Origin of the sequence: Microbulbifer sp. THAF38, from assembly GCF_009363535.1 — a bacterium.
GTDB lineage: Bacteria > Pseudomonadota > Gammaproteobacteria > Pseudomonadales > Cellvibrionaceae > Microbulbifer.
On record NZ_CP045369.1, the window covers coordinates 460,634 to 512,500 of the forward strand.

At 55.4% G+C, this 51,867-nt stretch carries 47 protein-coding genes (2 of these 47 only partly in view); 20 read left to right on the top strand and 27 right to left on the bottom strand.

Annotated features, from left to right (window positions below; genetic code table 11):
- Positions 1 to 806: the 3' portion of a UDP-glucose 4-epimerase GalE gene (gene galE, locus FIU95_RS01950; RefSeq protein ID WP_152451013.1), read on the top strand. 223 nt of this gene lie to the left of the window's left edge; the window shows 806 of its 1,029 coding nt (coding positions 224-1,029); the start codon falls outside the window, past its left edge; it ends in the stop codon at positions 804 to 806.
- 571 nt (positions 807 to 1,377) lie between these two features.
- On the opposite strand, the gene FIU95_RS01955 is transcribed toward galE, so the two are convergent.
- From FIU95_RS01955 to FIU95_RS01975, 5 genes are all read right to left on the bottom strand, one after another.
- Positions 1,378 to 2,190 carry a symmetrical bis(5'-nucleosyl)-tetraphosphatase gene (locus tag FIU95_RS01955; RefSeq protein WP_152451015.1) on the bottom strand — a complete coding sequence of 271 codons (813 nt, stop codon included), beginning with the start codon at positions 2,188 to 2,190 and terminating at the stop codon, positions 1,378 to 1,380.
- A 27-nt stretch (positions 2,191 to 2,217) separates the two neighbouring features.
- Positions 2,218 to 3,018, bottom strand: coding sequence for a 16S rRNA (adenine(1518)-N(6)/adenine(1519)-N(6))-dimethyltransferase RsmA (gene rsmA / locus FIU95_RS01960; protein ID WP_152451017.1), 801 nt, complete (start codon positions 3,016 to 3,018; stop codon positions 2,218 to 2,220).
- Positions 3,019 to 3,071: 53 nt separating this feature from the next.
- Positions 3,072 to 4,058 (bottom strand): 4-hydroxythreonine-4-phosphate dehydrogenase PdxA, encoded by a 987-nt coding sequence (gene pdxA / locus FIU95_RS01965; protein ID WP_152451019.1) that lies wholly within the window; start codon positions 4,056 to 4,058, stop codon positions 3,072 to 3,074.
- A 72-nt stretch (positions 4,059 to 4,130) separates the two neighbouring features.
- A complete protein-coding gene (locus FIU95_RS01970) occupies positions 4,131 to 5,453 on the bottom strand; it encodes a peptidylprolyl isomerase (RefSeq protein ID WP_253868795.1) in 1,323 nt (440 codons plus the stop codon).
- Positions 5,454 to 5,473: 20 nt separating this feature from the next.
- Positions 5,474 to 8,074 (bottom strand): LPS-assembly protein LptD, encoded by a 2,601-nt coding sequence (locus FIU95_RS01975; protein WP_152451021.1) that lies wholly within the window; start codon positions 8,072 to 8,074, stop codon positions 5,474 to 5,476.
- Between the two features lie 261 nt (positions 8,075 to 8,335).
- On the opposite strand from FIU95_RS01975, the gene FIU95_RS01980 reads away from it, so the two are divergent.
- The 8 genes from FIU95_RS01980 to trpC all read left to right on the top strand — a co-directional run bounded on the left by FIU95_RS01980 (position 8,336) and on the right by trpC (position 15,875).
- Entirely contained in the window at positions 8,336 to 9,376 is a 1,041-nt protein-coding gene (locus tag FIU95_RS01980) for an aminoglycoside phosphotransferase family protein (protein WP_152451023.1), read from the top strand.
- A gap of 28 nt (positions 9,377 to 9,404) precedes the next feature.
- On the top strand, positions 9,405 to 10,112 hold the full coding sequence (locus FIU95_RS01985) for a nucleotidyltransferase family protein (protein ID WP_253868797.1): 708 nt from the start codon (positions 9,405 to 9,407) through the stop codon (positions 10,110 to 10,112).
- 19 nt (positions 10,113 to 10,131) lie between these two features.
- A complete protein-coding gene (gene rpe, locus FIU95_RS01990; RefSeq protein ID WP_152451025.1) occupies positions 10,132 to 10,794 on the top strand; it encodes a ribulose-phosphate 3-epimerase in 663 nt (220 codons plus the stop codon).
- Between the two features lie 230 nt (positions 10,795 to 11,024).
- A complete protein-coding gene (gene trpE, locus FIU95_RS01995) occupies positions 11,025 to 12,536 on the top strand; it encodes an anthranilate synthase component I (protein ID WP_152451027.1) in 1,512 nt (503 codons plus the stop codon).
- Positions 12,523 to 13,386, top strand: a complete 864-nt coding sequence (locus FIU95_RS02000; protein ID WP_152451029.1) for an ion transporter — start codon at positions 12,523 to 12,525, stop codon at positions 13,384 to 13,386. The genes trpE and FIU95_RS02000 overlap by 14 nt, the downstream gene beginning before the upstream one ends.
- Positions 13,383 to 13,961, top strand: a complete 579-nt coding sequence (locus FIU95_RS02005; protein WP_152451031.1) for an aminodeoxychorismate/anthranilate synthase component II — start codon at positions 13,383 to 13,385, stop codon at positions 13,959 to 13,961. Before FIU95_RS02000 ends, FIU95_RS02005 begins: the two co-directional genes overlap by 4 nt.
- A gap of 73 nt (positions 13,962 to 14,034) precedes the next feature.
- Complete coding sequence (gene trpD, locus FIU95_RS02010; RefSeq protein ID WP_152451033.1) at positions 14,035 to 15,084, top strand: anthranilate phosphoribosyltransferase; 1,050 nt, start codon at positions 14,035 to 14,037, stop codon at positions 15,082 to 15,084.
- The gene (gene trpC, locus FIU95_RS02015; RefSeq protein WP_172975475.1) at positions 15,078 to 15,875 is read left to right on the top strand and encodes an indole-3-glycerol phosphate synthase TrpC; all 798 of its coding nucleotides are present in this window, start codon (positions 15,078 to 15,080) and stop codon (positions 15,873 to 15,875) included. Before trpD ends, trpC begins: the two co-directional genes overlap by 7 nt.
- Positions 15,876 to 15,946: 71 nt before the next feature.
- On the opposite strand, the gene crp is transcribed toward trpC, so the two are convergent.
- Positions 15,947 to 16,597, bottom strand: coding sequence for a cAMP-activated global transcriptional regulator CRP (gene crp, locus FIU95_RS02020; RefSeq protein ID WP_051089460.1), 651 nt, complete (start codon positions 16,595 to 16,597; stop codon positions 15,947 to 15,949).
- Between the two features lie 299 nt (positions 16,598 to 16,896).
- On the opposite strand from crp, the gene FIU95_RS02025 reads away from it, so the two are divergent.
- Positions 16,897 to 17,304, top strand: a complete 408-nt coding sequence (locus FIU95_RS02025) for an OsmC family protein (RefSeq protein WP_152451038.1) — start codon at positions 16,897 to 16,899, stop codon at positions 17,302 to 17,304.
- A 98-nt stretch (positions 17,305 to 17,402) separates the two neighbouring features.
- Here the strand turns inward: FIU95_RS02025 and coq7 are convergent, their stop codons facing one another.
- The 11 genes from coq7 to FIU95_RS02080 all read right to left on the bottom strand — a co-directional run bounded on the left by coq7 (position 17,403) and on the right by FIU95_RS02080 (position 29,590).
- Positions 17,403 to 18,047 carry a 2-polyprenyl-3-methyl-6-methoxy-1,4-benzoquinone monooxygenase gene (gene coq7, locus FIU95_RS02030; RefSeq protein ID WP_152451040.1) on the bottom strand — a complete coding sequence of 215 codons (645 nt, stop codon included), beginning with the start codon at positions 18,045 to 18,047 and terminating at the stop codon, positions 17,403 to 17,405.
- Positions 18,048 to 18,103: 56 nt separating this feature from the next.
- Positions 18,104 to 19,402 (bottom strand): phosphoribosylamine--glycine ligase, encoded by a 1,299-nt coding sequence (purD, locus tag FIU95_RS02035; RefSeq protein ID WP_152451042.1) that lies wholly within the window; start codon positions 19,400 to 19,402, stop codon positions 18,104 to 18,106.
- Positions 19,403 to 19,617: 215 nt separating this feature from the next.
- Positions 19,618 to 21,189: a bifunctional phosphoribosylaminoimidazolecarboxamide formyltransferase/IMP cyclohydrolase gene (gene purH / locus FIU95_RS02040; protein ID WP_152451044.1), complete on the bottom strand. Its 1,572-nt coding sequence runs from the start codon at positions 21,187 to 21,189 to the stop codon at positions 19,618 to 19,620.
- A 144-nt stretch (positions 21,190 to 21,333) separates the two neighbouring features.
- Entirely contained in the window at positions 21,334 to 21,642 is a 309-nt protein-coding gene (gene fis / locus FIU95_RS02045) for a DNA-binding transcriptional regulator Fis (RefSeq protein WP_152451046.1), read from the bottom strand.
- Entirely contained in the window at positions 21,639 to 22,631 is a 993-nt protein-coding gene (gene dusB / locus FIU95_RS02050) for a tRNA dihydrouridine synthase DusB (protein WP_152451048.1), read from the bottom strand. Before dusB ends, fis begins: the two co-directional genes overlap by 4 nt.
- 194 nt (positions 22,632 to 22,825) lie before the next feature.
- Entirely contained in the window at positions 22,826 to 24,112 is a 1,287-nt protein-coding gene (locus FIU95_RS02055; RefSeq protein WP_152451050.1) for a DUF3426 domain-containing protein, read from the bottom strand.
- Between the two features lie 75 nt (positions 24,113 to 24,187).
- On the bottom strand, positions 24,188 to 25,069 hold the full coding sequence (gene prmA, locus FIU95_RS02060; protein ID WP_152451052.1) for a 50S ribosomal protein L11 methyltransferase: 882 nt from the start codon (positions 25,067 to 25,069) through the stop codon (positions 24,188 to 24,190).
- Positions 25,070 to 25,205: 136 nt separating this feature from the next.
- On the bottom strand, positions 25,206 to 26,546 hold the full coding sequence (gene accC, locus FIU95_RS02065) for an acetyl-CoA carboxylase biotin carboxylase subunit (RefSeq protein WP_152451054.1): 1,341 nt from the start codon (positions 26,544 to 26,546) through the stop codon (positions 25,206 to 25,208).
- Between the two features lie 15 nt (positions 26,547 to 26,561).
- Complete coding sequence (gene accB / locus FIU95_RS02070) at positions 26,562 to 27,047, bottom strand: acetyl-CoA carboxylase biotin carboxyl carrier protein (protein ID WP_152451056.1); 486 nt, start codon at positions 27,045 to 27,047, stop codon at positions 26,562 to 26,564.
- 24 nt (positions 27,048 to 27,071) lie between these two features.
- Positions 27,072 to 27,527, bottom strand: a complete 456-nt coding sequence (gene aroQ, locus FIU95_RS02075; protein ID WP_152451058.1) for a type II 3-dehydroquinate dehydratase — start codon at positions 27,525 to 27,527, stop codon at positions 27,072 to 27,074.
- Positions 27,528 to 27,787: 260 nt separating this feature from the next.
- A complete protein-coding gene (locus tag FIU95_RS02080) occupies positions 27,788 to 29,590 on the bottom strand; it encodes a protein-disulfide reductase DsbD (protein WP_253868799.1) in 1,803 nt (600 codons plus the stop codon).
- A gap of 129 nt (positions 29,591 to 29,719) precedes the next feature.
- On the opposite strand from FIU95_RS02080, the gene FIU95_RS02085 reads away from it, so the two are divergent.
- The 4 genes from FIU95_RS02085 to FIU95_RS02100 all read left to right on the top strand — a co-directional run bounded on the left by FIU95_RS02085 (position 29,720) and on the right by FIU95_RS02100 (position 33,468).
- Positions 29,720 to 30,445 (top strand): N-acetylglucosaminyltransferase, encoded by a 726-nt coding sequence (locus tag FIU95_RS02085; RefSeq protein ID WP_253868801.1) that lies wholly within the window; start codon positions 29,720 to 29,722, stop codon positions 30,443 to 30,445.
- Complete coding sequence (locus FIU95_RS02090; protein ID WP_152451064.1) at positions 30,442 to 30,924, top strand: copper chaperone PCu(A)C; 483 nt, start codon at positions 30,442 to 30,444, stop codon at positions 30,922 to 30,924. The genes FIU95_RS02085 and FIU95_RS02090 overlap by 4 nt, the downstream gene beginning before the upstream one ends.
- A 31-nt stretch (positions 30,925 to 30,955) precedes the next feature.
- Positions 30,956 to 31,525 carry a YajG family lipoprotein gene (locus FIU95_RS02095; RefSeq protein WP_152451066.1) on the top strand — a complete coding sequence of 190 codons (570 nt, stop codon included), beginning with the start codon at positions 30,956 to 30,958 and terminating at the stop codon, positions 31,523 to 31,525.
- 179 nt (positions 31,526 to 31,704) lie between these two features.
- Entirely contained in the window at positions 31,705 to 33,468 is a 1,764-nt protein-coding gene (locus FIU95_RS02100; RefSeq protein ID WP_152451068.1) for an EAL domain-containing protein, read from the top strand.
- Positions 33,469 to 33,513: 45 nt separating this feature from the next.
- Here FIU95_RS02100 and FIU95_RS02105 read toward each other — a convergent pair whose 3' ends face one another.
- Positions 33,514 to 34,512 carry an adenosine kinase gene (locus tag FIU95_RS02105; RefSeq protein WP_152451070.1) on the bottom strand — a complete coding sequence of 333 codons (999 nt, stop codon included), beginning with the start codon at positions 34,510 to 34,512 and terminating at the stop codon, positions 33,514 to 33,516.
- Positions 34,513 to 34,886: 374 nt separating this feature from the next.
- On the opposite strand from FIU95_RS02105, the gene mrcB reads away from it, so the two are divergent.
- On the top strand, positions 34,887 to 37,451 hold the full coding sequence (gene mrcB / locus FIU95_RS02110) for a penicillin-binding protein 1B (protein ID WP_152451072.1): 2,565 nt from the start codon (positions 34,887 to 34,889) through the stop codon (positions 37,449 to 37,451).
- 40 nt (positions 37,452 to 37,491) lie between these two features.
- Here mrcB and hemB read toward each other — a convergent pair whose 3' ends face one another.
- From hemB to FIU95_RS02145, 7 genes are all read right to left on the bottom strand, one after another.
- Positions 37,492 to 38,502, bottom strand: coding sequence for a porphobilinogen synthase (gene hemB / locus FIU95_RS02115; RefSeq protein ID WP_152451074.1), 1,011 nt, complete (start codon positions 38,500 to 38,502; stop codon positions 37,492 to 37,494).
- Positions 38,503 to 38,604: 102 nt separating this feature from the next.
- Positions 38,605 to 39,237 (bottom strand): GntR family transcriptional regulator, encoded by a 633-nt coding sequence (locus FIU95_RS02120; RefSeq protein WP_152451076.1) that lies wholly within the window; start codon positions 39,235 to 39,237, stop codon positions 38,605 to 38,607.
- A gap of 7 nt (positions 39,238 to 39,244) precedes the next feature.
- A complete protein-coding gene (locus FIU95_RS02125) occupies positions 39,245 to 40,417 on the bottom strand; it encodes a benzoate/H(+) symporter BenE family transporter (RefSeq protein ID WP_253868803.1) in 1,173 nt (390 codons plus the stop codon).
- A 155-nt stretch (positions 40,418 to 40,572) separates the two neighbouring features.
- Positions 40,573 to 41,856 (bottom strand): glutamate-1-semialdehyde 2,1-aminomutase, encoded by a 1,284-nt coding sequence (gene hemL / locus FIU95_RS02130; protein ID WP_152451080.1) that lies wholly within the window; start codon positions 41,854 to 41,856, stop codon positions 40,573 to 40,575.
- Positions 41,857 to 42,028: 172 nt separating this feature from the next.
- A complete protein-coding gene (locus tag FIU95_RS02135) occupies positions 42,029 to 42,814 on the bottom strand; it encodes a hydroxymethylpyrimidine/phosphomethylpyrimidine kinase (protein WP_152451082.1) in 786 nt (261 codons plus the stop codon).
- A gap of 82 nt (positions 42,815 to 42,896) precedes the next feature.
- On the bottom strand, positions 42,897 to 43,319 hold the full coding sequence (hemJ, locus tag FIU95_RS02140) for a protoporphyrinogen oxidase HemJ (RefSeq protein ID WP_152451084.1): 423 nt from the start codon (positions 43,317 to 43,319) through the stop codon (positions 42,897 to 42,899).
- 36 nt (positions 43,320 to 43,355) lie between these two features.
- Positions 43,356 to 45,176: a chloride channel protein gene (locus FIU95_RS02145; protein ID WP_253868805.1), complete on the bottom strand. Its 1,821-nt coding sequence runs from the start codon at positions 45,174 to 45,176 to the stop codon at positions 43,356 to 43,358.
- A gap of 96 nt (positions 45,177 to 45,272) precedes the next feature.
- On the opposite strand from FIU95_RS02145, the gene argC reads away from it, so the two are divergent.
- From argC to erpA, 4 genes are all read left to right on the top strand, one after another.
- A complete protein-coding gene (gene argC, locus FIU95_RS02150; RefSeq protein ID WP_172975299.1) occupies positions 45,273 to 46,325 on the top strand; it encodes an N-acetyl-gamma-glutamyl-phosphate reductase in 1,053 nt (350 codons plus the stop codon).
- Between the two features lie 63 nt (positions 46,326 to 46,388).
- Entirely contained in the window at positions 46,389 to 47,120 is a 732-nt protein-coding gene (locus tag FIU95_RS02155) for a DUF6776 family protein (protein WP_152451088.1), read from the top strand.
- A 33-nt stretch (positions 47,121 to 47,153) separates the two neighbouring features.
- Complete coding sequence (locus FIU95_RS02160) at positions 47,154 to 47,597, top strand: polymer-forming cytoskeletal protein (protein ID WP_253868807.1); 444 nt, start codon at positions 47,154 to 47,156, stop codon at positions 47,595 to 47,597.
- A 161-nt stretch (positions 47,598 to 47,758) separates the two neighbouring features.
- Positions 47,759 to 48,112, top strand: a complete 354-nt coding sequence (gene erpA, locus FIU95_RS02165; RefSeq protein WP_152451090.1) for an iron-sulfur cluster insertion protein ErpA — start codon at positions 47,759 to 47,761, stop codon at positions 48,110 to 48,112.
- Between the two features lie 20 nt (positions 48,113 to 48,132).
- On the opposite strand, the gene FIU95_RS02170 is transcribed toward erpA, so the two are convergent.
- Both FIU95_RS02170 and FIU95_RS02175 read right to left on the bottom strand, forming a co-directional pair.
- Entirely contained in the window at positions 48,133 to 49,242 is a 1,110-nt protein-coding gene (locus tag FIU95_RS02170; protein ID WP_152451092.1) for an anhydro-N-acetylmuramic acid kinase, read from the bottom strand.
- Positions 49,243 to 49,257: 15 nt separating this feature from the next.
- Complete coding sequence (locus FIU95_RS02175; protein WP_152451094.1) at positions 49,258 to 50,643, bottom strand: peptidoglycan DD-metalloendopeptidase family protein; 1,386 nt, start codon at positions 50,641 to 50,643, stop codon at positions 49,258 to 49,260.
- Between the two features lie 275 nt (positions 50,644 to 50,918).
- Between FIU95_RS02175 and tyrS the strand changes: the two genes are divergently transcribed.
- Positions 50,919 to 51,867, top strand: partial view of a tyrosine--tRNA ligase gene (gene tyrS / locus FIU95_RS02180; RefSeq protein ID WP_152451096.1) — the 5' portion only. The gene runs 350 nt beyond the window's last position; only the first 949 of its 1,299 coding nucleotides appear in the window; it begins with the start codon at positions 50,919 to 50,921; its stop codon lies beyond the right edge, outside the window.

Below are 51,867 nucleotides of genomic sequence, written 5' to 3' on the forward strand. Positions count from 1 at the left end.
AGGCAGTAATCCATTTCGCTGGGCTTAAAGCAGTGGGAGAGTCTGTAAGCCAACCTCTGCGTTATTACCAAAATAATGTTGCTGGTACCCTGGCTCTAATGGAGGTGATGGAGGAGTTTGATGTTAACAAAATCATTTTCAGTTCATCAGCCACGGTTTATGGTGACCCGGAAACGGTACCAATTCTTGAGGGGTTTCCTACTGGCGCTACGAACCCTTATGGCTCAAGTAAGCTGATGGTTGAGAATATAATGAAGGATATATGCGCTGCGCCAGCTAGCCAGTGGAAAATTAGCCTTCTACGCTACTTTAATCCAATCGGTGCTCATGAGAGTGGTCGAATTGGTGAGGATCCTAGTGGGATACCTAATAACCTGCTGCCCTATGTTTCTCAGGTGGCTGTGGGTCGGCGGCCATTCCTACAGGTCTTCGGAGATGACTATCCTACGGTAGATGGTACCGGTGTCAGAGATTATATCCATGTGGTTGATCTTGCTCGAGGCCACTTGGCTGCATTGAACATGCTGAGTAAAGCCTCAACTCAAGTGGGGTGCTATACCTACAACCTTGGTACGGGTAAAGGAAGTTCTGTATTGGAAGTAGTGCGAGCATTTGAGGCTGCTAGCAGCAAATCTATAGCCTATAAAGTTGCACCACGTCGCCCAGGAGATGTTGCTGAATGTTATGCAGATTCTGCGTTGGCGGAGAGTGAACTTGGCTGGAAGGCTGAGTATAGCTTAGAGCGAATGGTCGAAGACACCTGGCGCTGGCAGTCCCAAAATCCTAATGGTTACGAGTCTAAGTAACCCTCATTTCTGAGTGAAAGCTGAGTAGAGGGAGGGGGTCACTACTTTTAATTTCTCCCCATTTTTTGTGGAACTATTAATCTTCCAATAAGTATCTACCTCTTGCTGCTTATGTTGATTTCTTCTTTAGGGAGTGAAGACACATTGAAACGACTGTTGTTTGATAACTTAAGTATCCATAGGGAAGCAAAAAGAGTTATTGCAGATTTATGCTGCTATATAAATGCTCAGATAGTAGGAATATAGAGAAAAAATTATTCTGGAAAATAATCAGTTTTTAGAAGTGTCTTTTATTTCTGATTCCACTCTAGGGGAGAATCCCTGGTGAGTTTTTAGGTGATGGTTTCATTCCCATAGAGAGGTGATTGTTGCCGTTCAGGGATACTTATAGAAGCTTCTGATGTCATTTTAAGTGGCGCTACTAATCCTTTTGATAAAGAATTTTACCTGTAGTCTTTTTTTGGTTTCTATACACTTTGCACAGGTATTTGGTTTTACTTTCGCTTAATAAAAGAGGGTTTGTTATTTTGCCCTCATTATTTAAAACTCATAAGAAAAGTTTTGTGAAAGCTTAAATGCTGCAGTCGGTACAAAAGAACTCTTCATCGCCTAGTCGCATGGCCGTGAGATATCCACCCCAAACACAGCCTGTATCCAAAGCGTAAATATTTTCGGTATCAGCTCTGCCTTCAAGGGCGGCCCAATGGCCAAAAATTATTTTGTCATTTTTGGTTTTTCTATCAGGGAAATTAAACCAAGGCTTGTAATCCCCATGAGATGCTTGTGGTCCGCGCTTGGTAACAAGGTCGAGGGTGCCATCCTCTTTGCAAAAGCGCATTCGTGTGAAGTAATTAGTAATAGAGCGCAACCTCTCAATACCGATTAGATGATCACTCCAGCAGTGGGGCTCGTTACCGTACATGCCATAAAAAAAAGCTTTTGCCATTGCTTCGTCTGAGAGAGCAAGTTCGACTTCGCGTGATAGTTTCTGTGCTTTAATGATACTCCAGATGGGGGGGATGCCAGCGTGGACCATGGTATACCCCTTTTTATGCACCAGTAAGGGGAGAGTCTGTAGCCAGCTTAATAGACGGTCTGAATCCTTTGCCCTAAGAATTTTTGCGAGGTCTTGCTCTTTGTCTGCCAGATGCTTGGCGCCATGCGCCAGAGCCAATAAATGCAGATCGTGATTACCGAGAACTGCAGTGACTTGCTGGCGATGCTCATAGAGAAAGCGCAAGGTGCCCAAGCTGTCTTCGCCACGGTGAACCAAATCTCCGGCAATCCATAACTTGTCACGGTCAAAGCGAAAATGGATTTTTTTCAGTAGGCGTTTTAAAGATTCGAAACAGCCCTGAATATCGCCAATAGCATAAGTGGCCAAACTCTTATCCCCCGAGGTCTAGCTTGCTTATTGTTGCCCAAGCTTTGCGCAGTAATTCGACAATTGTACAAATTCTTGCACACTTAATGTTTCTGGGCGGCGGCTCGCGTCTACTGGCAGTTGCTCATGGTCAAGTGCAGGGAATAGGGGTTTTAGTGCGTTGCGCAGAGTTTTTCGGCGCTGTTGAAAAGCGATATTAACGATTCGTTCCAGTAGCTTTTCATCTTCCGCTATATAGGGAATTTCACTATGGGGGATCAGGCGGACAATAGCCGATTCAACTTTAGGCGCTGGTCTGAAGGATTGCGGAGGCACAGGGAATAGCCCTTGTACACGGCAGTAATACTGAACCATGACGGTGAGGCGTCCATAGGATTTTGTTCCGGGGCTGGCTCCAAGGCGATCGACGACTTCTTTTTGCAGCATAAAGTGCATGTCCTGCACTTTGCCTTTGAAGCTGAGCAGATGAAATAAAAGAGGTGTCGAAATATTGTAGGGTAGATTACCAACGATACGCAGAGGGCGCTCCGCGGCAAACTCACCAAAATCAAATTTCAATGCGTCCCGCTCAATAATCTTGAAGTCGGGATAATCCCTGAACTTAAATTCCAACAGGGGAATTAGATCCCTATCCAGTTCCACGGCAGTGAGTGAGGGGCAGCGTTGTAGGAGTAGTTCGGTAATAGCGCCTTGGCCTGGACCAATCTCAACTAATTTATCAGTTTCTTTAGGAGCTATAGAGCGAACAATACGCTCGATAATATTCCCATCGACCAAAAAATTCTGGCCGAAACGCTTGCGTGCCTTGTGTTGGAAAAAATTGTCCATTAATTAATCTGCAATTCTAAAAGTGGTATGAGGCATATATAGGCTGCTATTGCCTAGCGGGACTGTAGTTGCGCCAGTTCAATTGCCTGGGATAGGGCAGCTTCAAGGCTACCGCAACTGGCTTTGCCGCTACCAGCCAGGTCGAGAGCTGTGCCGTGATCGACCGAGGTGCGAATATAAGGCAAGCCCAGCGTTATATTTACGGCTTTGCCAAAGCCGTGAAATTTTAACACTGGCAGCCCCTGATCGTGGTACATAGCAAGTACCGCATCGAAATTTTCTAACTGAGGAGGGGTAAACAGCGTATCCGCCGGCAGTGGGCCGGTCAGATGGAGCCCACGACCGCGCAGTTTTTCAAGTGCAGGTTCAATCACTTCAATCTCTTCCCTGCCCAAGTGGCCTCCCTCTCCGGCGTGGGGGTTTAGGCCACAAACACCGATGTGGGGTGAGTCGATGTGGAATTGGTCGCGCAGACCACGATGTAAGATCTCCGCAATGAGTTCCAGACGATCACCGGTTATTGCCGCGCTGACATCTTTAAGTGGCAGATGTGTAGTGACAAGTGCCACCCGTAGCTCCTGAGCGACGAGCATCATGACTACCTGCGCTACGCCCGCTCGTTCTGCAAAAAATTCGGTATGGCCACTAAATGTAAACCCAGCTTCATTAATTACCCCTTTGTGCACAGGGCCTGTCACCAGAGCATCAAACCGGCCATTAAGGCAGCCATCTGCGGCTATCTCTAATGTCTTTAATACATAGGTGGCATTGGTAATGTCCAGCTTTCCTGGCCGGGAAGCCTGTTTCAAGGGGCTTTCTAAAATATAGAGACTGCCAGGGGCCGTTTCTGATAGTAGGGTATCTTCAGAGAAAGTTAGAAGCTGCAGGGGAAGCCCTAGTCTGCGGGCAGCTTGTTCCAGAAGGCTGGGATCTGCAATGGCAATCAACTGGGCAGGGCTGCCTTGCTGGGCGACTTTGACACATATCTCCGGGCCAATACCTGCAGGTTCTCCGGGAGTCAATGCGATTCTGGGTATCATAGAGAGGCCACACCTTATACGAATAAAAAACCGGGCGCTTTGGCCCGGTCTCAGAGATCTCAGAAAGCGCTCTTATTGCGCTTCTTCTTCGGAGTCCTCTTCCTTCTCATCTGTCAATTTGATCTCTACATAAGCCTGGTCTCGAATTTCCCGGCGCCAATTTTGCAGCTCTTCTTCATAGCGGCGGTTTCGCAGGAGGTTCGCGGCCTGGTTGCGGATGTACTGATCGGTCATGTCCTGTTTACGTCGACCCTCGACCTTTAGGATATGCCAGCCGAACTGGCTGCGAAATGGCAGACTGATTTCGCCGATGCCGGTGGTCTTCATGGCCTGGGTAAATTCCGGCACAAACTGTCCAGGCATAGACCAGCCGAGATCGCCCCCGGATAGCATAGAGCCAATATCTTCTGAATTCTCGCGGGCGAGTTCAGAAAAATTATCGCTGGTCATCGCCTCTTCGCGCATGGCCACAAGCTTGTTATAGGCCTCATCATCGGTAAGGATGGCGGAAGGCTTTAATAGGATATGGCGAACCTTAGTTTGCTCCACCAGCTGCTCACTGGCGCCTTTTTGCGCGTGTATCTTGAGTAGGTGGAAGCCGGCATCACTGCGGAAGGGTTCGGTGACATCGCCGACTTTGAGGCCGTTGAGCGCATCGGCAAAGAGGGTGGGGAGCTCCACGGTCTTGCGCCATCCCAAATCGCCACCGGCAAGGGCATTCTGACCGGCAGAGTTGGCGATCGCCAGGCGACGGAAATCGGTACCGTCGCGGACCTGTTTAACCAGCTCTTCGGCTTTCTCGCGCGCCTGGGTGACTTCACTGGCGGGGGCACTGGAGCTGATCGGGATCAGTATGTGGCCCAGCTCATATTGAGGGGACTTCCAGAACTCTCCCTCTTTGGAGCGCAGGAAATTGTCGATGTCCTGGTCACTGATCTGGATTCGGCGGTTGACGCTACCCTGTTCCACCCGGCGGATCATCAGCTCCTGGCGGATCTGCTGGCGGAAGCTCTTCATGGTCATGCCATCAGTGCGCAGGCGCTGACGAAACTCTTCTGGGCTGACACTAGCGTTTTGTTGAACTCGGGCGATTGCTTGGTCTAGCTCGGATTCAGAGATGGTAACGCCCGCACGGGAAGCCATCTGTAGCTGTAACCGCTCAATGATCAATTGTTCGAGTACCTGGCGGCGCAGAACATCGACAGGCGGTGCCTGAACCTGTTGGGCTTGAATCTGGCTGGCGATAGTGTTCATGCGTTGGGCCAGCTCACTGGCCATAACCACATCTTCATCGACAACAGCGACTACCCGGTCCAGGGTTTGTACTTGAGCTGTGACCGTGCCGGCGATCAGGGCGCAGGCAGCCAGAACGGATGACAGGCCTAGTTTAGGCATAAATTTCTGTATTATTTCCATCACGGTTTTAGCTTTTCTCTCTGATCAAAATTGGCAATTCCTTGGGTCAACATCTGAGTGACTGTTGCTCCAAACCCTGCTAAGCCCTTCAATTGTATCTCGAGGTAGATGCCCTCATCGTATTGAAGGTCTTCCGCTGCAACGACTCCGGCCAGATCATTGTCTAGGGTACGACGCCATAAAAGGCGCGCACGATAGCAACAATCGTCATATTCGATACCGGCAAGGTATTCCAGTTCCCGATTCAATGTCAGGTCATAGGCCGCGCCAGCCATTATAGAGGTATGGAGATTGATGGGCAGTACGGCTGAACTGTTGAGCTGCCTTACCGAGGAGTCATCATCATTATTTAGATCATCTGGGAAAAGTGGATCGTCATCCCGTTCATAGTAGTAGCTGAGGTTGAAAATACGGGCATCGTTATCAAGGTAACGCAAGCTGAAGTTGCCTCGATTAATATTGTGCTCCGAATCATCGTAGACCAGTTCGCTGCCTATACGGAGTGACTGAATAGGACGACTCTCCAGCCTTGCTGCAAGTTCTGAGCGTGGGGTTTCTTCAATAAGCTCCTTCAGACCAATTTGGGTGTCACTGGAGTAAAAGACTTGGCCGATACTGGCGGATAACAAATCTCGCCCACTAATAGGCTCGATAAAGCGAGTGGTCAGTCCTAATGCAACTCTGCTTGCATCATCGATACGGTCATTACCGGTAAAGCGACTGTGGCGGAACAGTTGATCGTAACTGAAGGTGAACAGCGAGGTGTCATAGAGCAAATTATTACTTTGCGGATCAATTGGGCCTAGATTATCGAGATCAGCATCTGTGATATTGAAGAAATCTTCTTGATTGGCGCTGCTACTGAGCAACCCATATAAGCGGGGCTCCAAGGTCTGAATGTAATCGCGGTTAAAGGCGAAGCCATCCCGCTCGAAGTAGAGGCCGGTGTCTAGAGTGAGCTGGGCGGCGGAAGCACTGGGAGTGTCGTTCGCGTCTTCTGGCAGGAAGGTATCACTGACTTGGTAACCTAGATAGCGGCCTGCCAATCCAGGTTTAAAGTAGCCCCACAGCCACTCTTTATCCCAGAAAAGCTCATAGTCTAGGCGCAGGCGGTCTGCGGTTACAAAGTCTCTTGTTTGTTCAGTGACACTGTCAGGGTCATCAATATCTTTAATAAATCTGATTGTCTGGGTATCCTGGTGTCGCCATACAGTAGCTTCATTCTGTAAGGCTAGCTGCCAGTCACCCCAGCGGTAATCCCCATCTACATCCAGCCGAGGTAGTTGGGCGAAAGTATCGAAGCGATCATTTTCCAATATCTGGTAATCTTGGGCGCGAAGCGTGATAGCCCAGTTCTCAAACGTCAATTTGCCCTGGGCTTTTTGGCTAACCTGGGTCTCTGCATTGACTTGAAGATTGGCGGTACTTAAATCCTTAAAATAGTCGGGGTCGCTGACTTTGGTGTAGTCGATATCGGTACGCCAGATACTGCCGCTATAGCCGCCCTGCTGTTCGAGGTTTACCAACCATCGATCTTCACCTTTGTAGGGCAGGACCAGGTCCTGTGGGAAGCCTCGGTCGATCAACTCTTGCGCAAGGTCACTGTTACCGCCCTTGTCGTCAGGGAGATCCGCGACACGGATTTCCGTATTGAACATGGGGCTCAGGTGGCGAAATTCCACCTCCAGGCCAGTGCCTCGGTACTGGATATAGCGGGGTGTGATGGTCGCATCCATCTGTGGGGCAATGTTCCAATAGTAAGGAACAGATAAATCCCAGCCGTTCTTTTCGCTGTTGCTCAGGGAGGGGAACAGGAAGCCCGACATACGCGCATCGCCCACCGGGAAGCGAAAATAAGGGAAGTAGAGCACGGGGACATCGAGTATCTCCAGGCGTACATCCCGCGCTGTTCCCTGGCTTTCCACTTGATCGATATTGATTTCACCGCCACTCAGGCGCCAGAAGGCCCGACCTGGCTCACAGCGGGTATAGGTGCCATCGGTAAGGGTCAATTCACCACTGGTTTGGCGAGCAACTTGAGCCGCATCGCCATGGATAAACTCGTTGTGCACCACATAGGTTGCATCCTCAATGGAGGCGGCCTCGGTGTCTGTGTGCACCTCGGCGGTGGCGCCTCGAACAAGCAAATTGGGTTCACGCAGTTCGATAGCACCGCTCAGATAAGCGGTGTTGGTCTGGCGATTGAGCTCCACCTGATCGGCAAACAATTGGCGATAGCCCTGGGTGATATGGACATTGCCACTCAGTTCAGCAGACCCATTGTCTGACAAGTGGGACTGTTCAGCCGTAGCACGCAGTGGCGCGTCTTCCGGGGGTAGATTCGCATCCGGATAATCTCTGGGCGGCTCAATAAAAGCGCCGGTACAAATTGCCGGTATCCTGGCTCTTTCCTCAGGGGTCAACTCTGAGCGGGGTAACCAATCCAGGTAGAGGTAAGGGTTATATTCGGGGTCTAGGGCGGTCTGCTCCGCCTGGGTCCATAGGGGGGCTGCGGCCATCAAGCCGAGCGCAACAGTATGGACTCGTGAATTCTTAGCGATCGCCAGCGCGAGGCGACGCCACCGGGAGACTTCAAGCATCAATCGATAGGTTCCGGCTATTCTTTGGTGTTTCTTTTATCGGCAGATGCGTGCACAGCTATCTAGCCGGGGCGCGCAAAAAATTATCGCCCGATTCTACTTGAATGTAGGAGTGGTTAATAGCCGCACAGGTGGTACGCGAGTAGCAAGGGGATAGTTGCTGCGTCTTATCGGGCAGGGTTTCAATGTGGGCCGCTTAGTGGGAAACTGCCGCGATAGAAAGAATTAGCGATAGGCCAAAGAGCAAATGAAGGATGTATTGTGAGTGATGACCTGCGACGAGAGACTCTGACTCGTTGGGTGGGGAGGGCTTTGGATACTGAGTCACCAATAGAGTTGGCCAAGCTTACCGGGGATGCAGGTTTTCGGCGCTATTTCCGTACTTCTACCGAGCCCAGATTAATTGCTGTTGATTCCCCACCTGAGCGTACCAATCCAGCCCGCTTTATAGCACTTGCCGATTATTTGCGGCGCAATGGCGTGCACACGCCCATGGTGATGGCCGCCGATACGACTAATGGCTATTTGCTGTTGGAAGATCTGGGCGATACCCAGTTATTCAATGTGTTGAGTCATGACAGTGTTGAGGGGCTCTACGCGGAGGTAATGAGCGAATTACTAAGCCTCCAGCAGATTCCTCGGGAAGAGGGTTTGTTCCCGGACTATAGCCAGGAATTGTTGCTGACAGAGATGCATATTATGCCCGAGTGGCTGGTAGGCAAATTACTAGGCTACTCCCTGAATGAAGCGGAAAACCGCCTGCTGCAAGATACCTTTCAACAGTTACTGGAAAGTGCTGCGAGCCAGCCGCAAACCCTGGTGCACAGAGACTACCACAGCCGCAACTTAATGGTCCGAGGTGGTGAACGTCCCGGAATCGTGGATTTCCAGGATGCAGTGTGGGGGCCGATCACCTACGATTTGGTCTCTCTGTTACGGGACTGCTATATCAGCTGGCCACGCCAACGGGTCGAGCGCTGGGCTTTGGCCTATGCCGCTACCGCAGAAGCTGCTGGGGTGCTGGAACCTGTAGACCCGAAAGAGTTCATAAAGTGGTTCGACTGGATGGGTCTCCAGCGTCACATTAAAGTGCTGGGCTTGTTTCCACGCCTTTCGCTGCGCGATGGCAAGCAGAATTACCTGGGGGATCTGCCCTTGGTGATACGCTATGTGCTGGAGGTTGCTGATCGCTATGAGGAACTCAAGCCGTTTGCGCAGTGGTTTGAGCAACAGCTGCTCCCGCTGATCGAGCAGCAGCCCTGGTACAGCGATTATCGCTGTGCCGGAGAGAAGCTTAGATAAGCCGAATAAAAACTGATAGATGAATTGAATGACTCAGCTCACCGAAAAAGCCCCGACAACCGCTATGGTCTTGGCGGCAGGTTTTGGGCGTAGGATGCGCCCTCTTACTGACCAAACCCCCAAGCCTTTGTTGTCTGTGGCAGGCAAACCTCTGATTGAGCATGTACTGGAGCGATTACAGGGCGTAGGAATTCAACGGGTAGTGATCAACCTGGGCCATTTGGGTCATATGATTCGTGACTACCTGGGGAACGGCAATCGCTGGGGCCTGGATATCCAGTATTCTGTGGAGCAGGAAGACCGGCCCTTTGAGACTGCAGGGGGAATTCTCAATGCGATGCCGCTGCTGGGAGAGGGTCCATTTTTTGTGGTTAATGGGGATGTCTGGTGTGACTTCGACCTTTCCCAGTGGGTGGCCCGCTCGCTGCCCAAAGAATGCCCCGGTCGCCTGCTTATGGTGCCCAACCCCCCGCATAACCCGGAGGGGGACTTTGGAATTGAGAATGGCCTGCTATCCGGGACAGCTAAGCCCCGCTATACCTTTGCCGGCATCAGCTGGCTACGCCCCGAAGTGTTGACCCGCTACCCCAAAATGCGCGAATGCTTCGGCCTTGGTGAGGTGTTCACCTTTAATGAGGATAAGTTACAGGCGGATTTATACACTGGGGACTGGTGTGATGTGGGCACCCCCGAGCGTCTGGAAAACCTGCATTACCGCCTGAGTGCGGAAAATTGAGTTACTGAAGGAAATAAAGATGTCAGATTACAAGATTGCCCCCTCGATTCTCTCCGCTGATTTTGCCCGCCTCGGTGAAGAGGTGGACAACGTGCTAGCGGCTGGTGCCGATTGGGTGCACTTTGATGTGATGGACAACCACTATGTGCCCAACCTCACCATCGGCCCAATGGTGTGCGAGGCGTTGCGTAAGCATGGTGTCGAGGCGCCAATTGATGTGCACCTGATGGTGGAGCCGGTGGACGATATGATCCGAATGTTTGCCGATGCGGGTGCAAGCTATATTACCTTTCACCCGGAGGCTTCACGCCACCCGGATCGCTCCCTGCAGTTGATTCGCAGCCTAGGTTGCAAGGCCGGCCTGGTGTTTAACCCGGCCACTGGGCTGGATGCGGCCAAATATGTGATGGACAAGCTGGATATGATTCTGCTGATGTCAGTCAATCCGGGCTTTGGCGGCCAGAAATTTATTCCGGGCACCCTGGATAAATTGCGTGAGGCGCGTCAGCTGATCGATGCTTCCGGTTACGATATTCGCCTGGAGATCGATGGCGGGGTCAACCGCGACAATATTGCGGAGATTGCCGCCGCCGGCGCGGATACTTTTGTTGCGGGTTCTGCGATTTTCAATGCCCCCGACTACGCTGAAGTGATCGGTGCAATGCGCGATAGCTTGTCCTGAGAAAAACCTGGCGGGTAACCTCTTGCCCGCCGTATACGGGATTTGTAAACTTGTGCACCTGCACAGAGGGAATTTCCGTGAACCACACTATCCCCACATCCAGCAGCTGGCGATGGCGCCGCTGATCCGCTGAGGCCAATGGGTCAAAGATACCATTCGGCCACCTCTCCCGTGGGCGCTGCCTATACTTTGGCGCCAACTAGAAAAATACCTAATAGATCGGAGTCTCTATGACCCCTAGTGAATACGCACAACTTGTGTCTGCGGGCTATAACCGTATCCCGCTGGTGCGCCGAGTACTGGCGGATATTGAAACCCCCCTGTCCACTTATATGAAGCTTGCCAAAGGGCGTTATAGCTACCTGCTGGAGTCTGTACAGGGCGGGGAGAAGTGGGGGCGTTACTCCATTATTGGTCTGCCGGCAAGAACTCTGCTGCGGGTACGTGGCAGCGAGGTTACGGTGGAGCGCGATGGGGCGGTGATTGAAAGCCACACGGAGCGGGACCCGCTGGCATTTGTGGAACAGTTTCAGCAGCGCTATCGGGTGCCGGAACTTACCGATTTGCCACGCTTTAACGGCGGCCTGGTCGGGTATTTTGGCTATGACTGTGTGCGCTATATTGAGCCGCGTCTGGCCCACAGTGTGCCGCAGGATAGCCTGGGTAATCCGGATATCCTGCTGATGGTCAGTGATGAGCTGGTGGTTTTCGACAATCTCGCCGGTGCGGTTATTTTTATTGTGCACGCAGACCCCGCTCAGGCCGATGCCTATGAGCGAGCCCAGCAGCGCCTGGATCAGTTGGTCGAACGGCTGGCCCAGCCGTTGCCGAATACTGTACCCCTGGATCTGGATGGCAAGGGAATCGAGGAGAGTGCTTTTCACTCTCACTTTGGTGAGGAAAACTTCAAGAAAGCCGTGGACCGGGTGAAGGAATATGTCCTCGCTGGCGATGTGATGCAGGTGGTGCCCTCCCAGCGCCTGTCGGCTCCCTTCGACGCACCGCCCCTGAATTTCTATCGCGCCTTGCGCAGCCTGAACCCCTCACCTTATATGTATTTCCTCGACCTCGGCGATCACCAGGTTGTGGGTTCTAGCCCGGAGATACTGGTGCGTCTGGAAGAGGGGGAGATGACTGTGCGTCCGCTGGCTGGCACTCGCCGTCGCGGTACCTCGGAAGAGGAGGATAAAGCCCTGGAGCAGGAACTCTTGGCCGACCCCAAAGAGTGTGCTGAGCACCTGATGTTGATCGACCTGGGGCGCAATGATGTGGGCCGCGTAGCGGCGACGGGCAGCGTGCGGGTCACCGAGCAGATGGTGGTGGAACGCTATTCCCATGTGATGCATATCACCTCCAATGTCAACGGCCAATTGCGGGAGGGGCTCACCGGTATGGACGCCCTGCGCGCGGCGCTGCCGGCCGGTACTTTATCCGGGGCACCAAAGATCCGCGCTATGGAAATTATCGATGAACTGGAACCGGAGAAACGCGGTATCTATGGTGGTGCGGTGGGTTACTTGGCCTGGAATGGCAATATGGATACAGCCATAGCAATTCGCACCGCAGTGATTAAGGATGGGCAGTTATTTATCCAGGCCGGTGCCGGCCTGGTAGCCGATTCAGACCCTCAGTCCGAGTGGGATGAAACCATGAACAAGGCCAGGGCACTGTTTCGCGCAGCGGGCATGGCCCTGGCTAGTAGTTGTAAAGAAGTAAAGATCGAACAAGATGAGCGAAGCTAGTATTCCCCAAAAAATATCTCTTGCCACCCGTTGCCAGCAGATAGTCGAAGCCCCGCTATTTAATCAGGTGATCATTGGGATCATCCTTCTCAATGCGCTGGCGGTTGGGTTGGAGACCTCCAGCTGGGTGATGGAGCATTTTGGTACCACGCTGGGCGTTGTTAACCAGCTGGTACTTATCGCTTTTATTTTAGAGGCGGCGATAAAAATAGCCTCGCAGGGATCGCGCCCCTGGCGTTATTTCGCCAGTGGCTGGAACTGCTTTGATTTCACCATCATTGCCCTCAGCCTGATTCCCGCTACAGGGCCACTGGCAACACTCGCACGCTTGGTAAGGGTACTGCGGGTACTGCGTCTGGTTTCCGCTTTCCCGGAATTGCGGACCCTGGTGGATACACTGTTGCGCAGCTTGCCGAGCATGATGCACATCGCAATTTTGATGGGGATTATTTTTTATATCTATGGCGTGGCGGGCTATTTCCTCTTTCACGAGGTGGACCCCACCCACTGGCGTAGCTTGCCGATCGCTCTGTTAAGTCTGTTCCGCATTGTGACCTTTGAGGATTGGACCGACATTATGTACACCGCTATGGACTCAATGCCCTGGGCCTGGCTCTACTTTGTCAGTTTTGTGGTCATGGGCGCTTTTGTCATGATTAACCTATTTATCGGTGTGGTAATCAATAACCTGGAGGAGGCCAAGCTGCGCCGTATGGATGAGATGTGCCTGCCACCCAGTCAAACCGAAATCCTGCGCGAATTGCGCTCAACCCAGGCGGCGCTGGCGCGATTGCAAAAACGCATGGAAGCACCTTCCGACACTGCACAGGCAATGGGGGCCAAGCAATGATTTTAATGATCGATAACTACGACTCCTTTACCTGGAATGTGGTGCAGTACCTGGAGGAGCTGGGTGCCGAGGTTGTGGTCAAGCGCAACGACGAGATCACCCTTGAGGACCTCGAACAGATGGCCCCAGCGAAAATTGTGATTTCACCAGGCCCCTGCACACCCAATGAGGCCGGGATTTCCCTGGAGGCAATTCGCCACTTTGCCGGTCGTATTCCCATTTTGGGCATTTGCCTCGGGCACCAGAGTATCGGCCAGGTGTTCGGTGGTCGCGTTGTGCGTGCCGGCCAGGTTATGCACGGCAAAACATCGCCTATAGTGCACAACAACCTGGGGGTGTTTCACGGCCTGTCCAATCCTTTCGAGGCCACCCGTTATCACTCCCTGGTGGTGGAAAAAGGCAGTTTGCCTGAATGTCTGGAAATTACCGCCTGGACGGAGACGCCTGACGGCGAGATCGATGAAATTATGGGGTTGCGCCACCGGGAATTGCCAATCGAGGGGGTGCAGTTTCACCCCGAATCCATTCTCACGATGCATGGCCACGATATGCTGAGGAATTTTCTCGAGTCCTGATGCTAAGGGCAAAACGCGGAGCGGTTATTTGCGCTCTGCACCAATCAACACTGAGCGGGACAAGGGGGACACAATGAATATACAAAAAGCCATCGCCAAGCTGGTGGATGGAGAGCACCTGACTCGTGAGGAGATGCGCGAGACTGTCGGCCAAATTATGCGTGGCGAAGCCCTGGAAGCGCAGATAGGAGCCTTGCTGATTGCGTTGCGTATTCGCGGTGAAACCGTCGATGAGATCGTCGGAGCGGTGGAAACCATGCGCGCACTGGCCACCAAGGTGGAACTCGACTTGGACAACACTGTGGATATTGTCGGCACTGGTGGCGATGGCGCGAACCTGTTTAATGTGTCCAGTGCCAGTGGCTTTGTTGCAGCCGCCGCCGGGGCCAGGGTGGCCAAACACGGTAACCGTTCGGTGTCTTCTAGTAGTGGCTCCGCTGATTTGCTCGAACACGCCGGGGTTTATCTGGATTTAAGCGCGGAACAAATGGCCCGCTGTGTGGAAACGCTCGGTATCGGCTTTATGTTCGCGCCCAGTTTCCACAGCGCCGTTCGCCATGTGGGCCCCGCGCGCAAAGCACTCGGGTTACGCACTATTTTTAATTTGCTGGGTCCCATGACCAACCCCGCGGGAGTTAAGCGCAAGGTTATCGGAGTTTACGAGAAGCATTATTGCCGCCTGTTGGCCGAGGTTCTGCAGCGTCTCGGTTCCGAGCACGTATTGGTCCTGCACAGCGATGATGGCCTCGATGAAGCCAGTATCGCCGCGGATACTTTTGCGGTGGAATTAAAGGATGGTGTTATCAGTGAGTTTACACTCCGCCCCGAAGACTTTGGGTTGCCCCGCCAGAGCCTGGACGGATTGATCGTTTCTGGTGCCGAAGAGTCTCTATCCCTGATCCGCGACGCACTGGGTAAACGCGAAACCGAAGCGGGGCAAAAAGCTGCGGATATTATCGCCCTGAATGCAGGCCTGGCTATTTATGTCAGCGGCACCGCAAACACGGCAGAGCAGGGCGTTGCCATGGCGCAGGACGCCATCGATAGCGGTTTGGCTGCAGAAAAAATTAATGACTTGGCTGCCTTTACCAGCGCCTTTCGCCCCGAGGAAGTGAAATCGTGAGCACACCGACCATTTTAAAAACCATTATCGAGCGCAAGTGGCAGGAAGTGGCGGAGCGTAAATCCCTATGCAGCCTGGAAGATATGCGTCTGAGTGCACAGGACCAACCGCCGGCAAGGGGGTTTGTCGCGGCACTGGAACACAAAATCGCCGAGGGGGAGGCCGCGGTGATTGCGGAAATCAAGAAGGCCTCCCCCAGCAAGGGAGTGATTCGCGAGGATTTTCTTCCCGCAGAAATTGCGACCAGTTATGAGAGAGGCGGCGCGGCCTGCCTATCGGTGCTTACCGATAGGGATTTTTTCCAGGGCGATGACAGTTATTTACAGCAGGCACGCAACGCGGTGCGCCTGCCAGTGTTGCGCAAGGATTTTACTGTGGACCCCTACCAGGTGTTTGAGGCGCGTGCCATCGGGGCCGACTGTATCCTGCTCATTGCCGCCTGCCTGGAAGACCAGCAAATGCAGGAACTCAATGGTCTGGCTTTGGAGCTGGGATTGGATGTGTTGGTGGAAGTACACAATCGCGCAGAGTTGGAGCGTGCACTGGTTCTACCCAACCGTTTAATCGGGATTAATAATCGCAACCTGCACACCTTTGAGGTGCAGTTGGAAAATACTTTCAAGCTGCTCGATTTGATCCCCAAGGATCGCATTGTTGTTACTGAAAGTGGCATCCACACCACGGATGATGTCGCGGCCATGCGTGGGCACAGCGTCGATGCATTTTTGGTTGGTGAGGCCTTTATGCGTGAAGAGGAGCCGGGGCGTAAACTGATGGAGATGTTTAACTGACTGCAGGTGAGAAAATAAAAAAGGGCGATGTTAAAGTCGCCCTTTTTTATGCTGTGGATTAACTCGCTTTACTAGCGGGTACCGTACACCACCATGGTTTTGCCCTTGACCGAGACGAGCCCCTGTTCTTCCAGGGTTTTCAACACGCGCCCGACCATCTCGCGGGAGCAGCCGACGATTCGGCCAATTTCCTGGCGAGTGATCTTGATTTGCATGCCTTCTGGGTGGGTCATCGCATCGGGTTCGTTGCACAAGTCTAAAAGGGTGCGCGCCACACGACCGGTAACATCCAGGAAGGCCAGGTCGCCGACCTTACGGGTGGTATTGCGCAGGCGTCCGGCCATTTGCGTAGCCAGGGCGAACAGGAATTCCGGGTGCTGACGAGTCAGTTCCTGGAATTTGGTATAGGAAATTTCCGCAACTTCACACTCAGTTTTGGTGCGCACCCAGGCACTGCGGGTGTCCTGATCAAACAGGCCCATTTCACCAAAAAAGTCCCCGTCGTTCAGGTAGGCCACAATCATTTCACGGCCTTCATCATCCTCAATCAGGACAGTCACTGAACCGCGCATAATGAAATAGAGAGACTCACAGCGGTCGCCGGCATAGATAATCGTGCTCTTGGCCGGATAGCGGCGCCGGTGGCAGTGGGCCAGAAAGTCTTCAATATTGCCGATAGTCATGGGGTCTTCGATAGCAACCGTCACGGATTTATTCCTCATTTTTAGTCTCGTGCTCTATCCCGGCTTTAGCAGCTGAGCACTATTGAATTATCGCGCGAAAAAACAGTCCCCAACAGAGGTTGGGCGCGGTAAAGTTCCGCAGTGTGACCTGTGACACCCTGTCGCCGGTGCGATTGGACTGCAAGCGGGCTGCTGCGTTCACTGACGAAAGGTATAACTTCGGAAGTCAACTTTCCGCGCGGAGGTGTTGTGGACACTATACCGGAAATACTCTGCTTGTCGGCATAATCTTGTACTGTGCTAAGCTTCGCGATTTGAATTTCAGTGGGAGCATGGCAATGCAGGGCAAGGTAACCTGGGTTAATGATTTGACCTTCGTCGGCGAAGCCGGCAGCGGTAATTCAGTAGTGATGGAAGGGGGCCGCACCAATAATGGCGTACGTCCGATGGAGATGATTCTCCTCGGTGTTGGCGGTTGTGCAGCTTACGATGTGATTTCCATTTTACAAAAGGCGCGCCAGGATATTATTTCCTGTCACTGTGAATTGAATGGTATTCGCCCGGATACTACCCCTTCACCTTTTGAGCGAATTGAAATGGAGTTTGTTGTGCGAGGTCGTGGATTAAAAGAATCCCATGTCGCTCGTGCGGTGGAATTATCTGCAGAGAAGTATTGTTCCGCTTCAATTATGTTACGCAATGCGGGAGTGGAGATTGTACACCGCTATCGAGTGGAAGAAGCCTGAATAAAATATTGCAGGAAAAAGAAGAAAAAAGAAAAGGCCCACTAAAAGGCTGTTACTTTTAGCGGGCCAGTCCATTTTGTGAATCGGTACTTAAAACTTTAAATTTTGTAACTGGCTGAGGTCATTACCTTGGATACCAGTGACATAGCGCCTTTCACCGGTGCGGGGAAGCGTTTACCCCCGGCGGCCAGCGCCGCGTGAGCGTGTTCGCTCTCATCGACCAGCATCTGCTCCACCACGGCGCGACTGCGTTTGTCCTGGGCCGGCAGTTTTTGCAGGTGACTCTCCAGGTGTTCACAGACTCTTTCTTCTGTCGCGGCGACAAAACCCAGACTGATGCGATCGCTGATTTTGCCGGCGGCGGCGCCCAGTCCAAATGACAAGCCATACCAGAGCGGATTGAGCAGGCTCGGGCGGCTGTCCAGCTCTTTGAGACGTTGCTCACACCAAGCGAGGTGGTCGATCTCCTCGTCCGCGGCACGCTCCATTTCTCCGCGAACTTCCGGCAGTTTTGCGGTGAGTGCCTGGCCTTGGTAGAGAGCCTGCGCGCACACTTCGCCACTGTGGTTAACCCGCATTAGGCCGGCGGCGTGCTTGCGCTCGGCATCGCTGAGCTCGGCTTCTGCTTCGCCTTTGGCCGGAGATGCGCGACCGTGGCAGGGCTCGCCCGGACTCAGGGTGCGCAGGGCACGATCAGCCTGAATCAGCAGGCGATCGAGTCCACTCAGATTGCGTTCGCTCATGTGTGTTGCTCCCTCTGTATGGCGGCAGCTAGAAGCTACCGCCACGACTGGTAAAACTACTTATCGCTACCGGCCTGTTCTCTTTCGATCGCGCGATAGCCGATATCCTTCCGGTAAAAGACACCCTCCCAGTAGATGGTGCGGGCAGCCTCATAGGCATTGGCCTGGGCTTCGGCGACAGTGTTCCCCAATGCGGTGGCGCAGAGTACTCGACCACCATTGGTGACCACCCGCTCGCCGTCCAGGGCGGTACCGGCGTGGAAGACCTTGGCGTTATCACTATCGGCTTTTTCAAGTCCACTAATAGCATCGCCCTTGCGGTAACTGCCGGGGTAGCCGTGTGCGGCCAGTACCACCCCAAGTGATGGGCGCGGGTCCCACTCTGCCGTTACGCTGTCGAGCTTTTTGTCGAGCGCAGCCAGGCACAGGTCGACCAGATCGGATTTCAGGCGCATCATAATGGGCTGGGTTTCGGGGTCGCCAAAGCGACAGTTGTACTCGATCACTCTGGGAGCGCCCTGGGGATCGATCATCAGGCCGGCGTAGAGAAAGCCGGTGTAAGGTGTGCCCTCAGCGGCGAGGCCTTTTACGGTGGGCTCGATCACTTCCTGCATAATGCGCTGGTAAACGCTGTCGGTCACTACCGGTGCGGGAGAGTAGGCACCCATACCGCCGGTATTGGGGCCGGTGTCGCCGTCACCGACGCGCTTGTGATCCTGGCTGGTGGCCATGGGCAGGATATTCTCCCCATCCACCATAACGATAAAGCTCGCCTCTTCACCCTGCAGGAATTCCTCAATCACTACACGGCAGCCTGCGTCGCCAAAGGCGTTGCCGGAGAGCATATCGCGCACTGCCAGCTCGGCCTGCTGCTCGGTCTCGGCGACGATGACGCCCTTGCCGGCGGCGAGGCCGTCGGCTTTGACTACGATGGGCGCTCCGCGCTCGCGGATGTATTCGACGGCCGGCTCAATTTCGGTGAAATTGCGATAGGCAGCGGTGGGGATCTCGTGGCGTTCGAGGAAATCCTTGGTGAAAGCCTTGGAGCCCTCCAGTTGGGCTGCACCCTTGCTGGGGCCAAAGATGGCGAGACCACGTCCGTTAAAGAAGTCCACGATGCCGTCAACCAGTGGCGCTTCGGGGCCGACGATAGTGAGTTCCACGCCGTTTTCCTCGGCGAAGTCCGCCAGTGCGGGGAAATTATCGACGCCGATAGCCACATTCTGCACTTTGCCTTCACGGGCGGTGCCGGCGTTGCCCGGGGCTACGAACACGGTGCCCACTTTTGGGTTTTGCGCGGCTTTCCACGCCAGGGCGTGCTCGCGGCCACCTGAGCCGATGATCAATACATTCATTCTTAAATCCCCCTAAGTCGACCACTTGGGTCCATTGGACAGGTATCAGGTGCGCTAGTTTAGCGCGGAATCATTGCAGGTGGTGTTGTCCGCCTGCAATGGGCGCCTCTTTCTGGTGGGCGCTAGAAACTGCTGGTGACAATGGCGCAGTGGATACTTCATTGTCACTAGCCTCCGCGAAGCACGATAGGTACTCCGCGGAGTTTGCCGATGATTTAGTGGCGGAAATGACGCATGCCGGTAAAGACCATAGCCATGTTGTGCTCGTCCGCTGCGGCGATCACTTCTTCATCGCGCATGGAGCCACCTGGCTGGATGACCGCCTGGATACCGACAGCGGCGGCGTTATCGATACCGTCGCGGAAGGGGAAGAAGGCGTCGGAGGCCATCACGGACCCCTCAACGGTGAGGCCGGCGTGCTCAGCCTTGATCGCAGCGATACGCGCGGAGTTAACGCGGCTCATCTGGCCCGCGCCAACGCCGACAGTACGGCCATCTTTTCCGTATACGATGGCGTTGGATTTCACAAACTTGGCCACCTTCCAAGTGAACAGCAGATCACGGATCTCCTCTTCAGTGGGCTGGCGCTTGGAGACCACTTTCAAGTCGGCGGCGGTAACAATACCGTCATCACGATCCTGAACCAGCAGACCGCCATTAACGCGCTTGTAATCCAGTGCTGGGGTGCGTTCCGCACTCCATTGGCCGCAAACCAGCAAACGCACATTTTTCTTTTCGGCAACTGTCTGCTTGGCTTCTTCGGAGACAGATGGGGCGATGATCACTTCAACGAACTGGCGTTCGACGATAGCGCGGGCAGTTGCGCCATCCAGCTCGCGGTTGAAGGCGATGATGCCGCCAAAGGCGGACTCGCTGTCGGTGGCGAAGGCTAGGTCATAGGCTTTGCCGATGTTCTCACCAATTGCCACGCCACAGGGGTTGGCGTGCTTAACGATCACACAGGCTGGCTCGTCAAAAGCTTTCACACATTCCAGTGCCGCGTCCGTATCGGCAATATTGTTGTAGGACAGCTCTTTGCCCTGCAGCTGAGTGGCGGTGGAGATACTGGCCTCAGCCGGGTTGGCCTCGGTGTAGAAAGCGGATTTCTGGTGCGGGTTCTCGCCGTAGCGCAGATCCAGCTTCTTGATAAATTGGCTGTTGTAGGTGCGAGGGAACAGCTGCTTTTCTTCGCCCTTAATGGCGCCCAGGTAGTTGGCGATAGCGCCGTCATAGCCCGCCGTGTGTTCGAAGGCTTTTACTGCCAGGTCAAAGCGGCTGGCGTGGCTCAGGGCGCCGCCGCTGGCTTTCATCTCTTCGATAATGCTGTCGTAATCGCTGGCATTGACCACGATGGTGACATCTTTGTGGTTCTTGGCCGCGGCGCGAACCATGGTGGGGCCGCCGATATCGATATTTTCGATGGCGTCCTCGAGAGAGCAGTCAGGCTTGGCAACGGTTTGTGCGAAGGGGTAGAGGTTGACCACAACCATATCGATCGGAGTGATGCCGTGCTCACCCATGATGGCGTCATCGGTGCCACGGCGTCCCAGAATACCGCCGTGCACTTTCGGGTGCAGCGTCTTAACGCGGCCGTCCATCATCTCGGGGAAGCCGGTGTAGTCGGAGACCTCTACGACGGGGATTCCTGCTTCTTTGAGCTGGCGGTGGGTGCCGCCGGTGGAGAGGATTTCTACGCCCATTGCGGAGAGCTGTTGGGCGAACTCTACGATGCCACTCTTGTCAGAGACACTAATCAGAGCGCGGCGGATTGCAACCTGGTCTGTCATTGCACTTGGTCCAACTGGTTTTGGAATAGGGTTGTCAGTGGTTGTAGCGGAGTTTGCGCTGCTGTGGCGAAAACTGCCGCCGGGAAAATAGCGAAGGGGGATGAGTAACCTCATCCCCCTTCAAAAATTCGCATGGTGGGAAGCTTACAGCAGGCCGTAGCGCTTCAGCTTCTTGCGCAGGGTGCCGCGGTTGAGACCCAGCAGTTGCGCGGCGCGTGTCTGGTTGTGACGGGTGTATTTCATCACCACTTCGAGCATGGGCGCTTCGATTTCTGACAGCACCATGTCGTAGACATCGGTAACCATCTGGCCATCCAGGTGGCGGAAATAGTTCTCCATTGCGTGCTCGACCGCATCGCGCAGGGACTGCTGCTGCGGCTGAGCCAGCTGCGTTTGCCCCCTGGAGGATACTTCTTCGCTGCCAGTATCCGGAATCAATACTTCGTTATTCATGCCGCTTGTGCCCCTCTCGTTATTCGGCGTTCAAACCACGCGTGAACGCTGGCATGTTGTACTTCTGCGCTCTCTATCTGGAAAAAGGTCTTGCGGAAGGACTCGCTGTCCGCGAGTGTCTTCAAGTACCAACCCACATGCTTGCGGGCGATACGGACCCCCATCACCTCACCGTAGAATCGGTGCAGTTCACCCAAGTGGGTGAGCAGTATTTTTCTTACTTCGTCCAATGTTGGTTCGGGCAGCCGCTCGCCAGTGGCGAGGTAGTGGGCTATCTCCCGAAAAATCCAAGGTCGTCCCTGTGCGGCGCGGCCGATCATGACCGCCGCCGCGCCAGTGTAATCGAGCACCTCGCGGGCTCTCTCGGCACTGGTGATGTCGCCGTTGGCAAAAACCGGGATCCCTACCCTGGATACAATTTCGGCAATGGTATCGAATTCAGCCTGTCCGTGGTAGCCGCAGGCGCGAGTACGACCGTGAACCGCCAGAGCGGCGATGCCGGCATCCTCAGCCATTTGGGCTACGGTGACACCATTGCGGGAATCCGTACACCAGCCGGTGCGGATCTTGAGCGTCACCGGGACAGAGACAGACTGGACCACGGCCTGCAATATATCCGCAACCAGTTTTTCATCCCGCAGCAGGGCGGAGCCCGCCGCTTTTTTACACACTTTTTTTGCCGGGCAGCCCATATTGATATCGATGATTTGTGCGCCGCGACGCACATTTTCCCGAGCGGCCTGGGCCATCATCTCGGGATCACCACCAGCGATTTGCACCGATATGGGAGCTGCTTCACCACCGTGGTCCAGGCGCAAGCGCGACTTGCGGCTATTCCACAGACGCGTGTCAGAGGTCACCATTTCCGATACCACCAGGCCGGCGCCGAGTTGGCGACATAATTGGCGGAAGGGGCGATCAGTAACTCCGGCCATAGGCGCCAAGATTACCGGGTTGTCGATAATGTAGGGGCCTATAGCAATAGACACGGTAACTCCGTTTGGGCTTTGGAAGGGCGATCTATGCCCTGGCAAAAAGGCCGCCTATGATAACGACTGGCCCGGCGTTGGCAAAGCGAAAAAGCGGGCAAATTGATCGATCCCTGTGCGTTTAGCTCGCAGAGTGGTCAATTTTGGTGGCTTTGTCCGCCAAGGCGTCAGCGACCATGGCGCCAATCATTTTCCTATGGGGCGATTTTCATCTCGTAGTTCACCGCCTCGGCCCCTGGGTCAACCACCTCAATGGCGATGTGAATGGGGCTGCCCTGGGGCATCTGCTTGCGTCCAGCCAGCTCGCCCTGCAAATACTCTTCGGGAGTAAAGCGGCGACTCGCCACCGCCTTGTTTTTCAAGTCGCTGAAATTTAGCAGCAAGTTGGGGAAAGGTTGGGGGTAGGGAGCTGAGTTCAGTAACACGGCGTCCACTACCAGTGCGCCTTCCAATTGTGGATGGCTGCGCACCATCAGATTGGAGGCCTGGATTGCATTGGGATCCCGCAGTGGGGGCAGGGCACAGCCGAGCAGTGGACAGACAGAAGCGTAGATATCGCGCCAGGGCTGCTGCTTGCTAAGCCGGTCAAACTGAAAGTAAGCCAACTGGAATAACAGTAAGAGTGTTAAAAAGGGAAGGAGTAGCCGCCACAGCCAGGGATTCACCGCTCTCTTCGATGATGCCGCACCCCAAGTCATTTCCACCGGGGCAGGCTGAATAGCGGAGATTAGTTGTTCGCGAACGGGCTCCGCCTGCGGTTCTGGGGCGCTGTCGGCTCCGGTGGCAAAGTAGGGCTCTTTGCGTCCATTACCGGCTTCCTGCAATGGTGCCGGGAGTATTTCTTCAGAGGCAGAGGGTGCCTCGGGTGCGGGTTCAGGCTCGTAGGACTCCGTTGTGGGAGCCGGTGACTCTAAGGGGTGCTCCCAGGGCTCAAGGTCGCCGAAGTTATCACTCTCAGCAGTGGGGCTGAGGGAATCCTCATCGGCGTTTGTAGCACTGCGCTCGAAATCGGGCGCATCGTTCCAGTCTGGTTTTAGTACCGATTCGAGTTCTTCCTCGGGATCGTCCTCGAATTGGTCCTCCTCCTGCAGTTCCTGCCACTCATTATCGCCAAATGCATCACCAATAAGGCTCTCTGAATTGGCTGCTGGTGTTTCGTGGGAAGTGTTTCCTGCTGATTCACGGTCTGCAGTGTTACTGGGAGAATGCTTTTCGGTGGGATTGGCGGTAGCCGCCTCCTCTGCCGGATCATCATCTTCCAGCTCGATATCGTCGTGTATCAGGAAGTCATCGTCTTCCAGTAGCGTTTCCAGATCACTGCGTGCGTCGGGGCCATTGTCGTTGAAGACGATGTTCTCATCCGCGCGGAAAACCTGCAGGCAGGAACCGCAGCGCACCGCACCGCGAGCGGCGCGAAGCTGCTGGTCGTTGATATGAAATGAGGTGCTGCAGTGGGGGCAGCGGGTTACCAGTTGAGACATTCGACTATGGCGCAGTTTATTTTACGCTCAAGTTTATCAGTCTGCCCGGTCCTCGCGTAGTGCTGGCTGGCGTATTTAGCGAATACGGGTGCCGCTCAAACGTACCCAGCCCTCGTGCTCGGCATCCTCATCGAAGTCGATACTCTCTGCGTAGGCGGTTTTTACCTGTTCTGCCTGGGAGGCGAGGATGCCCGACAGGCAGATGCGACCGCCGACTTTGGTCAGAGCAATTAACTGCGTGGAGAGTTCTACCAACGGGCCGGCAAGGATGTTGGCAAGCATGAAATCGGCACTTTCTTGCGGCATCTGTTCCGGTAAATAAACCGGGAAGCGCTGTGGATCTATGCCGTTGCGCAGGGCGTTGTCACGACTGGCGATCAGAGCTTGAGGATCGATATCGGTACCCATGGCGCGTTCGGCGCCGAGTAGCAAAGCACCAATACCGAGGATACCGGAGCCGCAGCCGAAGTCGATGGCGCTCTTGCCCTGCAGGGGTTCTTGCGCCAACCAGCGCAGGCACAGGAAGGTTGTGGGGTGAGTGCCTGTGCCGAAAGCGAGTCCGGGGTCCAGCAGCAGGTTGACTGCTTGCGGCTGGGGCGGCTCGCACCAGCTTGGGCAGATCCACAAGTTGTCGCCACACTGAATGGGCTTGTAGTGCGACATCCACTCGCGCTCCCAGTCTTTATCTTCGAGCTGGTCCCAGCGGGCATTGGGAAGGAGTTCGCATAAGAAAGAGGCGGCTTTGGCCTCGGTGACGCCTGTATCGACTTCGGCATCGAACAAGCCGGTCACCCGCGTTTGATCCCACAGGGGGACCTCGCCGAGTCCGGGTTCGAGAATGGGTTGGTCTGCGTTGTCCTGCAGGGTTACGGATACGGCGCCGGCAAAAAGCAGGGCGTTTTCGATTTTTTCCGCTTGGGCACGATCGGTGTCGACGCGGAGTTGTAGCCAGGGCATAGGAATTCCGTGGTGAGTAACTGCTATTCAGGTGGTAGGGCCACCCTGTTTATGCGATGTCCGCCGCCATCCCTGGCGTCCGGTTTCATCGTATTTTGAACGCAATTCTCTCCAACTTTGCCCCGGCTGGCGAGGGCTAGAGCCCCAGCTTCTTCTCCAAATAGTGAATATTGACCCCACCTTTAGCAAAGGCTTCATCGCGGACCAGCTCTTCCTGAAGGGGGATATTGGTCTTGATACCATCCACAACCAGCTCGGACAGGGCTACGCGCATACGCGCCAGGGCGGTCTCGCGGTCCTCGGCGTGGGTGATCAGCTTGGCGATCATTGAGTCGTAGTTGGGGGGAACCGTATAGCCGGAGTAGAGGTGCGAATCCACGCGCACACCCAGGCCTCCGGGCATATGGAAATTGTTAACCTTGCCGGGGCTGGGGAAGAAAGTCTGAGGATCTTCCGCGTTGATACGGCACTCGAAGGCGTGCCCGCGAATAACGATGTCTTCCTGCTTGAAGGAGAGCTTCTCGCCGGCACAAACGCGAATCTGTTCCTTGATCAGATCTATGCCCGTCACCATTTCGGTGACCGGGTGCTCCACCTGGATACGTGTGTTCATCTCGATGAAGTAGAAGCGCTCATCCTCATAGAGGAATTCAAAAGTGCCGGCGCCGCGGTAGCCGATATCAATACAAGCCTGTACGCAGGAGTCGTGCACTTGACGGCGCACCTCGTCGGGGATGCCGGGGGCTGGTGCTTCCTCAAGCACCTTCTGGTGACGGCGCTGCAGGGAGCAGTCGCGATCTCCAAGATGGATAGCATTCCCTTGTCCATCGGACATTACCTGGATTTCTACGTGTCGCGGGTTCTGTAGAAACTTCTCCAGGTAAACGGTGCCGTCACCGAAGGCGGCCTGGGCCTCGGATTTAGTCACGGAGATCGCGTTGATCAGGTCTTCGGCACGCTCCACCACGCGCATACCGCGGCCGCCACCGCCGGCGGCGGCCTTGATAATCACCGGGTAGCCGACTTTCTCACCGATCTCTAGGCAGCGCTCGTTGTTATCGGGCAGGGGGCCATCGGAACCCGGCACTGTGGGGACTCCGGCCTTTTTCATTGCGGCGATGGCGGATACCTTGTCACCCATCAGGCGGATTACATCCGGGTCCGGGCCGATAAAGGTAAAGCCGCTTTTTTGTACCTGTTCGGCGAAGTCGGCGTTTTCTGCGAGGAAACCGTAGCCGGGGTGTACGGCCACCGCGTCGGTGATTTCCATGGCGGAAATCAGGGCCGGAATATTCAAGTAGCTCTGCGAAGAGGGGTTGGGGCCAATACAGACAGACTCATCGGCCAGGCGCACATGCTTCAGGTTGCGATCCACTAACGAGTGCACCGCAACCGTGGCGATACCCATCTCTTTGCAGGCGCGCAAGATCCGCAGGGCGATTTCGCCGCGGTTGGCGATCAGGATTTTGTCGAACATAGTGACTTACCCCGCTCAGACGATGGTCACGAGCGGTTGATCGAACTCTACCGGCTGGCCGTCTTCGAGCAGGATGGACTCGACAGTGCCGGCCTTGTCGGCCTCAATCTGGTTCATCATTTTCATCGCCTCAACGATGCATACGACATCGCCGACCTTAACCTGCTGACCCACTTTGACGAAGGGCTCGGCACCGGGGCTGGGCGCCGCGTAGAAAGTACCCACCATCGGCGACTTCACCGCGTGGCCGCTGATCGTCGGTTTGGTTTCTTTTTCCTCTACCGCCGGGGCCGCACTTTGGGCTGGCGCTGGCGCTATAGGAGCCGGCGCTGGCGCCATTGGGGCGCCGTAAGGGGCGCCATAAACCGGAGCGACTGGCTGCGCTGCGCCGCTGACGCCGCGGCTGATGCGTACAGACTCTTCACCCTCTTTAATTTCCAGCTCGCCGATATCCGATTCTTCGAGCAGCTCAATCAGTTTTTTAATTTTGCGGATATCCATAGTTCTTTCACTCGCAGGTTTGATTCATTGATTTTGAGGCGCCATAGCCAGTTGGTGTATGGCCGCCTGAAGTGCCAGGGTGTAGCTGTGTGGGCCGAAGCCACACACCACACCGAGGGCCAAGTCGGATAGATAGGAATGGTGCCTAAATGCCTCTCGGGCATGGGGGTTGGAAAGGTGCAGCTCAATAAACGGTATTGCGACACCCGCCAAGGCATCCCGCAGCGCCACACTGGTATGGGTATAGGCAGCGGGGTTGATCACGATAAAGTCCACGCCGGTATTGGCGGCCAAATGGATGCGCTCCACCAGGGCGGATTCGCTGTTGCTCTGCAGGGTTTCCAATTGGTGTCCGGCGTCCTCACACTGGCGCTCGGCGGCCAGATTAATTTCCGCGAGCGTGGTGGCACCGTAGATATGTGGCTCACGGCTGCCGAGCAAATTGAGATTGGGGCCGTGCAGGAGAAGAATTTTAGCCATAGTGCGCCCTAGGGAAAATTGCCGAAAAACCCAAAAAATTGGTCTAAAGTTGGCTATCTTGCGGGCAAACTCGAATTTTTGGCGTATTTGCCCGAGTGCTTTAAACGAGTGTGCCGCAAAAGTGACTCCCTGTCCATGCCTGCAGGGCAGTTTATCGAAGTTAGCGGCAGTTCGGCGATATTTGGCCAAAAATTAGCGCAAAATATCCGTGCTGTGGCTTTTTTACCCCTGCAATTGGCTACAAAGGCGGAAGTTTCTTTTTACGGAATAGAGGTTGTGCGGAGCTGGCTGCCCGCGGCGGCCTCAAGCTCCATCAAAAGCTCCTCGCGGGAGAGGATTTGCGGCAGGATTTTGGCCTCACCGCCATTGGCGGGATAGAGCAGGTAGAGCGGTACACTGGTGCGACCGTACTTCGCCAGGAGTTCGCTAATATGCGGGTCCTGGTTCGTCCAGTCTCCTTTCAGCGCCACTACACCGAGTTTCTCGATAGCCTGGCTCACCGCATCGCTCGACAACACCACCTTTTCATTAGCCAGGCAGGTAATACACCAGGCGGCTGTCATATTTGTCAGTATCGGACGCCCTTCCCTACGCGCCGTCTCCAAGCGTTCGGCTGAGTAGGGTTGCCAGTAGTCGCTAGTCTGCTGTTGTGCCTGGGGGGCGGTACTGAGGCGCGGCAGTAACATCAGCGCAAAACTCAGAGCGACAACCGCCAACGAGCCCCGCAGCCAGTGCCACTGGGGACTCGGCCAGAGCCACAGGGCAAAGGCGATAGCGACAGCGCCGCTGAGCACCAGGGTGACACCGTCGCCCCCTGTCTGACGCCCCAATACCCAAAGCAACCAGACTGCGGTCAGGTACATGGGGAAGGCCAGTAGTTGTTTCAGCCGGTCCATCCAGGGGCCTGGGCGTGGCAGTTTGTCCGCCAGCGCGGGGATATAGGTGAGAAGTAGAAAGGGCGCGGCCATGCCGGCACCAAGAGCGGCGAATACGCTGAGTGCTACGGCAGCGGACTGTGTTACTGCAAAACCCAGTGCAGAGCCCATCAGGGGGGCGGTACAGGGACTGGCTACCAGGGTGGCCAGGGCACCGGAGGTGAAGGAGCCACGCAGTCCTTGGCTGTTGCTCAAATTGCTGCCAATGCCCATCAGACTGCTGCCAATCTCTGTGACACCGGACAGGCTGAGCCCCATGATAAAGAACAGGTAGGCTAAAGCTGCCACCAGCCAGGGGGACTGTAGCTGAAATCCCCAGCCAATCGCTTCGCCCGCGGCCCGCAGGGCCAGCATGGTTGCGGCAATGGCGACAAAGCTCAGTACCACGCCGGCGGCGTAGGCCCAGCCGTGGTGATGGCGCTGGCTGGCGCTTTGCGCCGCCTGGCTCACCGCCAGTAACTTAATCGAGAGTACCGGAAAGACACAGGGCATCAGGTTAAGCAGTAGGCCACCGGCAAAGGCAAAGAGCAGGGCCAAAGGTAATGTAATAGCGCTGCCAGACTCGCCCTGAGAGGCATTCGATGAGGTGCCGCCTGACCCTAAGGATGTATTCTGGAAGCCCCCGTCAACAGGTTGGATGCTGCCTGAGGCGATATCTATACGGTAGTGACGAACCTGTGGCGGATAGCAGAGCCCCGCGTCGGCACAGCCTTGGTAGTGCAACTCCAGTTGCAGATTTTGGGGGCTGCCAGTGACGGTAATGGGGAATTCCAGCTGGCCGCGATAGACCTCGGTCTCTTTTTCGAAGTAGTCATCCCAGATAACTTTACCGCTGGGTAGATCTAGGGGGATCGCGGTTTTTTGTCCGTTTTCGATACGATACAGGGCAAGTTTGTCGCGGTAGAGATAGTACTCTGGGGCGATTTCAAACAGGGCGCTGAGCTGTTCGCCGCTCAGTAGCAGGTCCTGCCGGTAGGCCTCGTCGACAGGCAGGAAGGTGTTCTCCTGCTGGCCGATGGAAGAGGAAGCAAAAGGGTTACTCCCGGCCTGAGCAAATGCATTGATCGCAGGCAGGCATAACAAGATTGCCAGCAGAGCGAGGAAATTATTTCTGAAACTTCTGGTCATCACAGCCATAGATGAAAAAATTCATTATAGTCGGGCGCATGGTTCTGACTGCAGCGCCGGACGGGGGTTCAGTCGCGTCAGCAGTATAGCGACGCCAGTGGTACAAAAAAACAACAACGGGGGATTGCTTTGCCGTCATTAGAACGCCTTCACAGCTTTGCTATCTATCTATTGATGGCTGTGTTACTCGGTGCCTGTGCTTCAAACAAGCCGCTTCCCCCTCCGCCCAGTCCACCGCCGCAAAAGGCCAAGCCTTCGACCGAGGAGGTGCGCCGCAACAATGTGGCGTATTTCTTAAAGCGCGCCGAACAGGCCTTGCGTAGGGGCCATCTGACCCAGCCCGCCGGTGCCAGCGCTTATGACTATTACCTGAATGTGCAACAGTTGGACCCCGGCAACCGCCGTGCCCAGACCGGAATCCAGACGATTGTGGTCACCTATGTGGAGCAGGCTCGGGAGGCACTACGCAGACGGGCTTTTGCGGAAGTGGCGAGCTTGTTGCGGCGCGCAGAGATGCTGGCTCCGGGTAACCCCTTGGTCGCCGAGGTGCGCAGTCAACTGGCCCGAGAGCGCGGTCGTGCAAAACTGGATTTGCCCCGAGGGGAGGCTATCGGGCTGCCGCAAGCGGAGCTTAGAGCCAGGTCTGAAAAACTCATTGCACAGCTGCGCCAAGTGGCCCAGCGCATCCGCAGTGAGCAGCTGCGTGTCATTATCGTCGCCGGGGATGATGCCGAGGGCCGCTGGGTTTACCAGCAGTTGCGCGAGGCGGTGCCCGGCTATCGGGTGCGGGGGGATATTAAGATCGGCAGTCCCGCGCGTTTACTTCTTATTCAGCCCAGTGGAGGGTATCAGTGAGAAAGACGGTTTTTTTTGCATGGGGACTGCTAATAAGCAGCCTTTTTTACACAGTGGGGGTTTCCGCCCTCACTAACCCCCTTCTGGTTGAGGGCTATGCCCGCGAGACGCCACCGGGGGCGCCGATGAGCGCGGCCTACCTGTCCCTCCACAATACCGGAGAGCACTTGCTGCAATTAACAGCCGTAGAGCTGTCTGGAGATACAAAGGGCTCTGCCAATTTACATACGACTGAGCGAGCGCAGGGTGTCAGCCGTATGCGCCCTCTGGAGAAACTGGCGATCGCTGCTGGCGAGAAATTACAGATGGTACCAGGAGGCGTACACCTGATGATTCATGGAGTACGACTCAGGGCGGGAGAATCACTACCACTGCGCCTGCTCTTTGCCGATGGAAGCAGTTTGGAGGTCCTGGTGCCCATTATGGGGCGGGAGGCGCTTGAAAAAGATCACCACCGCCATCATGGCAGTGCAGGGTAACTAGTTTTTGTTGAAGTAAAAGGAAAGAAAAATGAAGAAATTGTTGTTATTGGTGGGGGCCCTGGTCTTAGCTGGATGTGCTCACAGTCCACTACAAATTCGTCTGCACCCTCAGGTTCAGGTAGCTCCCGAATCCATTGGTGCGGGGCACAGTCTCAATGTTCGCGGGATCAATGAACTGCCTGGTGGCGGTTTGGGCTCCCTCGGCGGTGTCTATGCGGATACCTCTCAGGTAAGTATCGCCAACGACGCGGGCAGAGCCATTGCCGCTGGCTTGAGTGAGGGCTTTGCCAACTGGTCTTTCCGTATCACTGACTCGGCTCCTGAGGTGCAGGTGACGGCAAAATTGGTGAAGCTGACTTACAACAGCCCTAACACTGTCTATACCACCCAGATTGATACTTCTGCCGAAATTCACCTGGAGGTTAAGGCAGGCCATGCTACCTATTTCGGGACTTATAGCACCTCGGGTAAAGACCGCAACCTGATCAAACCCAGCAGGGAAGAGGTGGAAAGCCGGGTAAATGGTCTGCTGAGCGCGACCATGCAACGGGTGTTTGAAGATGAAAAGCTGAAAAAATTCTTGCGCGCAAATCTCTGAGTGTGCAATTTAAAGGCCTGTAGGAGAGGGGTCAGCTGGAGACAGGATAATTGAATAAAATCGGCGATCTTGGGCGATGTTAGCGTTACGTTTGCCCACATTTTGCAACCACGCTCCATTACCGGCTGTATTTGCGATCTTTTCTATGGTGCGTTTCGGTTCCCGCAGGGAGTGCGGCTGTGTCCTTGTTTGACCCTCAATCTGCTCAATACCTCGGCCAGCTAGGGGAGCTGGAGGCTCAACTCAAACCCTGTGAGCAGATTAGCCTGCAGGCTGCCGAGGCGGCACTGGGGGAAATTGCTGACGGAGTGATCGTCACCGATCCCCGCGGTATTGTTCAGTATGCCAACCCGCTGGTGAGTGAAATGAGCGGGGATCTGGTAGGGCTCTTGCCCGGCCAGCCGGTTAACGAGGGCCTGCGGCTCTGCGACAGTCACGGGGAGCCGTTAAACGCACTGATACCCGATATTCCCTATCACGAAGTGCCCAGTGTGCGAGAGATCCGCGCCTATATCTGGCGATCTGGCGAAAACCGCCCACCGCTGGAGGTCTCTGTGCAGGTGATGGCTCTGTGGGATGCCGGCACACTGAAAAACTATGTGCTGGTTTTGAGGGATACGTCCGCTGCCCGACGGGTGTCTACCCGCCTTAGCTGGCAGACCAGCCACGACGCGCTAACCCGCCTGCCCAATCGACAGTATTTTGAGGGTGAGCTACAAAAACTTCTCTCTCAATGCGTCGATAAACGCCAGCACCATGTGCTGCTGTATCTGGATGTCTACCAATTCAAAGTGATCAACGACACCCTGGGATTTGTCGCCGGTGACCAATTGCTGGTGCAGTTGGTATCGCTGCTGCAACGGGGGTTGTCAAAAGCCGATTTGTTTGCGCGAGTGGGCAGCGATGAATTCGCCATTTTGTTGCGGGACTGCACCCTGGAAGAGGGTGGGCGCGTGGTGGCGCGCCTGCGTGAATCTGTACAGGATTTCAGTTTCCACTGGCAGGGAAGTGACAGCCGTGTGGCGGTCTCGATTGGAGTGGTGGGCGTAGACCGCTTCACCCCCAGTGCCAGCCAGTTGTTGGCGACCGCCAATGATGCCTGCTGTTCCGCCAGGGATCAGGGGCGCAACCGGGTCAAGCTGTTTGGGGACTCGCGCAAGGTGCTGGAAAAGCGCCGTGAGTCCACTTGGGTTGCGGAAATTCACGCGGCCTTGCGGGAGGATCGCCTGATGCTCTATCGGCAGCCGGTGGTTTCCTTGAAAGGTGAGCGTGAGCTCCACCATTATGAAATTTTGGTACGCATGCGCGGGCGCGATGGCGGTGTGATTTCCCCGGGTCTTTTCCTGCCGGCGGCGGAGCGCTACGGCCTGATTGAGGAGGTTGACCGCTGGGTTATTCGCCGCGTGTTCCACTACATGGCCCAGGAGCAATTGATCGGCATCGACACGGCAAGCTATGCCATTAATATTTCTGGCATCAGCCTCGGCGATGACACCTTTGCAGACTTTGTGCTGGAGGCGATGAGCGAGGAGGGGGTGACTCCCTCAAGGGTGCAATTTGAGATCACCGAGACCAGTGCTATCAACAATCTGGAGAGGGCGCTGATTTTTATCCACAAGCTGCGTGCCGCCGGCTGCAGCTTTGCTCTGGACGACTTTGGCCGCGGGGTTTCCTCCCTGGCTTATTTGCGCCAGCTGCCGGTGGACTTCCTCAAAATCGATGGGAGTTTTGTGCGCAATATGCTCGAAGATGAGATCGACAGCGCGATGGTCAGCACTATTGACCACTTGGCCAAGCGCATGGGTATCAGCACTATCGCAGAGTATGTCGAGAGCCCTGAATTAATGGATAAACTCTGTCGAATGGGGGTGGATTACGCTCAGGGTTTTGGTATTGCCGCCGCCTCGGGATTGCCCGATATCGGCGAGCCCCAGGGGTTTTGAGGTTGAGCGGCCAGTAAAGGCCGCTCTTTGTTTCTGTTGGTGGCTTTAGATAACCGCCGCCAACAACTCTGAGTGTTGCTCCGCCTGCAGACGTGGGCCGTATTGGCTGACGACTTGAGCTGCAGCACGGCAAGCCAGTTCACCGGCTTCAACAAAGCCCATTTCCCGGTTGATCGCATACAAAAACGCGCCCGCAAACATATCACCGGCACCGTTGGTGTCTATTGCGCGTACCTCTGGACTGGCTACTTTGTATTGCTTGGCGCCATCCCACAGCAGCGCGCCATCGGCGCCCAGAGTAATGGCAAAACTGCGGCAGTAATCGCTCAGAGCTTCCGCCGCGGCATCCAGTGAGTCGGTGCCGGTAAAGCCCAGGGCCTCGTCGCGGTTACAGAACAGCATATCCACGCCGCCGCCAATCATTTCCCGCAGGCCTTCGCCAAAGAATTGCACCATGGCCGGGTCGGACAGGCTCAAGGCAGTTTTCACACCGGCTTGCTGTGCCTGTTCCCGCAGGGCGATTGCGGCTCGACGCCCAGTCTCGGAAGAAACCAGGTAACCCTCGATATAGGCCCACTGGGAGGACTTTAGTGCTTCGTCGTCCAGCTCGGCTACCGAGAGCTGCTCACTGATCCCCAGGTAGGTATTCATGCTGCGCTCGGCATCAGGGGTAATCAGCACCAGGCACTTTCCGGTGGTACCGCCATCTGCCTGTTGCAGGGTGGTTGGGTATTCGACACCAGCGGCGCTGAGATTATTGCGGTAAAAATCCCCGTTATCGTCGGCGGCAACCTTGCAGGAATAGAAAGTGCGCAGGCCAAAATAGCTGGCGGCGATCACAGTATTGGCTCCGGAGCCGCCGCAGGCGCGCTTGGCGGTAACCATATGGTCCCGAAGGTCGTCTACCAGCTGTTTCTGCCGGGCATCGTCCACCAGGGTCATAATGCCCTTTTCAACACCGAGAGCTTTGAGATCCTTGTCGGATACCTCGATTTCCGTGTCCAACAGGGCGGCGCCGATGCCGTAGAGATCATATTGCTGCATGTCCATCCTTTTCGGGCGATTTGTATAGATTTCCGCCGCATTATGGCCGTGATTGCAGCAAGTGCAAGGTGGTGGGTTTGACTTAAAGCGGCCAGCGTTTATAAAGGCGTCATATGCCTCAATATGAACTTATGGGAGGCAACTGCGGTCAATCCACGAACAGGTGTTTAATGTGCCTGTAAGATGACCTCCGGGACGCACAGCCCGGGATTTTGGCGGTTCACGGATGTTCCCCCATGGCGCCAGTTCAGGTGCCTGCGGCAAGATACCAGCGGAGCTGCCACCTGCTGGTGTCCTGCCTGAGATAGCGGCGAGGCTCAGGGCACTCTCTGCTATCGAAAGATGTACCGAGATGGCAGCTGGATAACTCTTATATGGCATCGACGAAACGCCGGCGCAGTAAAGCGTCAAAACCGAAAAGACGCTACCGCTGGCTCAAATTCCTGTTTTTGCTGGCCCTGGTGGGCGCGCTCGCCCTGGCCGGGTATATGGCTTACCTCGACGTACAGCTGCGCCAGCGTCTCGACAGCCGCCAGTACCAGCTGCCGGCACGGGTTTTTGCGCGCCCCCTGGTATTGCGCGAAGGCATGGCGATGCACCCGGATGAGCTGGAGAGTGAGTTTGCCGCCCTCAATTACCGCAAGCAAAAGACGCTGACCGAGCCCGGTTCCTGGACACAGGAGGGTATGAGCTATCGGGTCTGGCGCAGGGACTTTATCCACGCCGATGGCCGTGAGCCGGCGGCTATGGCCACCTTCCGCTTGCGCAACGATGAAATTGATAACCTGCGCGATGAAGATGGGCAGCGCATCTCCGAGTTTCGCTTGGACGCCGCCAATATCGGTTCACTGCTGGGCGGCGGAGACGATCGCAACCCGGTTCGCTTTACGGATATCCCACCACTGGTAGCAAACACCCTGATCGCGGTGGAAGACCAGGACTTCCTCAATCACTTCGGGGTCTCCCCGCGGGGTATCGCCCGGGCGATGGTAGCCAATATCAAGGCGGGGCGCCTGGTGCAGGGGGGATCAACCATCACCCAGCAGCTGGTTAAGAACATCTTTTTCGACCACAAACCAAGCCTGCAGCGCAAAATCAATGAGGCCTTGATGGCCGTTTTGATGGAAATTCACTATGACAAGGCCTACATCCTGCAGGAGTACATCAACGAGGTGTGGCTGGGTCAGCAGGGCGCCCGGGGTATCTACGGCTTTGGCCTGGCGTCGGAATTCTATTTCCAGCAGCCGCTGGATACGCTGGAGCCCCACCAGGTCGCCCTGCTAGTGGGGTTGGCGAAGGGTGCCTCCTATTACAACCCCTGGCGCCATCCACAGCGCGCACTGAAGCGTCGCAACACGGTGCTGGATTTGATGCGTGAGCAGGGCCTGATTACCCAGGCTGAATTCGAACACTACTCCGCCAAACCACTGGGTGTAGTGAAAGGTGGTGTGACCGCTCAGAATCCCTATCCGGCCTTCACCGAGCGGTTGCTCTCCGAATTGCGGCCCTATTATTCCTACGAGGAGCTTCGCACAACCGGGTTGCGGGTCTATACAACCCTGGCGCCCTCGGTGCAGAAACTCGCGGAAGAGTCCGTGAGTGGAGGCGTGCAGAAGCTGGAGAAAGACCGCAAGATTAAGGCGAATACTCTGCAGGCTGCCACGGTGCTATTGGATAACCGCACGGGCAATGTACTCGCCATGGTGGGAGATCGCGACCCGGATTATCCCGGATTCAATCGGGCTCTGGAGGCACGCCGCCAGGTGGGTTCTCTGATCAAGCCGGCGGTCTTCCTAACCGCTCTGGAGCGTCCCGAAGAATACAACTTGGCCACCCTAATCGACGATGCACCGGTGCGTATCGAGGAGGCCGATGGCGATGTATGGATGCCGCAAAACTTCGATAAGCTCGCCCACGGTCAAGTGCCTCTCTATGTAGCGCTGGCCAAGTCTTATAACCTGGCTACCGCTCACCTGGGTCTCGATTTGGGACTGCAGAATGTACGCCAGACTATCCGGCGCCTGGGTGTGGATACCAGCCTGCCTCATGTACCGGCAATGTTGCTGGGCGCGGTGGAAATGACACCATTAGAGGTGGCGGGTATGTACCAGACCATCGCCAATAATGGCGAGACGGTGCAACCCCGCACCCTGCTAGCGGTATCCGATGCTCAGGGTGGTCGGGTTCAGCATTTCCGCCCGCGCACGAATCGCGGCGTCGACCCAGTGCCTGCTTACCTGTTGCGTTGGGGCCTCGAGCAGGCTATGCGCGAGGGTACCGGACGCAGGTCTGCCAAGCGATTGCCCAGCAGCGTGCCCTTTGCCGGTAAGACCGGTACCACCAACAATAACCGCGACAGCTGGTTTGCCGGATTTTCCCCAGAGGTTACCGCGGTGGTATGGCTCGGACGCGATGATAACGAGCGTACCCGTTTGACCGGTTCCACCGGAGCCCTGCCGATCTGGACCGAAATCATGCGCAAGCTGCCCCATCAGCACGGTCCTGTGGAGGCTCCACGGGGGATCGAGTTCAAAGAGGTGAATGCTCGCGGACAGTTTATGGACCCGGATTATTGCCGAGGTGGCTACGAGATACCTTTCTCCTATGAAACCCACTTGCAACCGGCGCCAGAGTGTCGGGGGCAGGACCGCTGGCGTTGGTTCCGCAACCTGTTTGGCAATGAGCGTTCAGAGGCGGCACCGCGGGAGCAGATGACCCCTGGCTGGGGCAATGACATAGAGCGGCAACAACATGAGAGTGAGCGCCGTAATCAACTGCGGGAACAGTTGCGCGGTGATGATGCGGAGGAATTTGGCGAGGACTCCTCTTTAGAGCCCCTCGAATTGCCCCGCAATCAGTCTGCTGAGGTGGAATATCGAGGTGTTCCCGTTGAAGAGGCCCAGCCGGTGGGACCGGCGCTGGAAGACCAGTGGCCCTGAATAAGTAGCGCGGCGTAAGCCGCGCAATAATTACAAGGCTTCAGCCCTGCAGCAGCTGTGCGGCTTCCTCGGCAAAATAGGTGAGAATTCCATCGGCGCCAGCGCGTTTGAACGCCAACAGGGATTCCAGAATCACCGCCTCGCGCTGTAGCCAGCCGTTTTCGAACGCGGCGCAGTGCATGGCGTACTCACCACTCACCTGGTAGGCAAAAGTGGGTACCCTCAGCTCCTCTTTCACCCGACGCACGATATCCAAATAGGGCATACCGGGCTTCACCATCACCATATCGGCCCCTTCTTGAAGATCCAGAGCGCACTCGTGTAGGGCTTCATCGGAGTTGGCGGGGTCCATCTGATAGCTGGCCTTATTGCCACCCTTGAGGTTACCCGCGGAGCCCACGGCATCGCGGAAAGGACCGTAGTAGGCGGAGGCGTACTTGGCCGCATAGGACATGATCAGGGTATTGCTGTGCCCGGCGCCTTCAAGTGCCGCGCGAATAGCGCCGATACGGCCGTCCATCATGTCGGAAGGCGCCACCATATCGGCACCCGCAGCGGCGTGGGAAAGGGCCTGCTGTACCAGTACTTCCACAGTCTCATCGTTGACGATGTAGCCGCTGTGATCCATCAAACCGTCCTGGCCGTGGCTGGTGAACGGGTCCAGGGCCACATCGGTAATCACCCCTAATTCCGGCACCGCATTCTTCAATTCCCGCACGGCGCGTTGGGCCAGGCCATTGGCGTCGTGGGCAGCGCTGGCGCAGTCGGATTTCGCCGAGGGATCCACCACGGGGAACAGCGCAACAGCGGGAATACCCAGCTGTTTTAAGGACTTCGCTTTTTTGGCTAGTAAGTCCACGCTGAGGCGTTCAACACCGGGCATAGAGGCCACTTTTTGGGTTTCGCTACGGCCCTCAATGACAAATAGTGGCAGTATCAGGTCGTCGCAGCTGAGCTGGTTTTCCCTCACCAATCGGCGGGAAAAATCCTGTGCGCGCAGGCGGCGCAAGCGTGTGTTGGGGTAGGCTCCGCGGCCGAGATTTTGACTCATGGGGAATTACTCCGGCTATCGATAGGGTCGCAGCAACCCCGCGACCGCAATTGGCGGCCATCATATCAAATTGCCGCCGCCGGTGATTTCCCTCGACTCGCTTTAGGAGCTGTTTCTAGCGGTGTGAAAAAAGGCCACCAGTTTCTTGCCGGCGGTCTCGATATGCGTGGCTAGCAGGGCTGCCGCTTCATTTTCCCGCTTTTGTTGTAGCGCCTCAAGAATCGCATAATGCTCCTTCTGACTGGTGCTCTGGTAGTGCAGGCTGCGGGATTGGTAACCGATATAGCGCTCACTCTGCCTATGTAGTTGCTCCACTGTGGCGAAAAGGGTGGGACGCTCTGCGGCGAGGTAGATACAGGCGTGAAACTGCCAGTTAAGACTGCCGATCTGCTCGGCTGAGAGACTGGGATTCCCCTCCATGGTATCGAGAATATCCCGTGCCCGGCCGAGTGTTTCACTGGTGAGGTTTTTTTGCGCGAGGGTTTGTAAGAGAGGCTCCAGGCGCATACGCATCAGGTAGAGATCCTCCACCTCCAACGGATCGAACTGGGGTACGGCGACACCACGTTTGCCGTGGGGCTCCAGCCAACCCTCATTTTTGAGGCGCTGCAAGGCGTCTCTCACGGGGATACGGCTGACTTCATAGAGTTCGGCCACTTCCGCCTGCTTCAGTGCTTGACCGGCGGGGAAACGCCCGCGCTGCAAATCCGCTTTGATTTTTTCGTAAAGGTTCATTGGGCCCTTATTTATTATTCCGCCTGAAAAACCAATAACAGCCCAGCCCGCCGACCAGCCCCCAGAAAGCGGCACCTATCCCCAAATAACTGATGCCTGAAGCGCTGATAAGAAAGGTGATCACCGCCGCTTCCCGGCTTTCTGTATCTGCGGTAGCACCCGCCAGGCAGTTACCGAGTGTCCCGAGTAAAGCCAGGCCAGCCAGTGCTGCGATCAGCGCCTTGGGGAAATTACTGAATAATGCTACTACCGTGGCGCCAGACAAGCCTACCAGTAGATAGAAAAAACCTGCGGCAATCCCGGCCGTATAGCGCTTGTCCGGGTTGGGGTGGGCTTCGGGCCCGCTACATATTGCGCCGGTAATCGACGCCAGGGTTAGAGTAAAGCCGCCGAAGGGGGTGAGAAGCAGGTTGGTTAATCCGGTGCCACTGATAAGAGGAGAAACTGGTACCCGCTGATAGCCACTGGCGGCGAGGGTGGTCGCCCCAGGGAGATATTGAGAGGTCATAGTGACGATAAATAACGGGATGCCGACACTAATGAGGGTTGAGAGTCTGAATTCCGGTGTAACCCAAATGGGTTTTGGCGCTTGCCAGTGAATCTGGTCAGGTGCGAACAGTTGCAACTTCCAGCAGACCACCAGCCCACAGACGAGTACCAGAATAATGGCGTAGCGGGGTACCCAGCGCCGCCCCACAAGATAGGCTATTACCATAGCGCCCACCAAAACGGGTTGGGATTGCAGTGAGGTGAAGGTACCTAGACCGAACTGCAGCAGTATGCCCGCCAGCATGGCGCCGGCAATCGGGCCGGGTACCAGTCTGGCCACCCGTTCGAAGGCTCCGGAAACCCCCACTATAAGGGTCAGCAGAGCGCTGAAAAAAAATGCGCCGATGGCCTCGGCAATTGGAATACCGCTGAGGTTGGTCGCCAGTAATGCGGCGCCGGGAGTCGACCATGCCGTAATAATCGGTGCCCGGTAATACCAGGAGAAGACGATACAGGAGAGCCCCATCCCAAGGCCCAAGGCACCGATCCAGGAGGCAATCATCGCCTCATCGGCGCCGGCTGCACGGGCTGCTTCAAACACAATAGCCGCGGAGCTGGCCACGGCGACCAGTACGGCGATAAAACCGGCGTTGATCGTGGATAGGCTGGTATCGGATAATACGCTTCTCAAAATGTATACCTTTTAATTTATGTATACATTTTCACCCTGCCATATGAAAAGAACAACGCTTCTGCGGCAAAGCGTTAACTCAAGTGCTGGGTGAACGATTTTGATGCAGGAGGAGAGTAGGTACCCACCTTGTAGTGGGTACCAGGGAGAGGAAATCAGTCGAGTCGGGCGAAAACGCGCTCTGCGGCAGCGATAGTCTCTTCGATATCCTCGTCACTATGGGCGGCGGACATGAACCCGGCTTCGTAGGAGGCGGGTGCCAGATAGACACCTTCTTCAAGCATGCCGTGGAAGAATCGATTAAAACGCTCGTTATTGCAGGCCATTACCTGTTGGTAGTTGGTGACATGAGTTTCCTCGGTAAAGAAGAAACCAAACATGCTGCCAGCCTTGTTGGCGGTAATGGGAATTCCCGCTTTCTTGCCTGCGGCGAGGATGCCTTCCACCAGGCGGTCTGTTCTGGCCACTAGAGGCTCGTAGAAACCGGCTTCTTCCACCAAGCGCAGGGTTTCCAGGCCCGCAACCATGGCCACCGGGTTGCCGGACAAAGTACCCGCCTGATAAACGGGCCCCAGAGGAGCGATCTGCTCCATAATTTCGCGCTTGCCACCGAAGGCACCCACTGGCATACCGCCGCCAATCACCTTGCCGAGAGTGGTCAGATCCGCTTCGATGCCATAGTGTCCCTGGGCGCCAGTGAGGCTGACGCGGAAGCCTGTCATGACTTCGTCGAGAATAAGTAAGGCGCCGTGTTGGTCGCAGACTTCGCGCAGTGTTTCCAGGAAGCCGGGCACTGGCGGGATACAGTTCATATTGCCGGCGACGGGCTCCACGATGATACAGGCGATCTGGTCGCCAATCTCATTGAAGCAGGCACGCACGCCTTCAGCATCGTTGTAGCTCAGGGTGATGGTGTGGTCCGCCAGGGCTGCAGGAACGCCGGGAGAGGAGGGGACCCCCATGGTCAGGGCGCCGGAGCCGGCTTTGACCAGCAGTGAGTCCGAATGACCGTGGTAGCAGCCTTCAAACTTCACAATTTTATCGCGTCCGGTAAAGCCGCGAGCCAGGCGGATGGCGCTCATGGTCGCTTCGGTGCCGGAGTTGACGAAGCGCACCAGATCCATGTTGGGCCACAGGCGGCAGAGTTCCTCAGCCAGCTCGGTTTCCAGCTCAGTGGGGGCGCCGAAACTCAGGCCTGATTGGGCCTGTTCCACAACCGCTTCAATCACTTCCGGATGTGCGTGACCGAGTACCATCGGGCCCCAGGATTGCACATAGTCGATATAACGTTTCTCGTCCGCATCGAATAGATAAGCGCCTTCGGCACGGCGGATAAACAGGGGCGTGCCGCCAACGGCACGGAAAGCGCGAACCGGGGAGTTAACGCCGCCGGGGATAAATTGCTGGGCTTCAGCAAAGAGCTGCTCAGATTTACTCATAGAATTCATTCAGAAATTGCGAAAAAGGCCAAGAGTCAGCGGCCATTATCAGGGTGTGGGGCCTTGAGGACAATGCGGGGCAAGTCAGGGCGCAGCAGGGAGGGTTGGCTGGTAAGTCGCACCGACGTTGCTGTCGGTGCGGATCGCGAATTGCAGTGAGACAGCGAGTACCCTAGCGCTCACACCAGAACAAGCGGTTGGGAATCGGGCGCCCCATCCCCAGCCGGCGACTATCGCGGATAGCGCTCCAGGCGTATTGCTGACTGCGGCTTACCGTCTCGGTGATAGTCAGGCCGTGGGCGATATGGCAGGCGATGGCGGTGGCGAGTGTGCCGCAAACCCCATAGGCTGCGGGCGGCAACCGCTCCCAGTGGAACTCACGGATCAAACCGCGCTCATCGTAGAGACGGTTCTGCAGCTGTTGCTCATGGGGCACCCCGGTCAGTAACAGGTAGCGGCAACCGCTTTCCAGCAGTTCCTGGGCCATGGCGTCATGGGTATCGGCCTCCACCGCCATTGCACGCGCCTCACGCCGGTTGGGACATACCATGGTGGCGTAGGGCAGCAACAGGGAACTCATGGCCTCCCAAAGGGGTGGGGCCAGTACACTCTCTTTATCGGCCAGGGTGGCGTCCGGGTCGATAATGACTGGAATGTCGGGGTAATCGCGCAGCACACTGTGCAGTGCCCGCACATTTTCCACTGAACCGAGATAGCCAACCTTGATAGCCGCTATGGGCATATCCTCCAGGACTGTTCGGGCCTGCTCAATCAAAAGGCTGTCATCCACTGGCGCTACCCCGATCAGTTCGCCGGTGTTACAGACGCTGATGGCGGAAACGACGGAGGCTGCGTGGCAGCCCAAACTGACGGCCGTTTCCGTATCTGCGCCTATGCCGGCGCTGCCACTGGGATCGTGGTGGGTGACGGTCAAAATAATGGGCTGCGGTGTATCCATAGAAGATCTACATGACTGCCAATTGCTGTGCGCCTAATTTTAGTTCCTATATGATCCAGGCAAAGAATGATTTCGCGCCAAATTAAAAGGGCTTCACCACGGCCAGAATGACGATGGCGAACAGGGCCACGGTCGGAACCTCATTAAAAATACGGAAATAACGTCCGCTGCGGTTATTGGTGCCCTGGGCAAACTTACGAACGTAGGCGCCACACATATGATGATAGGCCAGCAGGAGCACAACAAAGGTGAGTTTCGCATGCATCCAGCCGGCCGAGGTGTAGTAGCTGGGATTCAAACTGTAAAGCCAGATACCCAGGCCAATAGTGGCAAGCATGGCTGGGATGGCGATCCCCCTGTAAAGGCGTCGTTCCATGATGCAGAAGCGGTCGCGGCTGAGGGCGTCGGTGGCATCCACGTGGTAAACGAAAAGACGCGGTAAATAAAAGAGCGCGGCAAACCAACACACCATGGCAATAATATGAAAAGCCTTGATCCACAACATGGAAAATCCCCTCAAAAAAATAAAAACGAAAACTGATTATTTCCGGTAAAAATTATCGATCTGTAGCGGCAGAATAATGCCCGCAATGCGATTGTCCAGGGAGCCGCTCTGGTGGCGACTAATATACAAGGCGTCGGCCCCGGTATTTTTAAGTTCTTGCTGAGCTTCCAGCATGGTTGCACGCCAATTTAATTCCGCCATCTGTTTACGCTCACCGGGGATTTTTAGCAAATCAATCTTTGCCGTTGTGCCCTCGTCTTTTTGTTCCTGCTCCACAAGAGGTTCTTCACCCTCCCCCTCTTTACTGCCCTGAAGAAACGTGGCCAGATCGGCAGCACGCAGGAGTTCAGGCGGTTTTTCATCGGGCAGGTCGATCAGTATCCACTGGGGGTGTTGTGAGATATAGCCCTGTGCCTGCTCCAGAGGGATTTCCTGCTGAGCGACAATAAAACTTCGCTCCATTTGGCTGGCCACGCCTACACCGCTGAGCATTTGCTGGCGCCAGGTTGGGGTGCCAGCTTTATTTAGTGCGCGCAGTGTTTCGAGGTAAATTCCCTGGGTGGAAAAAAGTTGTCGACTGATCAAGGTGGCCACCACGATCATCATCATTCCGGGAAAAAGCACATTGGGGTTGTAGGTCAATTCGAGAATGGCGAGCAAGGCGGCAAGGGGAGCGTTGAGCATGGCTGCCATCATTGCAGCCATGCCCACCATGGCGTAAAAGCCTGGACTCGCCGTATGTTCCCCCAACCACATATTAGCGAGGCCACCGGCAATACCGCCGATGCAGGCACCGAGGATAAGGCTGGGGCCAATAACCCCCCCAGGGATGCCCAGCCCAGACCCTAGAGCGGTAGCAACCAACTTGGCTGCAACAATCACTATTAGAGTGTTTATGCCCAGCTCTCCCAGCATCGCCATTTGCAGTGTGTCGTAGCCCCCACCGAGAATTTCCGGTACCCAGATTCCGATAGTGCCGGTTACCAGCCCCACTATCAGAAAGCGCAACAGCGGTGAGCGATGGGTTTGCTTGGTGAGTTTGCGGTGGGCCAGTATGAAAAGCGCTGCCAGAACGCCGATAACCAGCGCACATAAAAATAAAATAGGCAGTTCCGCCAGGGAGTTGAGATGGATTGCCGGTACATTAAAGTCTGGTTCACGGCCAAAAGTCAGCTGGGTAATCGCACTACCGGTTACCGCCGCCAGAATGACTGGTAAAAAGCCGGCCACGGAATACTCGAGCATCACCACTTCCATAGCGAATATCACACCAGCTAACGGAGTGTTGAATGAGGCTGCAATAGCGGCGGCCACGCCACAACCGAGCAGGCTGCGCGCTGAGTTGTTGGGCAGCCTAAGTGCGCGCGCCAGCCAGCTGCCGCTGGCTGCGCCAAGATGTACCGCCGGCCCCTCACGACCCACCGAATGGCCACTAATCAGGGCGATGGACCCGGCGAAAAACTGCAGCAGTGCATTTTGCACTGGCATATAGCCCTGATGGTTATAGAGTCGGTCGAGTACATGAACCACACCAACGTCGTAGCGCTTGGGGCTGAGTACCAGGTAGATAATGCCAATTAACAGGGATCCGATTACCGGTAGGGCAAACCGCCAGAGTGGCGGTAGGGACTCGTAATTTTGGGGTACGGACAGAAAAAAGGTGGTTGGCCACTCCATGGCAAAACGAAAAAGCACGGTGACACCACCGGCGAGTACCCCGGTAATCAAAGCCATGCCAACCAGTGGCGCCAGGGCTTCCCGGGCCGAGAGTTGCAGGCGAATTTGCTCCAGAGCGTTTGTCTTGAGTAAGTAACGGCTCAGGGTGCTTTTCAGTGAAATCCTGGGGCGCTGTGACACCGCACATCCTTCAAGGTCTGGGGCTTGTGGTAGAGTGCTTGGCTGATTTTATGATTATCGTCTCAATTGGCGGATTTATCGGGAGAGTCTAGCAAGGTGATTAAGGTAGCAATTGTCGGAGCCACCGGCTACACGGGAGTGGAGCTGCTGCGAATTTTGGCGACACATCCACAGGTAAAAGTGGTTGCAATCACCTCGCGCTCCCTGAAGGGCACACCTGTAGCAGAGTTATTTCCCAGTCTGCGTGGACACTACGACCTGGCTTTTTGTGAGCCGGAAATCGAGCAGTTAGCCAGCTGTGATCTTGTCTTCTTTGCTACGCCCCACGGAGTTGCTCAAGCCCAAGTGCCGGCACTTATTGAGCGCGGTGTGCGGGTAGTTGATCTTTCCGCTGATTTTCGTCTCAAGGATATCCCCACCTGGGAGACTTGGTATGGCCAGGAGCACGCAGCTCCAGCACTGGCCCAAGCGGCGGTTTACGGTTTGCCTGAAGTCAACCGCGCCGATATCGCAGGCGCGCAGCTGGTGGCCTGCCCCGGGTGTTACCCCACTGCAATCCAGTTGGGCTGGATTCCTCTACTGGAGGCGGGTGTGGTAGAGCCGTCGGAACTCATTGCCAGTGCGGCCAGCGGTGCCAGTGGCGCCGGGCGCCAGGCCAAGACAGACCTGATCCTTGCGGAAAACAGTGATAACTTCCGCGCCTATTCTGCTGCCGGTCACCGCCATTTACCGGAGATTGAGCAGGGCTTGCGCAAGGTACAGCCGCTCGATGCCAGCCCGGCGCAGGTAACATTTGTGCCGCACCTATTGCCAATGATTCGGGGCATCCACGCCACTCTGTTTGCCAAGACTCTCTCCAAAGTGAGTCTTTCAGCCAGCGAATTACAGGGGTTGTTTGAGCAGCGCTACAAAGATGAGCCCTTCGTCGATGTGCTTCCGCCTGGAAGCCACCCGCAAACCCGCAGCGTGCGCGGAACAAATATGTGTAGGGTGTCCGTGATGCAACCCCAGGATCGGGATACCCTGGTAGTCATGTCGGTGATCGACAACCTGGCCAAGGGTGCCTCGGCCCAGGCGGTCCAGAATATGAACATTATGTTTGGCCTAACTGAGACGTTGGGCTTGGAGAGCCCCGCGCTGCTGCCTTAAAATCAAATAATTACGATAACCGGTAATCTCGGTTCAGCCCCAGCGAATTATATGGAGCTCAAAGTGAAAGGCAGTAAGCAGTACCGTATGAAAGTGGTGCCCCACCGCCCCTTCTCCGGCGTGATTGCCGCGGGTGGTGTCGCCCTGTTGGTATTGGTCACCTCTGCCGGTTCCTATTTCGCCGGCCAGTATCACCTGCGTAAAAACCTCGATGAGAAGACCCTGGAATATACCCGGGTGCTGGAGCAACTCGAGGCACTCAATAGTGAAAATGAAGCCCTGCGCATGCGTGCCGCTACCGCCGAGCAGTCCCTAGTAATTGGTGAACAGGCCAGCGAGGCCGTGCGCACTGAGCTGGTTCAAAAAGAAAGCCAGATTGCCGAGTTGAAACAGGAAATCTCCTTCTATCGTGGAGTTATGGCGCCGGCAGAAGGCGGGGAGGGGGTCTCGATCGGCCGCTTTATACTCTCCCAGACCGCTGACGCGCGCAGTTACCAGTACAAGCTACAGGTTCAACAGTCGGCGGCGCGCCGTAATGTCATTAAGGGGACGGCCACCTTTACCGTTGTGGGCCGCCAGGACGGCGAGTCAAAGCGCTACGCCTTAATGGATTTATCGGAGCAGGTGGATAAAGAGTCTATCCCGCTGCGTTTTAAATATTTTCAGAACATAGAGGGGGAGCTGCGCCTGCCGGAAGGGTTTATACCCGAAGGCGTGGAGCTCTCGCTTAAATCCAGTGGACGCAGCGGGTTCAATATTGAGCAGCGTTACGGCTGGTTGGTACAGAAAAGCTAGCATTGATGCCAGAGGCATGAGGTTTTAGGGATTATGTTAAGAAAAAAAGAGAAAAACGTAACTATGGCCAGTACCGGTAGTAATCATACGACTCTGATCGCGCGCCAGACGGAAGTCACCGGCGATATACACTTTCGTGGAAACCTGGTCATTGAAGGCAAGGTAAAGGGCAATGTCTCGGCTCACAGTGATAGCGATGCACGTTTGCAGATTGTTGACGGTGGCGTGATCGAAGGCGAAATCCGTGTGCCCCAGGTGGTCATCAACGGCAATGTGAATGGGGATGTATTCGCAGCACGTCATCTGGAGCTGGCCTCCAAGGCTATGGTAGAGGGTAATGTGCACTATAAGCTGATAGAGATGATGAAGGGTGCCCAGGTCAATGGCGCACTGGTATCCAATGCGGACCTCAGCTCCGCCGGTGATACCCCGATGATTGGCTATTCCGAAGACGAAACAGTGATTGAAGCCTCTTAAGTTGACCTCCCACAGCAGACCCCGGCTTCCTTCAATACCGGGGCCTGTTGCGCCAAATACTTGACTGATTTGCTGGGTTTAAGCAAGATGACGCCCCCGAGGCTGCGCTCTGTATAGCTTTTATACGAGTTGCGAACGTCCCGATGAGTTGAGAGAGACTTATGTCAGAAGCTGTATCCTTTTCTCCTGCACCACTGGTGGTTACCGATAAAGCGGTAGCTAAGGTCAAGAGCCTGTTGGAAGAGGAGGGCAATCCGGATTTAAAGCTTAGGGTCTTTGTTACCGGTGGCGGCTGTTCTGGATTCCAGTACGGGTTTACCTTCGATGAGCTGGTTGCCGAGGACGATGCCATTATCGAGAAAGACGGCATCCAAGTACTGGTCGATGCCATGAGCTACCCCTATTTGGTGGGTGCCAATGTGGACTATGAGGAGGGACTTGCTGGTTCTCGCTTCGTGGTGCAAAACCCCAATGCTTCCTCTACCTGTGGCTGCGGCTCTTCCTTCTCGATCTGAGCCGCCCACCAGCTAGCCGCTTAGGGGGGATAGATAGCCCCGAGAACGGCTTCTTTTTTTGCCCCGGTGACACCGGGGCAATTTCCGGGCAGGCCGAGCAGTGTCTGCCGAGCCAGCCAGGCAAATCCCACAGCTTCAAGCCAGTCGGCATCAATGCCATAAGTTCCCGTATCGGCAATTGACCAAGTAGGCAACCGCCTCTGTAGCCTGGATAGTAAATCCTTATTCTTTGCGCCCCCACCGCATACCAGTAACTCCCCACCATCCGCGAAGGAATGCACGGCTTCGGCAACACTCGCCGCAGTGACTTCTGACAGGGTTGCCTGCACATCTGCAGGGGCTAGTTCCAATCCAGCCAGGGCTTGTTCCAGCCAATTGGCGTTAAAGGTTTCGCGGCCAGTGCTTTTCGGCGGTTCGGCGGTAAAGTAGGGATCTGACATCAAGCGGTTCAACAGCTCGGGGTTAGCCCGGCCGCTGGCTGCCCAGCTACCTTCTCGGTCGAAAGGTTGCTTTTTATGAAGGCTTACCCAGTAATCCATCAGAGCATTGCCGGGGCCAGTGTCGTAACCGCAAATGCTGCTATCGGCTTTCAGCTCGGTAATATTGGCCATGCCACCAATATTGACAACGGCACGATTGCCCTCGGTTTTGAAGGCGGCGCGGTGGAATGCGGGCATAAGCGGGGCCCCCTGTCCGCCCAATGCCATATCGCGTCGACGAAAATCTGCGACCGTGCTAATGCCGGTCATTGCGGCAATCGTATTGGGGTCGCCAAGCTGTAGGGTGAACGGGGAGCTTACAGTGCCAGGCGGTCGGTGCCTGACAGTTTGCCCATGGCTGCCAATTGCGGTGACATCATGCGGCTCTACACCCGCACGCGCCAACAAGGTATTCGTTGCCTCGGCAAATACCTGGCCAAGCTGTCGATCCAGCTGCCCGGCGCGATCCAATTCCGATGGGCCGGGGGAGCATAGGGCGAGGATTGCGCTGCGCAGTGAAGGGTGGATGGGATGGCTGAGAGCTGCCAGGATACGCGGCTTGATTTTATCTTCACCGCCAAAGTCGACCAGTACCGCGTCGATGGCATCGACGCTGGTACCGGACATCAGACCGATAAAAAGATCGGGCATAAAATAAAGTGCTTATTAATTGTCGTCGTCGAGTTTTGCCAGAGCCGGGCCCTGGTAATTTTCCAGCTTGGCCAGCAGAGGCTGCGTTTGATTCTTAAAGCGCGTCATTTCCGCTGAGGGAACAGACTTGGCTTTGGGTAGTTTGCGCACGATCGTGGCCGGATTGCGATGCCTGCCATCCACCAGGAACTCATAGTGCAAGTGAGGGCCAGTGGCATAGCCAGTGGAGCCGACAGTGCCGATAACTTGGCGCTGCTTTACCCGCTGGCCTCTCTTCACTTTGCGCTTGGTTAGGTGTAGGTAGCGGGTAACGTAACGTTCACCATGCTGAATAAACACATAGTTGCCGTTAGGTTTGCTGTAACCAGAGGCAATCACCCGGCCGTCGCCGGTGGAGTAAACCGGGGTACCACGAGGGGCCGCATAATCGGTGCCGTTATGCGGGCGACGCGATTTAAAAACCGGATGCAAACGGCGTGGATTAAAGTGGGAGCTGATGCGGACAATATCCAGAGGTGTACGAATAAACGCCTTGCGCATGCTCTTGCCTTCAGGGGTGAAGTAATTGGCATCGCCGCTGCTGTCGACGTAGCGAACCGCACTGTAAGTCTGGCCCTGGTTGGTAAAACTGACCGCGAGAATAGGACCGTTACCAATCTTTTCCCCGTCGAGGAATTTTTCCTCGAACATCACGCTAAAACTATCGCCCTTGCGGATATCCAGGGCAAAGTCGATATCGGAGCTAAAGACATCAGCCATTTCCATAATTAGGCTATCGCTCAGTCCGGCATCGCTGCCTGCAACAAACAGGGAGCTATCAATTTGTCCCTGGCGATAGGCGGGGTGGCTGTCGGGTTCTCTTTGAACCAGATCGTGCTGAAATTTACTCTCAGTATCACGAGTAAATCTGACTTGGCTGAGTCTGTCCTTTTGCAGCGCTAAACTCTGTAGCTTGCCATCGGCATTGACCGTAAACGTCAGCTCTTCACCGGGATTAAGTCTCGCCAGTTTTTTTGCTTCCTTGCCACTGCCAAGCAACTGGTACATTTCACCTGCGCTGACTTTGGCGCGCTTAAACAGGTCAGACAGGGTATCGCCATTGCGTACGGTCAGGCTGAGTGACTTTAATGCCTCTGTAGCCGCTGCAGCTAATGCAATTCCCTGGTTGGGAGAGACTTCCTCGACCTGCTTTTGTTCAGCAGTAGTTTCTGTCTTCTCAGTGGTTGGAGACAGATTGACGGGAAGAGGCATGCGCTTGGCTTCGACTTCTGGCGTTGGGATAAAAATTGCCAAAACCAGAACACAGGCAGCGGCACTGGCCGTTAGGGCGTGCACGCGGGGAAAATGCTTGGGCAAGGCGCCTATTCGGACACGGGATGTCGGTTTGCGATGATTCTGCATGGTATTAACGGGCGGCGCCGGCTGTCGTTGTTATCTGCGCTTGAAATAAAGGGTGTTTAAAAAACAGGCATTGAAGTGACTTTATAGCAAAAAAGCCGCCTGGGTTCACTGGGTAATTGACCCATATCTCCATGAGTAAGTTCCTCAGTATCTAATTTACCATTTTATAGCAGCAGTAAGGCCCGCTTGTATTTGCCGCAAAGTTCGGTAATGTTGCAGCGCATTTTGCCACCGTCCGGTGGCGCTCTTTTCAAGCCTACATATGAGGGGAAAGCATGGCTGGGGTCGACATGACACTGCTTGAAGACTTGGACCGTCGCGGATTGATTAATCAGGCGACTGGTGACGGCGAACTGACGCAGCATTTGTCTGAGAGTCGAACCCTGTATTGCGGTTTTGATCCCACTGCAGACTCCCTTCATATAGGCAGTCTAGTACCGCTGCTGACCTTGAAGAGGTTTCAGGCGGCAGGTCATCAACCGATAGCCCTGGTCGGCGGTGCTACCGGTTTGATTGGAGACCCGTCTTTTAAAGCTCAAGAGCGCAGCCTCAATACTCCAGACGTCGTTGCCGGTTGGGTTGAGAAGCTGAAAAACCAAGTTTCTCAGTTTATCGATTTTGATTGCGGAGAAAATAGTGCCTTAGTAGCGAATAATCTGGATTGGACTTGCGAGCTCAATGTGCTCGATTTTCTGCGTGACGTGGGAAAGCATTTCTCCGTCAACAATATGGTGAATAAAGAATCTGTTAAGCAGCGTATCCAGAGGGAGGGTGAGGGGATCTCCTTTACCGAGTTCTCTTATATGTTGCTGCAGTCCATGGATTTTTCCGAACTGTATAAGCGCAATAATTGCACCTTGCAGATTGGCGGCTCTGACCAGTGGGGCAATATTACCGGTGGTGTCGACCTGACTCGGCGTCAGCACCGAGGTAAGGTTTTTGGTTTGACTCTGCCACTGGTGACCAAAGCCGACGGCACCAAGTTTGGTAAAACAGAAAGTGGCACTATCTGGTTAGACCCGAAGCGGACCAGTCCTTACGCCTTTTACCAGTTCTGGCTGAATACCGCTGACGCGGATGTCTACAAGTTCCTACGTTACTTCACTTTCTTGAGTGTTGATGAAATTGAGGCAATTGAACAGGGTGACCGCGAGCGCGCTGGAAAACCTGAGGCACAGGGTATTTTGGCTCGTGAAGTTACCCGCCTAGTTCATGGTGAAGAAG

Coding starts and splice junctions, on each gene's coding strand:
- rsmA (WP_152451017.1), bottom strand. CDS start 3,018: ATGGACAATTTTTTCCAACACAAGGCACGCAAGCGTTTCGGCCAGAAT.
- pdxA (WP_152451019.1), bottom strand. CDS start 4,058: ATGATACCCAGAATCGCATTGACTCCCGGAGAACCTGCAGGTATTGGC.
- FIU95_RS01970 (WP_253868795.1), bottom strand. CDS start 5,453: ATGCCTAAACTAGGCCTGTCATCCGTTCTGGCTGCCTGCGCCCTGATC.
- FIU95_RS01975 (WP_152451021.1), bottom strand. CDS start 8,074: ATGCTTGAAGTCTCCCGGTGGCGTCGCCTCGCGCTGGCGATCGCTAAG.
- FIU95_RS01985 (WP_253868797.1), top strand. CDS start 9,405: ATGACTCAGCTCACCGAAAAAGCCCCGACAACCGCTATGGTCTTGGCG.
- rpe (WP_152451025.1), top strand. CDS start 10,132: ATGTCAGATTACAAGATTGCCCCCTCGATTCTCTCCGCTGATTTTGCC.
- trpE (WP_152451027.1), top strand. CDS start 11,025: ATGACCCCTAGTGAATACGCACAACTTGTGTCTGCGGGCTATAACCGT.
- FIU95_RS02000 (WP_152451029.1), top strand. CDS start 12,523: ATGAGCGAAGCTAGTATTCCCCAAAAAATATCTCTTGCCACCCGTTGC.
- FIU95_RS02005 (WP_152451031.1), top strand. CDS start 13,383: ATGATTTTAATGATCGATAACTACGACTCCTTTACCTGGAATGTGGTG.
- trpD (WP_152451033.1), top strand. CDS start 14,035: ATGAATATACAAAAAGCCATCGCCAAGCTGGTGGATGGAGAGCACCTG.
- crp (WP_051089460.1), bottom strand. CDS start 16,597: ATGAGGAATAAATCCGTGACGGTTGCTATCGAAGACCCCATGACTATC.
- FIU95_RS02025 (WP_152451038.1), top strand. CDS start 16,897: ATGCAGGGCAAGGTAACCTGGGTTAATGATTTGACCTTCGTCGGCGAA.
- coq7 (WP_152451040.1), bottom strand. CDS start 18,047: ATGAGCGAACGCAATCTGAGTGGACTCGATCGCCTGCTGATTCAGGCT.
- purD (WP_152451042.1), bottom strand. CDS start 19,402: ATGAATGTATTGATCATCGGCTCAGGTGGCCGCGAGCACGCCCTGGCG.
- purH (WP_152451044.1), bottom strand. CDS start 21,189: ATGACAGACCAGGTTGCAATCCGCCGCGCTCTGATTAGTGTCTCTGAC.
- fis (WP_152451046.1), bottom strand. CDS start 21,642: ATGAATAACGAAGTATTGATTCCGGATACTGGCAGCGAAGAAGTATCC.
- FIU95_RS02055 (WP_152451050.1), bottom strand. CDS start 24,112: ATGTCTCAACTGGTAACCCGCTGCCCCCACTGCAGCACCTCATTTCAT.
- prmA (WP_152451052.1), bottom strand. CDS start 25,069: ATGCCCTGGCTACAACTCCGCGTCGACACCGATCGTGCCCAAGCGGAA.
- accC (WP_152451054.1), bottom strand. CDS start 26,546: ATGTTCGACAAAATCCTGATCGCCAACCGCGGCGAAATCGCCCTGCGG.
- accB (WP_152451056.1), bottom strand. CDS start 27,047: ATGGATATCCGCAAAATTAAAAAACTGATTGAGCTGCTCGAAGAATCG.
- aroQ (WP_152451058.1), bottom strand. CDS start 27,527: ATGGCTAAAATTCTTCTCCTGCACGGCCCCAATCTCAATTTGCTCGGC.
- FIU95_RS02080 (WP_253868799.1), bottom strand. CDS start 29,590: ATGACCAGAAGTTTCAGAAATAATTTCCTCGCTCTGCTGGCAATCTTG.
- FIU95_RS02095 (WP_152451066.1), top strand. CDS start 30,956: ATGAAGAAATTGTTGTTATTGGTGGGGGCCCTGGTCTTAGCTGGATGT.
- FIU95_RS02105 (WP_152451070.1), bottom strand. CDS start 34,512: ATGCAGCAATATGATCTCTACGGCATCGGCGCCGCCCTGTTGGACACG.
- mrcB (WP_152451072.1), top strand. CDS start 34,887: ATGGCATCGACGAAACGCCGGCGCAGTAAAGCGTCAAAACCGAAAAGA.
- hemB (WP_152451074.1), bottom strand. CDS start 38,502: ATGAGTCAAAATCTCGGCCGCGGAGCCTACCCCAACACACGCTTGCGC.
- FIU95_RS02120 (WP_152451076.1), bottom strand. CDS start 39,237: ATGAACCTTTACGAAAAAATCAAAGCGGATTTGCAGCGCGGGCGTTTC.
- hemL (WP_152451080.1), bottom strand. CDS start 41,856: ATGAGTAAATCTGAGCAGCTCTTTGCTGAAGCCCAGCAATTTATCCCC.
- FIU95_RS02135 (WP_152451082.1), bottom strand. CDS start 42,814: ATGGATACACCGCAGCCCATTATTTTGACCGTCACCCACCACGATCCC.
- hemJ (WP_152451084.1), bottom strand. CDS start 43,319: ATGTTGTGGATCAAGGCTTTTCATATTATTGCCATGGTGTGTTGGTTT.
- FIU95_RS02160 (WP_253868807.1), top strand. CDS start 47,154: ATGTTAAGAAAAAAAGAGAAAAACGTAACTATGGCCAGTACCGGTAGT.
- erpA (WP_152451090.1), top strand. CDS start 47,759: ATGTCAGAAGCTGTATCCTTTTCTCCTGCACCACTGGTGGTTACCGAT.
- FIU95_RS02170 (WP_152451092.1), bottom strand. CDS start 49,242: ATGCCCGATCTTTTTATCGGTCTGATGTCCGGTACCAGCGTCGATGCC.
- FIU95_RS02175 (WP_152451094.1), bottom strand. CDS start 50,643: ATGCAGAATCATCGCAAACCGACATCCCGTGTCCGAATAGGCGCCTTG.